The 57671-nt window shown below is 64.7% G+C and carries 54 protein-coding genes, 2 tRNA genes and 1 riboswitch (1 of these 57 running past the window's edge); of the genes, 33 read left to right on the forward strand and 23 right to left on the reverse strand.

The genetic code is table 11. The features are described 5' to 3' along the window. From WA983_RS04100 to WA983_RS04155, 12 genes are all read right to left on the reverse strand, one after another. Positions 1-706: Hpt domain-containing protein (locus WA983_RS04100; protein WP_424311634.1), on the reverse strand; the 706-nt coding region annotated here is incomplete at its 3' end. Between the two features lie 9 nt (positions 707-715). After that, positions 716-1828 (reverse strand): flagellar motor protein MotB, encoded by a 1113-nt coding sequence (motB, locus tag WA983_RS04105; RefSeq protein WP_424311635.1) that lies wholly within the window; start codon positions 1826-1828, stop codon positions 716-718. A 17-nt stretch (positions 1829-1845) separates the two neighbouring features. After that, positions 1846-2718, reverse strand: coding sequence for a flagellar motor stator protein MotA (gene motA / locus WA983_RS04110; protein WP_424249609.1), 873 nt, complete (start codon positions 2716-2718; stop codon positions 1846-1848). 107 nt (positions 2719-2825) lie between these two features. After that, complete coding sequence (flhC, locus tag WA983_RS04115; RefSeq protein ID WP_424249607.1) at positions 2826-3389, reverse strand: flagellar transcriptional regulator FlhC; 564 nt, start codon at positions 3387-3389, stop codon at positions 2826-2828. A 5-nt stretch (positions 3390-3394) separates the two neighbouring features. After that, positions 3395-3715 carry a flagellar transcriptional regulator FlhD gene (gene flhD / locus WA983_RS04120; protein WP_424249605.1) on the reverse strand — a complete coding sequence of 107 codons (321 nt, stop codon included), beginning with the start codon at positions 3713-3715 and terminating at the stop codon, positions 3395-3397. 408 nt (positions 3716-4123) lie between these two features. Continuing rightward, positions 4124-5731 (reverse strand): FAD-dependent oxidoreductase, encoded by a 1608-nt coding sequence (locus WA983_RS04125; protein WP_424249603.1) that lies wholly within the window; start codon positions 5729-5731, stop codon positions 4124-4126. Positions 5732-5745: 14 nt separating this feature from the next. Further along, positions 5746-7479, reverse strand: a complete 1734-nt coding sequence (locus WA983_RS04130) for an ABC transporter substrate-binding protein (protein WP_424249602.1) — start codon at positions 7477-7479, stop codon at positions 5746-5748. Positions 7480-7570: 91 nt separating this feature from the next. Continuing rightward, positions 7571-7879 (reverse strand): DUF2160 domain-containing protein, encoded by a 309-nt coding sequence (locus WA983_RS04135; protein ID WP_424249600.1) that lies wholly within the window; start codon positions 7877-7879, stop codon positions 7571-7573. Positions 7880-7917: 38 nt separating this feature from the next. Continuing rightward, the gene (locus WA983_RS04140) at positions 7918-8736 is read right to left on the reverse strand and encodes a carbohydrate ABC transporter permease (protein ID WP_424249598.1); all 819 of its coding nucleotides are present in this window, start codon (positions 8734-8736) and stop codon (positions 7918-7920) included. Further along, a complete protein-coding gene (locus WA983_RS04145) occupies positions 8729-9622 on the reverse strand; it encodes a carbohydrate ABC transporter permease (protein WP_424249596.1) in 894 nt (297 codons plus the stop codon). Before WA983_RS04145 ends, WA983_RS04140 begins: the two co-directional genes overlap by 8 nt. Further along, positions 9619-10698, reverse strand: coding sequence for an ABC transporter ATP-binding protein (locus WA983_RS04150; RefSeq protein WP_424249594.1), 1080 nt, complete (start codon positions 10696-10698; stop codon positions 9619-9621). The genes WA983_RS04145 and WA983_RS04150 overlap by 4 nt, the downstream gene beginning before the upstream one ends. A gap of 1 nt (position 10699) precedes the next feature. Continuing rightward, complete coding sequence (locus WA983_RS04155) at positions 10700-11773, reverse strand: ABC transporter ATP-binding protein (protein WP_424311636.1); 1074 nt, start codon at positions 11771-11773, stop codon at positions 10700-10702. A 132-nt stretch (positions 11774-11905) separates the two neighbouring features. On the opposite strand from WA983_RS04155, the gene WA983_RS04160 reads away from it, so the two are divergent. The 5 genes from WA983_RS04160 (at position 11906) to WA983_RS04180 (ending at position 15774) form a co-directional block, all read left to right on the forward strand. After that, complete coding sequence (locus WA983_RS04160) at positions 11906-12670, forward strand: DeoR/GlpR family DNA-binding transcription regulator (RefSeq protein ID WP_424251984.1); 765 nt, start codon at positions 11906-11908, stop codon at positions 12668-12670. Positions 12671-12691: 21 nt separating this feature from the next. After that, positions 12692-14185: a glycerol kinase GlpK gene (glpK, locus tag WA983_RS04165; RefSeq protein ID WP_424251986.1), complete on the forward strand. Its 1494-nt coding sequence runs from the start codon at positions 12692-12694 to the stop codon at positions 14183-14185. A 155-nt stretch (positions 14186-14340) separates the two neighbouring features. Then, the gene (locus WA983_RS04170) at positions 14341-14811 is read left to right on the forward strand and encodes a TM2 domain-containing protein (RefSeq protein ID WP_424251988.1); all 471 of its coding nucleotides are present in this window, start codon (positions 14341-14343) and stop codon (positions 14809-14811) included. 10 nt (positions 14812-14821) lie between these two features. Continuing rightward, on the forward strand, positions 14822-15583 hold the full coding sequence (locus WA983_RS04175; RefSeq protein WP_424251990.1) for a lipoyl protein ligase domain-containing protein: 762 nt from the start codon (positions 14822-14824) through the stop codon (positions 15581-15583). Positions 15584-15594: 11 nt separating this feature from the next. Next, the gene (locus WA983_RS04180; RefSeq protein ID WP_424251994.1) at positions 15595-15774 is read left to right on the forward strand and encodes a ribbon-helix-helix protein, CopG family; all 180 of its coding nucleotides are present in this window, start codon (positions 15595-15597) and stop codon (positions 15772-15774) included. A gap of 80 nt (positions 15775-15854) precedes the next feature. Here the strand turns inward: WA983_RS04180 and WA983_RS04185 are convergent, their stop codons facing one another. After that, positions 15855-17474 carry a SulP family inorganic anion transporter gene (locus tag WA983_RS04185; RefSeq protein ID WP_424311637.1) on the reverse strand — a complete coding sequence of 540 codons (1620 nt, stop codon included), beginning with the start codon at positions 17472-17474 and terminating at the stop codon, positions 15855-15857. Between the two features lie 195 nt (positions 17475-17669). Between WA983_RS04185 and panD the strand changes: the two genes are divergently transcribed. Then, a complete protein-coding gene (gene panD, locus WA983_RS04190) occupies positions 17670-18083 on the forward strand; it encodes an aspartate 1-decarboxylase (RefSeq protein ID WP_424249012.1) in 414 nt (137 codons plus the stop codon). A gap of 106 nt (positions 18084-18189) precedes the next feature. Beyond that, positions 18190-18282: riboswitch (TPP riboswitch) on the forward strand. Between the two features lie 53 nt (positions 18283-18335). Then, a complete protein-coding gene (locus WA983_RS04195; protein WP_424311638.1) occupies positions 18336-19601 on the forward strand; it encodes a purine-cytosine permease family protein in 1266 nt (421 codons plus the stop codon). Positions 19602-19716: 115 nt separating this feature from the next. Here the strand turns inward: WA983_RS04195 and WA983_RS04200 are convergent, their stop codons facing one another. Beyond that, a complete protein-coding gene (locus WA983_RS04200) occupies positions 19717-21993 on the reverse strand; it encodes a nitric-oxide reductase large subunit (protein WP_424311639.1) in 2277 nt (758 codons plus the stop codon). A gap of 195 nt (positions 21994-22188) precedes the next feature. Here WA983_RS04200 and norR point away from each other — a divergent pair, with 195 nt between their 5' ends. The 6 genes from norR to WA983_RS04230 all read left to right on the forward strand — a co-directional run bounded on the left by norR (position 22189) and on the right by WA983_RS04230 (position 28568). Then, complete coding sequence (gene norR / locus WA983_RS04205) at positions 22189-23802, forward strand: nitric oxide reductase transcriptional regulator NorR (RefSeq protein WP_424250945.1); 1614 nt, start codon at positions 22189-22191, stop codon at positions 23800-23802. Positions 23803-23908: 106 nt separating this feature from the next. Beyond that, a complete protein-coding gene (locus WA983_RS04210) occupies positions 23909-25699 on the forward strand; it encodes an ABC transporter ATP-binding protein/permease (RefSeq protein WP_424250947.1) in 1791 nt (596 codons plus the stop codon). A gap of 7 nt (positions 25700-25706) precedes the next feature. Continuing rightward, on the forward strand, positions 25707-26084 hold the full coding sequence (locus WA983_RS04215; RefSeq protein WP_424250949.1) for a SirB2 family protein: 378 nt from the start codon (positions 25707-25709) through the stop codon (positions 26082-26084). Positions 26085-26138: 54 nt separating this feature from the next. Beyond that, positions 26139-27038 carry a LysR substrate-binding domain-containing protein gene (locus tag WA983_RS04220; protein ID WP_424250951.1) on the forward strand — a complete coding sequence of 300 codons (900 nt, stop codon included), beginning with the start codon at positions 26139-26141 and terminating at the stop codon, positions 27036-27038. Beyond that, complete coding sequence (locus WA983_RS04225; RefSeq protein WP_424250953.1) at positions 27025-28209, forward strand: patatin-like phospholipase family protein; 1185 nt, start codon at positions 27025-27027, stop codon at positions 28207-28209. The genes WA983_RS04220 and WA983_RS04225 overlap by 14 nt, the downstream gene beginning before the upstream one ends. Further along, positions 28206-28568, forward strand: coding sequence for an ArsC family reductase (locus WA983_RS04230; RefSeq protein WP_424250955.1), 363 nt, complete (start codon positions 28206-28208; stop codon positions 28566-28568). Before WA983_RS04225 ends, WA983_RS04230 begins: the two co-directional genes overlap by 4 nt. Here WA983_RS04230 and WA983_RS04235 read toward each other — a convergent pair. Next, positions 28525-29490: a DMT family transporter gene (locus tag WA983_RS04235; protein WP_424250959.1), complete on the reverse strand. Its 966-nt coding sequence runs from the start codon at positions 29488-29490 to the stop codon at positions 28525-28527. The two genes, WA983_RS04230 and WA983_RS04235, sit on opposite strands and share 44 nt — an antisense overlap. A 24-nt stretch (positions 29491-29514) precedes the next feature. Between WA983_RS04235 and WA983_RS04240 the strand changes: the two genes are divergently transcribed. The 7 genes from WA983_RS04240 (at position 29515) to WA983_RS04270 (ending at position 35905) form a co-directional block, all read left to right on the forward strand. Further along, positions 29515-30078, forward strand: coding sequence for a MarR family winged helix-turn-helix transcriptional regulator (locus tag WA983_RS04240; RefSeq protein WP_424250957.1), 564 nt, complete (start codon positions 29515-29517; stop codon positions 30076-30078). 104 nt (positions 30079-30182) lie between these two features. Continuing rightward, positions 30183-31616, forward strand: a complete 1434-nt coding sequence (locus WA983_RS04245; protein WP_424311640.1) for an efflux transporter outer membrane subunit — start codon at positions 30183-30185, stop codon at positions 31614-31616. Between the two features lie 19 nt (positions 31617-31635). Then, entirely contained in the window at positions 31636-32838 is a 1203-nt protein-coding gene (locus tag WA983_RS04250; RefSeq protein WP_424311641.1) for an HlyD family efflux transporter periplasmic adaptor subunit, read from the forward strand. Between the two features lie 5 nt (positions 32839-32843). Further along, the gene (locus tag WA983_RS04255) at positions 32844-34466 is read left to right on the forward strand and encodes a DHA2 family efflux MFS transporter permease subunit (RefSeq protein ID WP_424247168.1); all 1623 of its coding nucleotides are present in this window, start codon (positions 32844-32846) and stop codon (positions 34464-34466) included. A gap of 81 nt (positions 34467-34547) precedes the next feature. Continuing rightward, positions 34548-34623 (forward strand) — tRNA-Asn (locus WA983_RS04260). A 345-nt stretch (positions 34624-34968) separates the two neighbouring features. Further along, positions 34969-35409 carry a hypothetical protein gene (locus WA983_RS04265; RefSeq protein WP_424247170.1) on the forward strand — a complete coding sequence of 147 codons (441 nt, stop codon included), beginning with the start codon at positions 34969-34971 and terminating at the stop codon, positions 35407-35409. After that, on the forward strand, positions 35387-35905 hold the full coding sequence (locus WA983_RS04270; protein WP_424247172.1) for a hypothetical protein: 519 nt from the start codon (positions 35387-35389) through the stop codon (positions 35903-35905). The genes WA983_RS04265 and WA983_RS04270 overlap by 23 nt, the downstream gene beginning before the upstream one ends. A gap of 79 nt (positions 35906-35984) precedes the next feature. On the opposite strand, the gene WA983_RS04275 is transcribed toward WA983_RS04270, so the two are convergent. Both WA983_RS04275 and hpaA read right to left on the reverse strand, forming a co-directional pair. After that, on the reverse strand, positions 35985-37913 hold the full coding sequence (locus WA983_RS04275) for an FAD-dependent monooxygenase (RefSeq protein WP_424247174.1): 1929 nt from the start codon (positions 37911-37913) through the stop codon (positions 35985-35987). An 80-nt stretch (positions 37914-37993) separates the two neighbouring features. Further along, a complete protein-coding gene (hpaA, locus tag WA983_RS04280) occupies positions 37994-38956 on the reverse strand; it encodes a 4-hydroxyphenylacetate catabolism regulatory protein HpaA (protein WP_424247176.1) in 963 nt (320 codons plus the stop codon). A 248-nt stretch (positions 38957-39204) separates the two neighbouring features. On the opposite strand from hpaA, the gene WA983_RS04285 reads away from it, so the two are divergent. Then, positions 39205-39540, forward strand: a complete 336-nt coding sequence (locus tag WA983_RS04285) for a hypothetical protein (protein ID WP_424247178.1) — start codon at positions 39205-39207, stop codon at positions 39538-39540. Positions 39541-39553: 13 nt separating this feature from the next. Here the strand turns inward: WA983_RS04285 and WA983_RS04290 are convergent, their stop codons facing one another. Further along, positions 39554-39937, reverse strand: coding sequence for an RNA-binding S4 domain-containing protein (locus tag WA983_RS04290; RefSeq protein WP_424247180.1), 384 nt, complete (start codon positions 39935-39937; stop codon positions 39554-39556). A gap of 477 nt (positions 39938-40414) precedes the next feature. Here WA983_RS04290 and WA983_RS04295 point away from each other — a divergent pair, with 477 nt between their 5' ends. The 3 genes from WA983_RS04295 to WA983_RS04305 all read left to right on the forward strand — a co-directional run bounded on the left by WA983_RS04295 (position 40415) and on the right by WA983_RS04305 (position 43244). Continuing rightward, positions 40415-40660 carry a hypothetical protein gene (locus tag WA983_RS04295; protein ID WP_424247182.1) on the forward strand — a complete coding sequence of 82 codons (246 nt, stop codon included), beginning with the start codon at positions 40415-40417 and terminating at the stop codon, positions 40658-40660. Positions 40661-40895: 235 nt separating this feature from the next. Beyond that, entirely contained in the window at positions 40896-42125 is a 1230-nt protein-coding gene (locus WA983_RS04300) for a DUF3422 domain-containing protein (protein WP_424247183.1), read from the forward strand. 24 nt (positions 42126-42149) lie between these two features. Continuing rightward, on the forward strand, positions 42150-43244 hold the full coding sequence (locus WA983_RS04305; protein ID WP_424247185.1) for an AI-2E family transporter: 1095 nt from the start codon (positions 42150-42152) through the stop codon (positions 43242-43244). Here the strand turns inward: WA983_RS04305 and WA983_RS04310 are convergent. After that, positions 43219-43587, reverse strand: a complete 369-nt coding sequence (locus WA983_RS04310; RefSeq protein ID WP_424247187.1) for an MAPEG family protein — start codon at positions 43585-43587, stop codon at positions 43219-43221. The genes WA983_RS04305 and WA983_RS04310 overlap by 26 nt on opposite strands. A gap of 175 nt (positions 43588-43762) precedes the next feature. Here WA983_RS04310 and WA983_RS04315 point away from each other — a divergent pair. After that, a tRNA-Thr gene (locus WA983_RS04315) sits at positions 43763-43838 on the forward strand. Positions 43839-43976: 138 nt separating this feature from the next. Then, positions 43977-45182: a nicotinate phosphoribosyltransferase gene (gene pncB / locus WA983_RS04320; RefSeq protein ID WP_424247188.1), complete on the forward strand. Its 1206-nt coding sequence runs from the start codon at positions 43977-43979 to the stop codon at positions 45180-45182. A 2-nt stretch (positions 45183-45184) separates the two neighbouring features. On the opposite strand, the gene tldD is transcribed toward pncB, so the two are convergent. Continuing rightward, a complete protein-coding gene (tldD, locus tag WA983_RS04325) occupies positions 45185-46639 on the reverse strand; it encodes a metalloprotease TldD (RefSeq protein WP_424247190.1) in 1455 nt (484 codons plus the stop codon). 62 nt (positions 46640-46701) lie between these two features. Beyond that, positions 46702-47499, reverse strand: coding sequence for a carbon-nitrogen hydrolase family protein (locus WA983_RS04330; protein WP_424247192.1), 798 nt, complete (start codon positions 47497-47499; stop codon positions 46702-46704). A 182-nt stretch (positions 47500-47681) separates the two neighbouring features. Between WA983_RS04330 and WA983_RS04335 the strand changes: the two genes are divergently transcribed. Next, positions 47682-48056 (forward strand): H-NS family nucleoid-associated regulatory protein, encoded by a 375-nt coding sequence (locus WA983_RS04335; protein ID WP_424247198.1) that lies wholly within the window; start codon positions 47682-47684, stop codon positions 48054-48056. A 6-nt stretch (positions 48057-48062) separates the two neighbouring features. Here the strand turns inward: WA983_RS04335 and WA983_RS04340 are convergent, their stop codons facing one another. Continuing rightward, positions 48063-48626 (reverse strand): DUF4136 domain-containing protein, encoded by a 564-nt coding sequence (locus WA983_RS04340; RefSeq protein ID WP_424247194.1) that lies wholly within the window; start codon positions 48624-48626, stop codon positions 48063-48065. Between the two features lie 297 nt (positions 48627-48923). Between WA983_RS04340 and pepN the strand changes: the two genes are divergently transcribed. Both pepN and WA983_RS04350 read left to right on the forward strand, forming a co-directional pair. After that, positions 48924-51623 carry an aminopeptidase N gene (pepN, locus tag WA983_RS04345; protein WP_424247196.1) on the forward strand — a complete coding sequence of 900 codons (2700 nt, stop codon included), beginning with the start codon at positions 48924-48926 and terminating at the stop codon, positions 51621-51623. Positions 51624-51752: 129 nt separating this feature from the next. Then, positions 51753-52763, forward strand: a complete 1011-nt coding sequence (locus WA983_RS04350) for a class 1 fructose-bisphosphatase (protein WP_424252192.1) — start codon at positions 51753-51755, stop codon at positions 52761-52763. Here the strand turns inward: WA983_RS04350 and WA983_RS04355 are convergent, their stop codons facing one another. Continuing rightward, complete coding sequence (locus WA983_RS04355; protein WP_424252202.1) at positions 52764-53759, reverse strand: quinone oxidoreductase family protein; 996 nt, start codon at positions 53757-53759, stop codon at positions 52764-52766. Positions 53760-53812: 53 nt separating this feature from the next. Between WA983_RS04355 and WA983_RS04360 the strand changes: the two genes are divergently transcribed. The 4 genes from WA983_RS04360 to hemF form a co-directional block, all read left to right on the forward strand. Further along, complete coding sequence (locus WA983_RS04360; RefSeq protein WP_424252194.1) at positions 53813-54667, forward strand: DMT family transporter; 855 nt, start codon at positions 53813-53815, stop codon at positions 54665-54667. Positions 54668-54729: 62 nt separating this feature from the next. Continuing rightward, a complete protein-coding gene (locus WA983_RS04365; protein WP_424252196.1) occupies positions 54730-55461 on the forward strand; it encodes a YebC/PmpR family DNA-binding transcriptional regulator in 732 nt (243 codons plus the stop codon). Next, the gene (gene purD, locus WA983_RS04370; protein WP_424252198.1) at positions 55458-56756 is read left to right on the forward strand and encodes a phosphoribosylamine--glycine ligase; all 1299 of its coding nucleotides are present in this window, start codon (positions 55458-55460) and stop codon (positions 56754-56756) included. The genes WA983_RS04365 and purD overlap by 4 nt, the downstream gene beginning before the upstream one ends. Positions 56757-56780: 24 nt before the next feature. Next, a protein-coding gene (hemF, locus tag WA983_RS04375; RefSeq protein ID WP_424252199.1) for an oxygen-dependent coproporphyrinogen oxidase crosses the window boundary here: on the forward strand, positions 56781-57671 show its 5' portion. 12 nt of this gene lie beyond the right edge of the window; only the first 891 of its 903 coding nucleotides appear in the window; its start codon is at positions 56781-56783; its stop codon lies off the right edge, out of view.

The raw sequence follows: 57671 nt of genomic DNA on the forward strand, positions 1-57671 counted from the left end.
GCACGGCCTCGCGGGCGACGGACACCTGATCGGCGTTGACGATGAAACAGCAGACGGCCTCGAGGTCGTCTGCTGACGTGGTGGTCTGCAGCCACAGCGTCAGGTCGCCGCCACTCTGGTCACGGTGCAGTATCTGGCCCATGAGAGCCATTTCATTGGCCAGGGCTTCGACGTCCTTGTCCTGGATGCGGCTGATCCGGACACGGACCGGCAGATCGCCCGAAGGGGCGGCAACCTGCGGGGCCGGCGCAGGCGCTGCCGGAGCGGGCGCCGGGGCGGCGGCGGCCGCTGCCGCCCCACCCTGCTGCTGCTCCAGGGCCAACTGACGCAACTGGGCGCAGATACGCTCGTAGACCTGTTGATCGGGCTTTCCCGAGCTACGGTAGGCGGCGACTTGATCGGTCAACACGTCCTTGGTCTCCAGAAAGAGGTCGATCATATCCTGACGCAGGGGCATTTCCCCGTGACGGATCAGGTCCAGAAGGTTTTCCAGCAAGTGGGTGGTCTTGGCCAGTTCTTCGAAACAGCCGAAGGTACCCGCCCCGCCCTTGATGGAGTGCGCAGCCCGGAAGATGCCGTTGAGCACGTCCGGGTCCGGCTGTTCCAGATCGAGGTTCAGCAACTGCTGTTCCATATTGGTCAGCAGTTCGTCGGCCTCGTCGAAGAACGTGTCGAAAAACTCACTCAGGTCCACGCCTGCACTCATGATCCATCCTCACCCTTGATTGCTGGATACGCCGGACGGGGAAATCCCCGGCGTGCCTGTGGATTGCCCCGCTGGGGGGGATACGGTCGCGGCACCCGGCCCGGAAGCCGCCGGCGCAACGGCCGGTGCGACAACGGGACCTGCGCCAGGGGGCGGTACGGCGCCATCTGCAGGCGCAGGGCCGACCCCGGGGGTCTTTTCAGGGACGGGATGCCGCAATAGTTCCAGACGTTCGCGCAGCTCGACACTATCCCGGCCCGAGGCGCTCTGTTCGTCGATGCGCCTTTCTGCACGCCGATTGAGCATCAGGATACTGATTCGGCGATTGACGGCCGCCAAAGGATCGTCCTTGACCAGATCGACGGTATTGCCCAACCCCAGAATGCGTTTGACCTTGTTTTCAACCAGACCGCCCGCGACCAGCTCGCGGCGTGCGGCGTTGGCACGATCCGCCGACAATTCCCAGTTGCTGTAATTGCGGTCCCCCGAGGCGTAGCGCAAGGCATCGGTGTGGCCGGAGATCGTGATCGAATTCGGCAACTGGCTGATCAGCGGGGCAAGTTCCCGCAGGATGTCGCGCATATAAGTCTGCACCACCGCGCTGCCCGTCGTGAACATCGGCCGATTCTGCTGGTCCAGGATCTGGATCCGCAAGCCGTCGGGCGTCATGTCCAGCAGCAACTGAGGCCTGAACTGCATCAGCATCGGGTTGTGCTCGATCAGGTTGTCGAGCTTCTGTTTCAGGTTTTCCAGGCTTTCCTGGTCGGCCTGGTCCTCCATCCGCTCCGAATCGCTTTCACCGTCGCTGTCGAACTGGGGCTTGGCCTGAGGCAAAGGATTCGGATTGGGAATCACACTGGGATCACCGCCGGGAATCTTGGACTTGCTGTTGTCCATTTTCTCGCCACCCGTGATCGCCGTCATCAGCGGCATGCGGAAGTATTCGGCGATGGACTGGAGATCCTTCTTGGGCACCAGCAGCAGCAACCACATCACCAGGAAGAACGCCATCATCGCGGTCATGAAGTCCGCGTAGGCGATCTTCCAGCTGCCCCCGTGATGGGATTCGCCGTAGGCCCGCTTGCGGCGGACGACGACGCGGCCGGTATTGTTCTTGGCCATGCCCCTTGCCCCTACGATCAGCGGCCCGCCGTCTGGTTCTTCGTCTGTCGCACGTGGGCTTCGAGTTCGGAGAACGAGGGACGGACGGACGAGAACAGGACTTTACGGCCGAACTCGACGGCCAGAGGCGGTGGGTAACCGTTCATGCTGGCCAGCAGGGTGACCTTGATGCATTCGAGCACTTTGATCGAAGCCACCGACTGGCGCTCGACCGCCGAGGCGAACGGTGTGCAGAAGCCGTAGGACAGCAGGATGCCCAGGAAGGTGCCCACCATGGCCTTGGAAATCAGGTCGGCCAGGACGGCCGGCGGCTGATCGACGGCCGCCAGCGCCTTGACCACCCCCAGCACGGCGGCCACGATACCGAAGGCGGGCAGGCCGTCGGCCACGGCGCGCACGGCGTTGACCGGGGTGTGGTGTTCGTTGTGCAGGGCCTCGATTTCCTGGTCCATCAGCGTTTCGATCTCGAAGGAGTTCATGTTGCCGCTGATCATGATGCGCAGGTAGTCCGTCAGGAACTCCATCAGTTTGGCGTCTCTCTGGACCTGAGGATACTGGGCGAAGATGGCGCTGGCCTTGGGATCCTCGATGTCGGATTCGATGGACATCAGCCCGTCGCGCCGCGCCTTGTTCAACAGGGTGTACAGCAGCGCCAGCAGCTCCATATAGAGCGGCTTGCCGTAGGGGCTGCGCTTGAGGGCCTTGGGAATGGCTTCGAGCAGCAGCTTGATCGAGGCCCCGTTGCTGGAGGCGATGTACGCGCCCAGCGCCGCGCCACCGATGAGTGTGAATTCGAAGGGCTGATACAGGGCGCCCATGTGGCCGCCCATGGCGATATAACTGACGAAGACCCCCGCCCCGACGATCAGGTATCCCAGGATGATAAACACGTGCGCACGCCTCGAGAGTCAGAATACCGCCATCATCGCCTGTTTTCCTGCGTTCAAAAGCATGGTTAAACAGGTCTTTTTGTCCACAAATCCCCGGGTCTGCCCGATCAGGCCGGCATTCGCGCCACCGACCGGCGGCGCGCGCGGGTCTTGCCCGCCCGGGGCGGTGGCTTGCAGATGGCACAGACGAACCCCGATTCGGGGTCGTGTGCATGGGCAACGAACAGGCCCCGGCATTGCTGACAACCGGACAGTTGCACCAGCCCGCTTTCGAAGAAACGCACCAGCATCCAGGCACGTGTGAAGCTGAGGACCGGCTCGCCGGGACTCTCGCCGGGCTGCAGGCCTACCGAGGACTGTTCCAGGTACAGACGATAGGCCTCCACCAACGCCTGCGATTTCTTCGCCGGAGTGAAGGCATCCATGTAGCGGTAGATGTTGTAGAACAGGCTGGAATGAATATTCGGCAGCCAGGTCATGAACCAGTCCACCGAAAACGGCAGCATGCCCTTGGGAGGCGAAGCGCCCTTGACCTCACGGTACAGGCGCGCCAGCCGGTCGTAGCTGAGGGACGTCTCGGCCTGCAGCACCTGCAGGCGGGCGCCCAGACGGATCATGTCCGTCGCGAGCAGGATGTCGTCGGCTTCCCCGGAAACACTCTTGATGGACATGGTGCTCAGGCTGAAACGGCTTCCTGACGGGCCATCAGAATGGTGGAGTGCGCTTGCTGCAGCACGCCGCCCAGGACCTCGTGCGTCAGGGAATTGAGCAACTGGGCATCGTTCAGCCGGAAGGCACACAGCACGGAATTGGAGCCGGCCAACCGGACGATCTGGGCCGGTGACAGGTTAAGAATGATTTCCGCGACGTCGGCGTCAAAACCCAGTCGAAACATGCCGGCGGCGAGATTTTCACGCAGCAGGCGCTGGGCCAACATCAGATAGGACAGATTGACCTCGCGGATGTCATTCAACAACGTGGAGTCGAGAGTGGACATGGGATACCTTTTTTGGCTAATGCCGGGTTACGCGAATGGAGGCAGACTTCGTCACTTCAGGCCGATGGCAATACCCGCACCTGAATCAATTGTCACAAAATTGACAGTCACATTAATTAAATCCAGACATCAAAAATACATTTTTATGCAGATTTGACATGAACGGTAGGAGTATAGCCGTAACTGTCGCTAGATTTGACGTCACTTTACATTTAACAAAAGTAAATATTGATAGCAAATGAAAAATTACCTGGAAAAACCCAAGGATGAGTAGTGGCTTACCCTGATAAGTGTTGTCGAAACACGACACCGTGTAACGGCACATGCAGATGTCAGTGTGACAAAAAGAGACGCCCTGATTGAGCCGACCCCGCAGAGATCCGGCGCGGCATGCGCGCCGGACAGGGATCAGGCTGGGACGTGGCGGTACTGTCCGGCCAGCGCCAGAAAGGCCTCCGGGTCGCCATCGGACCCGATTTCCTCAGCCAGAATGCGGGCCACGGCGGGCGCCGCCTGAATGGCCCGGTCCGCATGCAAAAACAACATCCGGTGGCGTCGAGCCAATACGTCTTCGACGGTACGGGCGTATTCGCGGCGGGCCGCGTGGCGGACCATGGCCTCGGTCAGGCCCAGGCCCAGTTCCCGGTCAGCCCCTGGCAGCGCCTGGACGTCGGCGGCCTCGGTGCCATAGACGTGCAAGCCCGACGGGTCCGTCAGACGGGTGGCGGGCGCACCAGGCGGCGGTGCCCCCAACAGCGGAAAGCGGGCCGTGCGGCACGGTGCCAGGTCAGGCACCAGCCCTGCATCCCGGCAATGACGCAGCACGTCTTCGGCCATGGAGCGGTAGGTGGTCCACTTGCCTCCTGTCACAGTGATCAGCCCGGATGGACTGACCCGGACAGTGTGTTCGCGGCTGATGGCCTTGGTCTCTCCTTCGTCCTCGTGCACGGGCCGCACCAGAGGGCGCAGTCCGACCCAGACGCTGAGCACATCCTCGGCCCGGGGCGCGCGCGCCAGCACGTGGGCGGATTCATTCAGGATGAAGGCGATTTCCTCGGGCAGCGCCTGTGGTTCACGCACGACGGCATCGCGTGGCGTGTCGGTGGTCCCCAGGATCAGGTGCCCCAGCCAGGGCACGGCGAACAGGACACGGCCGTCGCGAGTGCGCGGAACCAGCAGAGCCTCGGACGACGGCATGAAGGATCGGTCAACCACCAGGTGGACCCCTTGGCTGGGTGCCACCATGGGGATGGTGTCCTGCCCCCGGGCCGCGTCGTCCAGGCGGCGCAGGTCATCGACCCAGACACCGGTGGCGTTGATGACGCAGCGGGCGCGGACCGTGCCCTCGCGCCCGGCAGCGCCCAGGGCATCGCGCCAGCGCACGCCACTGACGCGGCCGTTGTCGTGCAGCACATTGATGACGGGGCAGTAATTCAGCAACAGCGCGCCCTGGGCGGCCGCCGTGCGGGCCAGCGTCAGGGCCAGCCGGGCATCGTCGAACTGACCATCCCAATATTTGACGCCGCCGAACAGGCCGGTCGTCCTGAGGCCCGGCAATTGGTCCGCCGTACGGGCACGGCTCAGCCATTCGGTACGGCCCAGGCTGGCGGAGCCGGCCAGGGCGTCGTAGATCTTCAGGCCGGTACCGTAGAACGGCACCTCCCAGGGCCGGTAGGCGGGCATGACGAAGGCCAGGGGCTGGGCCAGGTGCGGCGCGTTGTTCAGCAGCGCCCGACGTTCGTGCAGGGCCTCACGCACCAGACCGATGTTGCCCTGAGCCAGATAGCGGACCCCGCCGTGCACGAGCTTGGTCGCGCGCGAGGAGGTGCCGCCTGCAAAATCGTCGGATTCCAGCAACAGAACCGACAGGCCCCGCAGCCGGGCATCCAGGGCGACCCCCAGGCCGCTGGCACCACCGCCAATGACGATCAGATCGACCTCGGACAAAGCCTCGAGGTCATGCAGCAATCGATTCCGATCGGTTGTGACGGGCGGCAACACAGCGGTCTGGGACATCGTTCACACCCCCCTCAACGGACGCGGCCTTCTTTCCAGGCCTGCAGCAGAGAATCGTAGGACACGGTTTCCGGCTTCGGATTCTCGTTGGCCAGCTTCTTCCACGGGGCGTGCTCGTCGCTGAGCCACTTGGCCGGATCGCTCTTTTCATTGAGCTTGGGCGCGCAGCGCTTCATACCGGCGCGTTCCAGGCGAGCCATGACCTTGTCCATTTCACTGGCCAGATTGTCCATGGCCTGCTGCGGCGTTTTTTCCCCGGCGATCGCCTGGGACACACTGCGCCACCACAACTGCGCGAGCTTCGGATAATCCGGCACATTGGTGCCGGTCGGGGTCCAGGCCACGCGCGCCGGGCTGCGGTAGAACTCGATCAGGCCACCGTACTTATTGGCGTTCTTGGTGAAGTAGTCGCTGTGGATGTCGCTGTCGCGGATGAAGGTCAGGCCCTCGATGGATTTCTTCAGCGAGGTCGTCTTGGCAGTGACGAACTGGGCGTACAGCCAGGCGGCGGCAACCTTGTTCGCGTCATGGTTCTTGAAGAAAGTCCACGAACCCACGTCCTGGTAGCCGTTTTGCATGCCGTCCTTCCAGTAGGGACCGTGCGGCGCAGGCGCCATGCGCCACTTGGGCGTACCGTCCTCGTTGACCACCGGCAGGCCCTGTTTGGTCATATCCGCCGTAAAGGCGGTATACCAGAAGATCTGCTGGGCGATCTCGCCCTGGGCCGGCACGGGACCGGATTCGGAGAAGGTCATGCCCAACGCCGTCTTGGGCGCGTACTGCTTCATCCAGTCGATGTACTTGGTCAGTGCGTAGACGGCCGCCGGCGAGTTGGTCGCCCCCCCGCGCGACACGGACGCGCCCACCGGCGTGCACTTGTCGTCCGCCACCCGGATGCCCCATTCGTCCACCGGCATGCCATTGGGGGTGCCCTTGTCGGCCGAACCCGCCATCGACAGCCAGGCGTCGGTGAAGCGCCAGCCCAGGGACGGGTCCTTCTTGCCGTAATCCATGTGCCCGTAGATGGGCTTGCCGTCCAGGGTCTTGATGTCTTCGGAGAAGAACTTGGCGATGTCCTCGTAGGCGGTCCAGGTGACCGGCACGCCCAGCTCGTAGCCGTACTTGGCCTTGAATTTTTCCTTCAGGTCGGGCCGATTGAACAGGTCGTAGCGGAACCAGTACAGATTGGCGAACTGCTGGTCGGGCAGTTGATACATCTTGCCGTCCGGCGCCGTGGTGAAGGACGTGCCGATGAAGTCCTTCAGGTCCAGACCCGGATTGGTGTAGGCCTTGCCGTCGCCTGTCATGTAATCGGTGAGCGACAGGACTTCGCCGTAACGGTAGTGCATCCCGATCAGGTCGGAATCGGAGATCCAGCCGTCGTAAATGGACTTGCCCGAGAGCATGGAGGTCTGCAGCTTCTCGACCACGTCGCCTTCCTGGATCAGGTCGTGGGTGACCTTGATCCCGGTGATTTCCGTGAAGGCCTTGGCCAGGACCTTGGATTCGTATTCGTGGGTGGTGATGGTCTCGGAGACCACGCTGATTTCATTGACGCCCTGGGCCTTGAGCTTGGCGGCGGCATCGATGAACCACTGCATTTCAGCCATCTGCTGATCCTTGCTCAGCGTGGAGGGCTGGAATTCATTGTCGACCCACTTCTGGGCCTCGGCGGTGCCGGCCCAGGCGGCCTGGCTCCCCAGGGCGCAAGCGACGGCCAGCGCCAAGGCGGTATGGCGGAATTTCATCGTGTTCTCCTCTTGTGGACTCCCCTGCCCTGTCTGCCGGCGCTGCCCGGGGAAAGAGGCCGGTGCCGGAAATGCGCGAAGATCGGATGGGTCAGGCTTTGCGCATGATGAACGCCAGCACCCCCATGGACAGGACGAAGCTGATCCAGACCGAGGGTTCCTCGTCCAGAGAGAACCAGTCCATGAAGGTCTCGCCCAGCCCGAGAAAGGCCAGATTGAGGTAGGCAGCCACCAGCAGGCCGATGAACAAGCGGTCACCGCGCGTGGTCGCCATGGGCAGAAAGCCCTTGCGCAGCACGGTGGGCGAACGGATTTCCCAGACGGTCATGCACGCCAGCATCAGCACGATGCAGATGAAGAACACAGCGGTGGGAGTGGTCCAGACCATCCAGTTGAACATGACGTATTCCTGATATTCCTGAGATTCCTGCGGTCCGTTCAGACCCGCCCCATCGCAAAGCCCTTTGCGATGTAGTGGCGCACGAACCAGATGACGATGGCGCCCGGCACGATGGTGAGCGTGCCGGCGGCGGCCAGGGTGGCCCAGTCCATGCCCGAAGCCGAGACCGTCCGGGTCATGATGGCGACGATGGGTTTGGCGTTCACACTGGTCAGCGTGCGCGCCAGCAACAGTTCCACCCAACTGAACATGAAGCAGAAGAAGGCCGCCACCCCCACCCCCGACTTGATCAGCGGCAGGAAAATCGTCAGGAAGAAGCGCGGAAAGCTGTAGCCGTCGATATAGGCAGTCTCGTCGATCTCACGCGGGATGCCGCTCATGAAACCTTCCAGAATCCAGACCGCCAGCGGTACGTTGAACAGCAGGTGCGCCAGCGCCACGGCCCAGTGCGTGTCCATCAGCCCCAGCGTGGTGTAGAGCTGAAAGAATGGCAGCAGGAACACGGCGGGCGGCGTCATGCGGTTGGTCAGCAGCCAGAAGAACACGTGTTTGTCGCCCAGAAAGGAATAGCGCGAAAACGCATACGCCGCCGGCAGGGCGACGGCGATCGCCATGATCATGTTCAGGCAGACGTAGATCAGGCTGTTGACGTAGCCCATGTACCAGGACGGATCGGTCAGAATCAGGCGGTAGTTGTCCAGCGTGAATTCGCGGGGGAACAGGGAGAACTCGGCCAGGATGCCCTGATTGGTCTTGAAGCTCATGACCACCATCCAGTAGATGGGGAGCAAGGCAAACACCAGATACAGGATCAGAAAGACGGTGCGCTTGCGCGGCAGGAACGAACGGTCAGTCATGGGCGGCCTCCGCATCCCGGGTGCCGACGCGCAGCATCCAGTTGTACAGCACGAAACAGAACATCAGGATGATCAGGAAATAGATCAGGGAAAAAGCCGCTGCAGGCCCCATGTCGAACTGGCCGATGGCCTTCTGCGTCAGGTACTGGCTGAGAAAGGTCGTGGAATTGCCCGGCCCGCCGCCCGTGAGCACGAACGGTTCGGTGTAGATCATGAAGCTGTCCATGAAACGCAGCAGCACGGCAATCATCAGCACGCCGCGCATCTTGGGGAGCTGGATGTAGCGGAACACGGCCCATTTGCTGGCACCGTCGATGCTGGCGGCCTGGTAGTAGGCCTCGGGGATGGACTGCAGGCCGGCGTAGGCCAGCAGCGCCACCAGCGGCGTCCAGTGCCAGACATCCATCAGCAGCACGGTCAGCCAGGCGTGGACGGGGTTGCCGACGTAGCTGTAGTCCAGCCCCAGGCGGCTCAGCGTCCAGCCGAACAGGCCGATGTCGGTGCGGCCGAAGATCTGCCAGATGGTGCCCACCACGTTCCAGGGAATCAGCAGCGACAGGGACACGATCACCAGCACGGCCGAGGCCCGCCAGCTACGCGCCGGCATGGACAGGGCCAGCATCACGCCCAGGGGGATTTCAATGACCAGCACCGCGCCGGAGAACAGCAACTGCCGCCACAGCGCGGCATGCAGGTCTTCGTCGCGCATGATGGCCGTGAACCACTCGGTGCCGACGAACACCGCGTTGTCCGGCGAGATGATGTCCTGGACCGAGTAATTGACCACGGTCATCAGCGGGATGATGGCGGAAAACGCCACGCACAGGATCACCGGCAGGATCAGCCACCAGGCTTTCTGATTGACGGGCTTGATGGTGGCACTCATAGCACCAGTTCCTCGTTGCGGTAATAGCAGGTGTGGAGGCCGACCAGGGCCAGATGCACGACCGCGCCGACGGCGGGCGGCGTGGCCTCGGCCGGCAGATGGAGTTTGACCTCCTGGTCGCCGATCCGGGCGCCGAGCAACTGGCTGGTGCCCACATGGCGCACCTGGGTCACTGTGGCCGGCACGGCGTCCGCGTCATTGCCGGACACCAGACGCAGATATTCGGGCCGGATGCCCAGGGTCAGCGGTCCGGCCTGCAACGCCACCGCTTCCGGGCGACCGAGGCACTGCTCACCCAGCCAGAGCGCACCGTCCGCACGCGCCTCGACCGACAGCAGATTCATGCCGGGCGAACCGATGAAGTGCCCGACGAAGGTGTGGCGCGGGCGCTCGAACAAGTCGGCCGGGGTGCCTTGCTGCACCACACGACCGCGCGCCATCACCAGGACCTGATCGGCAAAGGTCATGGCCTCGACCTGATCATGGGTCACGTAGATCAGCGTCAGGCCCAGTTCGTGGTGGATCTGCTTGAGCTTGCGGCGCAGTTCCCATTTCAGGTGGGGATCGATCACCGTCAGCGGTTCGTCGAACAGCACCGCCGACACGTCCGGACGCACCAGTCCGCGTCCCAGGGAAATTTTTTGCTTGGCGTCGGCCGCCAGATTGGCCGCGCGCTGATCGAGCTGGGAAGACAGGTCGAGCATTTCAGCGATCCGCCCAACGCGTTCGCGGATCTGGTCGGCCGGCACTTTGCGGTTGCGCAGGGGAAACGCCAGGTTTTCGCCCACCGTCATGGTGTCGTAAATAACGGGAAACTGGAACACCTGAGCGATGTTGCGTTCCTGGGGCGTCGCGCGGGTGCAGTCCACACCGTCGAAACGGATGGTGCCATGCGAAGGCGCGACCAGGCCCGAGATGATGTTGAGCATGGTGGTCTTGCCGCAGCCTGAGGGCCCCAGCAAGGCGTAAGCCCCGCCGTCCTCGAAGGTGATGTCCAGCGGCAGCAGCGCGTAGTCCGCGTCGGAATGGACGGTGCGCGCGTAGCTGTGCGCCAGTTGCAGTTCGATGCGCGCCATCTCAGGCCTCCTGCGCCTGAGGCGCCCGCAGCAGAGATTCGTCCGGCCCGAACACATAGACCCGGCGACTGGAGAAATGCAGGGTGACGGCGTCGCCCAGACCATGGTGCTGGACGCCCGGTACCTGAGCCACCAGATTGCCGACGGGCGTGTCGGCGTGAACGTAGGTGGCGGAGCCGGAAATTTCGGCCAACTGGACCCGCCCTGGAATCCGGCAGTCGCCGCCCTGGTCGGTCAGCGACAGGTCGGCCGCGCGCAGGCCCACGGTCACGTCGCCATCGGGCACGTCCCGGCCGGCCGGCAGGTTCACGTCGGTCAATGCACGCAGGCTGACCGCCGCGCGGTCGGCGCGCGCCGCCAGGAAATTCATGGGGGGATCGCTGAAGGCGCGCGCCACCCGGATCGACGCGGGCCGCCGGAACACGTCCAGGGTGGGACCGTATTGCAGCAGTTCACCCTGATCCAGCACAGCCGTATAGCCCCCGAGCAGCAGCGCCTCGCCCGGTTCGGTGGTGGCGTAGATGACGGTGGAGCGGCCCTGCTCGAACAGGGCGCCCAGTTCCTCGCGCAGTTCCTCGCGCAGCTTGTAGTCCAGATTGACGAGGGGTTCGTCCAGCAGCATCAGGGGGGCGTCCTTGGCCAGGGCGCGCGCCAGGGCGACGCGCTGTTGCTGGCCGCCGGACAATTCGGCCGGCAGGCGATCCAGGAATTCGTCGATGTGCAGGGCACGCGCAATTTCGCGCACCCGGGGCATGCAATCGGTCTGGCCGCGCAGCCGCAACGGCGAGGCGATATTGGCGGCGACCGTCATGGAGGGGTAATTGATGAACTGCTGATACACCATGGCGACGTTGCGATGGCGCACCGGCAGGCCGGTGACGTCGGTGTCGTCGACCAGGATACGGCCCGTGGTGGGCGCATCCAGACCGGCCATCAAACGCATCAGACTGGTCTTGCCCGCGCGGGTCACCCCCAGCAGGACCGTGACCGCGGATTCGCGCGGCGCCAGATCCAGGGGGTGCAGCCAAGTTTCGGCGCCGACTTTCTTGCCGACGCGTGCCAGCTTGAGTTGCATGGACCTAGACTCCATAAGTTCCTTTCTGTGAATTATTGTTCGTTTTTACTCTTTTTTCTGTTCATATAAACCCTAGGATTTTTTCTTTTCCTTTCGCTGTACAGTGTGCCGGTCATGATGAAAACTGCTTCCATGCATCCCAATCCCCGTCAGATCAAGCTGCTCAACCGCCTGCAGGGTTCGGGTTCCTGCAGCCTGGAAACCCTGGCCGGCGATCTGGACGTCACGGTCCAGACGGTCCGCCGCGACGTCCAGCGCCTGGCCGAGGCGAACCTGCTGGTCCGCTTTCACGGCGGGGTCCGGCTGCCCAATTCGACCATCGAGAACATTGCCTACCGCCAGCGCGCCCAGTTGCATGCCAGCGAAAAGGAACGCATCGCCCAGGCCATCGCCCGCGAAATCCCCAACGACTGTTCGCTGCTGATCAATATCGGCACCACCACGGAAGCCATCGCACGCGCCCTGTCCAACCATACGGGATTGCGCATCATCACCAACAACGTCAACGTGGCCTATACCCTGGGCCGGCAGCCTGGTTGCGAAGTCATTCTGGCCGGCGGCAGCGTGCGCCCCCGCGATCTGGGTATCGTCGGAGAAGCCACGGTGGAATTCATCCGCCAGTTTCGTGCCGACATCGCCCTGATGGGCATTTCCGGCATCGAGGCCGATGGCACGCTGCGCGACTACGACTTCCGCGAGGTCAAGGTGTCCCAGGCCATCATGCAGTCCGCCCGGGAGGTCTGGATGGCCGCCGACATCAGCAAGTTCCACCGGCCGGCCATGGTCCGGCTGGGGGAACTGTCCCAGATTGACCGCCTGTTCACCAACGCCCACCCCCCGGAGCCCTTCCCCGACCTGCTCAAGGCCGCCGGCGTGGACTGCGTCATCGCTCCTTGACAGGCCTTAGGATCACCTGCCATGACTTACCTGCTCGCCCTGGACCAGGGCACCTCCAGCACCCGCAGCATCGTCTTTGACCGTCAGGGCCGCATCGTGGGCCTGGCGCAACGAGAATTCAGCCAGCACTATCCCCAGCCCGGCTGGGTCGAACACGATCCGCTGGAAATCTGGCAGACGCAGCGCGACACGATCGGTGAGGCCCTGCACCGGGCGGGCATCGCCGCGCGCGACATCCGCGCCATCGGCATCACCAACCAGCGCGAGACCACCGTGGTCTGGGATCGCCACACGGGGGAACCCATCCACCACGCCATCGTCTGGCAGGACCGCCGGGCCGAACCGACCTGCGCCGAATTGCGCGCACAGGGCCTGGAACCCGAGATCCTGCAACGCACCGGATTGCGGATCGACGCCTATTTTTCCGCCACCAAACTGAAGTGGATCCTGGATCACGTGCCCGGTGCACGCGCCCGCGCACAGGCGGGCGAACTGCTGTTCGGCACCATCGACAGCTGGCTGATCTGGAAACTGACCGGCGGCCGGCATCACCTGACCGACGTCAGCAACGCGGCACGCACCATGTTGATGGACGTGCACACCAACACCTGGGCCCCGGAACTGCTGGACCGACTGGACGTGCCGGCGCGCATGATGCCGGACATCCTGCCCTCCTCGGCCGATTTCGGCGTCACCGCCCCGGACATCCTGGGCTGCGCCGTGCCGATCTGCGGCGTGGCCGGCGACCAGCAGAGCGCCCTGTTCGGCCAGGCGTGCTTCCGTCCCGGCATGGCCAAAAACACGTACGGCACGGGCTGCTTCATGCTGATGCACACGGGCGAGCGTTTCCAGATGTCCGGTAACGGCCTGGTGACGACCAGCGCGGCACAGCCCGATACCCGGCCCGCCTACGCCCTGGAAGGCAGTGTGTTCGTAGGCGGCGCCGTGGTCCAGTGGCTGCGCGACGGCCTGCGCGCCTTCGTGCGCAGCGGCGACATCGAAGAGCTGGCCCGCAGCGTGCCGGACTCGGGCGGGGTGATGTTCGTCCCCGCCTTTACCGGCCTGGGTGCGCCCTGGTGGGACCCCGAAGCACGCGGCACCATCACCGGTCTGACGCGCGGCACCACCATGGCCCACATCGCCCGGGCCGCCCTGGAGAGCATCGCCTACCAGAGCGCCGCCCTGCTGCACGCCATGAGCCGCGATGCCCAGGCAGCCGGCGCGGCGCCGCTGCACGAACTGCGCGTGGACGGCGGCGCCTGCGTCAACGACCTGCTGATGCAGTTCCAGGCGGATCTGCTGGGCATCCCCGTGCTGCGCCCCACCATGGTGGAAACCACGGCGCTGGGAGCGGCCTTTCTGGCCGGCCTGCACGCGGGCGTCTACGCCGATCTGCAGGAATTGGAATCCCTGTGGCGCGTCGAACGGCGCTTCGAGCCGGCCATGCCGCGCGACGAAGCAGCCGGGCGCCTGGCCGAATGGGACCATGCGATCCGCCAGGCCTGTGCGCGCTGATCGACTGCAGACCGGCCGTGGGCCGATCATGGCGCCGCTGTGATCCGCCGCCTAGCGCCCGCGACCTTGTCCATCCCGGATAGAATAAGACTGGCCGGCCGCCCCGCCGGGCCGACACCTGGCATCTGCGCGAGTCTCACAAACACAGGACATCCATGCTGAAGAAACTGATCCTGATCGTGGCGATCTTCCTCGTCATCCTGCTCGCCCTGAGCTTCGGGGAAACCGTCTTCGGCGAAGTCTTTGCCTGGATTTCGTCCCTGACGGGCGTGCTGATCCGCAATTTCGGCGACTTGTACTACGCCGCGGCGGACTACCTGCGCGCTCACACCGGCAAAGTCCTGCTGGCCCTGGCCCTGACCGTCCCTGCCAGCCTGTGGATTCTGCGTTCGCGCGGCGAGACTCTGGGCCGCCCGGCCAGCCAGCGCAAGATCGCCATCGTGCTGGCCCTGTTTCTGGGCTGGCTGGGCGCGCACCGTTTCTATCTGGGCCAGGTCGGCTGGGGCCTGGGCCTGCTGATCCTCTGCTGGATCTTCATGCCTCTGGCCGTCGTGCTGGGTCTGATCGACGCGATCCGCTATCTGTTCATGGACGAGGACACCTTCGCGGCGACCCAGCTTTCTTAGGCCCCAGGCCATGCCGGACCCGTTTTCCGCCGTCTACCGCCTGCTGGACGTCGCCCCCGCAGCCGGGCCGCTGGCCGACGAGATCCTGCTGTCCCCGGCCGTTCGGGAGCCGGTTGCCTGCCTGTGGACCACGTCCTTCGGGCTGGTGGTGCCACGCACCTACGCGGCCCGTCCGGGATTCGCGGCGGCCCAGGCCGACTTCGCCGCCCGGGGCTGTCCCATCCACGTGCGCCAATCGGGAGGCGGCGTGGTGCCTCAGGGGCCCGGCATCCTGAACCTGAGCCTGGCGCAGGCCTTCGCTGGCCGCCCCCTGGATCACTCCGAGGCCCTCTACCAACACCTGTGCACATTGATCAGCGACACGCTGACCACCTTCGGCATCGAAACCCGGGCGCAGGCGGTCGAAGGTTCGTTCTGTGATGGCAGGTACAATCTGGCCGTCCCGTCCCCGACGCGCAAAATCGCCGGCACGGCACAGCTCTGGCGGCGTATTCCCGGTCACGCACCCGACCGTCACGTGGGGCTCGTCCACGCCCTGATCCTGGTGCAAGGCGACCCTGTGGAACTGACAGCGCGCGCCAATGCGCTGGAAGCCGCGTTAGGTTCGGCCCGCCGCTACGACGCTGACCGGACCGAGACGCTGGACCGCCTGCTGCCGCCAGCCAGACGCCCGGGTTTTCCGGTCGCCCTGGAAGCCCGATTGCACGAAACCCTGCGGACCCGACCGCCGCTGCCGGCCACGACGCCGGCCCGACCGAGACCCGAACCATGAGCCCGCCCCCGCTGGAAAACAAGACCGCCCGCCTGACGGTGCTGATCGACCCGAACAAGAAAAAAGCCTTCGAACAGCTCTGCGCCACCCAGGACCTGACGCCATCACAAGTGGTGCGGCAACTGATCCGGGAATACCTGGCTCGGCACGACGTCGCCTGGACGCCCAGCAAGCCGCGCACCCGGTCCTGAACCCTCGCTCGAACACGGACTCAAGCACCGCCCGTCCTGGCGGACCGACGTCGCGCCCTGATTGACGGCCCGGCTGGCGCTCAGGCGGGCGTCCTTCCCGCCGCACCCAACGCCGCCGCCAAGTCGGGCTGGAAATCCCCCCCGCCCAGGCGGGACAAGGTCCCCATGCGGTTCAGCTTGGCGCGAATCCGGGCATCGGCGCCGCACAGGATCACGCGCACTCCGCGTGCCTGCGCGGCTGAGATCTCATCATCCAGCACCTGCAGCGACGTGGCATCGGCAAACGGCGACTGATCCAGACACAGAATCAACACGTCCACGGGTTCGTCCCGGAACGCGGCCCGCAAAGACTCGACCGCCGCAAAGAACAACGGCCCCCGGACCCGCAGCGCGCGCACACGTGACGTGTCCCCGCCGGGTACCGCGTCCGGGATCGCCACCGGCACCACGTCGACACTGGCGGCCATGCGGCGCAGAAAATGCAGGACCGACAGCACGATGCCGATGTTGACCGCCACGACCAGATCGGCGAAGACCGTCAGCAGCAGGGTCAGACCCAAAATGACGGCGTCAGCGCGCGGCGCGTGCCGGATCAGGCGCAGCACCCGATGCGCCTCACTCATGTTCCAGGCGACGACGAACAGGATTGCGGCCAGAGTGGCCAGGGGGATATTGCGTGCCAGGGGCGCAAACACCAGCAGCACCAGGACCAGCACCAGGGCATGCACCACGCCGGCCAGCGGCGCAGTGCCGCCGCTGCGGATGCTGGTGGCGGTCCGGGCGATGGCGCCCGTGGCCGCGATCCCGCCAAACAGAGGACTGATCACATTGGCCAGGCCCTGGCCGAACAGTTCGGCGTTCGAGTCGTGCCGCGTCCCGGCCATATTGTCGGCGACCACGGCCGACAACAGGGATTCGATGGCACCCAGCAAGGCAATGGTGAACGCCGGACCGATCAGCGGCACGATCCGATCCAGCCCGCTGTCGGGCCAATGCGGCATCGGCAAGCCACGCGGCAATTCACCGAAGGTGCTGCCGATGGTGGCCAGTTGCGGGAACTGGCACAGCCCCTGCAGCATCGTCGCCGCGACCAGAGCCAGCAGCGGGCCGGGGATCCGCCGCAAGGCGGGCACCCGCCGAGGCAGCAGCACCAGCGCCAGCGACCCGAAGCCGAACGCGGTCGTCACCCAATCCAGCTTCGGCAGATTGCGCAGCAGGAACCAGAGTTTTTCATGGAAGAACTGCCCTGGCACCGCCGGCAGGCCGAAAAAAGCCTGCCACTGCCCGACCCAGATGATGATGCCGATACCGGCCGTAAAACCCAGTATCACCGGCAAGGGGATGTAGCGGATCACGCCGCCCAGGCGGGCCAGACCGAAGGCACACAGCATCAGGCCCGCCATCAAGGTGGCCAACTGCAGGCCCGCGACCCCGTGTTCGGCGACGATGCCCGACAAGATGACGATGAAGGCGCCCGTGGGGCCGGCGATCTGCGTCCGGCTGCCGCCGAACAGGGACACCACGACTCCCGCGACGATGGCGGTGTACAGGCCCTGCTCCGGTTTGACCCCGGAGGCGATCGCGAAGGCCATGGCCAGCGGCAAGGCGACCACCCCGACGATCACTCCGGCGACGATATTGCCCGCCCAATGCCGGGGGGCCCACAGCCCCGCTTTCCAGGCTTCCCGTGCAGCAAACATACGCGTGTCCGATGGTCCTCGTGCTCGAATGCGGCACGCGAACCGCCCTTGCGGAGCACGCCCTCATCCGGTAAATCAATGATCATCTCATTATAATGAGACACACATATCCGGGGGAGACTTCGGAAATCGGACTGATGCTGCAGTGCAACGCGCTAAAATGCCGGCTGCTCAATTTTCCTTTCCGGATTTCAAGTGAGAAAAATCGTCCGCGCCAAACTGCATGGCATCCGCGTCACCGGAGCCGACCTGGACTACCACGGCTCCATCACCCTGGACCCCGACCACTGCGAAGCCGCCGGCATCCTGCCCATGGAATTCGTGGACATCTGGAACAAGAATTCCGGTGCCCGCATCAGCACCTATGTGATCTACGGCGAACGCGGCTCGCGCTGCTGCATCCTGAACGGCGCCGCAGCGCGCACCTGCCAGCGTGGTGACGAAGTCATCATCGCCAACTCAGAATACATCCAGGAATCCGAACTGGAACACATCAAGCCGGTGGTACTGACCTTTCACCCCGACAACAGCGTGCACGAACACCTGGGCTATTCCGTCGGTCGCGACGCGCAGGGCCGGCTGAGCTTCGAGATCGTGCACTTCGACTGATCCGTACCCCGTTCGGCCGGATCACGTCGTTGGTCCGCCTCGCCGTTATTGCAACTTGCTCCCCGGCCGGGCCGATCCTACAATCGGACCCGATACACCATTGACCGAGCTTCGCTAGGGGTGCCGCCACAGCGGCTGAGACAGTCCCTTCGAACCTGATTGAGATCATCCTCGCGCAGGAAAGCAGCTCGCAACGGCGGCTGCTCGTCCGCCGTCCGCGTCTGCCTCCTGCCTCTCTCCGACCGGCACGCCATGCAGACACCCACCTCCCCCGCCTCCTCCGCCCCCGAACGCGTGTTCGGCTGGCACGATCATGCCGCCCTGTGGTTCAGCCTGGGCGTGGGCCTGCTGGTGATGCAGGTCGGCGCCTACCTGGTCCCAGCGCTGGGCACGCGCGACGCCCTGATTGCCGTGGTTGCGGGCTCGATCCTGGGGGCCGGCCTGCTGGCCTGGGTGGCCCGCCTGGGCTGCGACAGCGGCCTGTCCAGCGCCGGTCTGATCCACGCCGTCTACGGCCAACGCTTCGCCCGGCTGCCCGTGCTGCTGAACATCGTGCAATTGCTGGGCTGGGCGACCTTCGAACTGGTCGTGATGCGCGACGGCACGGTCGCCATCGCCCGCCAGGCTCTGGGTCTGGACATCGGCCTGGTGTTGCCTACCCTGTTCTGGGGGCTGGTCGTTCTGGCGCTGCTGCGCGGCTCCATGATCACCCTGGTGCGGCGCATCGTCAGCCGCATCGGCCTGCCCCTGGTGATCCTGTCGCTGATCTGGCTGACGGTCCAGTTCGCCCTCAAGCTGGACGCCGACGGGCTGCAGACCCTGTGGCAGCGGGCCGGCGACGGCAGCATGAACGCCTTTCAGGCGCTGGACCTGGTGATCGCCATGCCGGTGTCCTGGCTGCCGCTGGTCGCGGACTACGCCCGGCATGGCCGCAGCGGTCGGGGCGCGCTGGGCGGCACCTGGCTGGGCTATGCGATCGCCAACATCTGGTGCTACGCGCTGGGCGTGCTGGTGATCACCGTCACCGGCCCGGAACTCGACATGGTGGCCGCCCTGCTGCTGGCGCAAGGCGGTCTGGTGGCCCTGGGTCTGATCCTGATCGACGAACTGGACAACACCTACGGCGACCTGTATTCAGGTTCCGTGTCCGCCCACAGCCTGTGGCAGGGCGCAAACCTGAAGACCTGGGGCACGATTCTGGCCGCAGTCTCGATCGGCCTGGCGATGGTGCTGCCCATGCATACGCTGGAGCCCTTCCTGCTGACGCTCAGTTCGGTCTTCGTGCCGCTGTTCGGCACCATCCTGGGACGCCTGGGGATGCAGCCTGCCCGTCTGAGCGAAGCGCCACGCGCGCTGCACGCCGCCCCGGCGCTGATCTGGGTGCTGGGCATCGCGGTCTACCACGCCCTGGCGCATTGGGCGCCGCAATACGGCAGCGCCCTGCCGACCCTGTTGCTGACCTGCGCGCTGGGCGCGCTCAGTGCGCGGGCCGGCACGCGGGCCGCGCAAGCGGTCTGAGCCTCCCGGGCGGCCGGGAGCGGCTTTCGAGCCGCCTCGGCAGGCTGAGCGTATCGCCTGAAATCGAAAAGGCCCACCTCTTTCGAGGCGGGCCTCCTTTGCAAGATGAAACGGTTTAGGTGCGCTGCGCGGCCAGGCCGACATCGATGGCGGGCGCAGCCTTGCGATCCAGCAGCGCGGTCACGACCTGCCACATCACGCCCAGACCGCCGACGATGAACACCACGTCGCCGAAGGTACGCGTCCAGCGCAGGGTCTGCAGGATTTCCTGCTGCATGAAGGTCTCGCCGCGAGCCCACCAGGTGCCCACGCTGTAGCTGGCGTGGAACTGCATCAGGCCGATCGGCAGCAGGCTCAGGGCGATCATCATCACCAGGCCCAGGTTCATGCCCCAGAACGCCGTCTTCATCAGACTTTCATTGAACTGCATATTGGGACGCAGGTAACGCAGCACGAACAGGGTGAAGCCCAGGGCCAGGAAGCCGTACACACCGAACAGGGCCGCGTGCGCGTGTACCGCCGTGGTGTTCTGGCCCTGGATGTAGTAGAGCGCGATCGGCGGGTTGACCATGAAGCCGAACACCCCGGCGCCCATCATGTTCCAGAAGGCCACGGCAACGAAGAACATCAGCGGCCAGCGCAGGCTTTCCATCCACGGGGCGCGTGCCTTCAGGCGCCAGTTCTCCCAGGCTTCATAGCCCAGCACGACCAGCGGCACGACTTCCAGGGCGCTGAACGAGGCGGCGATGGCCATGATCGGCGTGGTGGTGCCCGAGAAGTACAGGTGGTGCAGCGTGCCCGGCGTACCGCCCAGCATGAACAGGATGGCCGCGGCCAGGCTGGCGGTCGTGGCGCCGCGCTTGGACACCAGACCCATGGTCGAGAAGATGAAAGCCAGGGCCGTGGTGGCGAACACTTCGAAGAAGCCTTCGACCCACAGGTGGACCACCCACCAGCGCCAGTATTCCATGACGGAGAGGTGGGTCTTTTCACCGTAGGCCAGACCGGCGCCGTAGAACAGGCCGATGCAGATCACCGAGGCGCTGAACAAGGCCAGCAGGTTCTTGTCGCCCTTTTGCTTGAGCGCCGGCACGATACCGCGCAGCATCAGGAACAGCCAGAACACGATGCCCAGGAACTTGCCGATCTGCCACAGGCGGCCGAGTTCGACGTACTCATAGCCCTGGTGGCCGAGCCAGAAGCTCCATTCGGCCGGGATCAGGTGAGCGAGGGCGGCGAAGTTTCCGGTGAACGAACCCACGACTACCAGGACCAGCGCCCAGAACAGGATGTCCACGCCGAGCTTCTGGAACTTGGGATCCTTGCCGCCGTTGAGGATCGGCACCAGGAACAGGCCGGCGGCCAGGAAGCCGGTGGCGATCCAGAACAGGGCCGCCTGGATGTGCCAGGTGCGCACCAGGGAATACGGCAGCCATTCGGACACGTTGATGCCATAGAAGGTCTGGCCTTCGACGGTGTAGTGTGCGGTGAAGCCGCCGATGAAGATCTGCGCCACGAACAAGGCCACGACCAGGAACAGATACTTGCCCAGACCGCGCTGCGAGGCAGTCAGCGGGATCTGCAGCAGCGGATCGCGCGCCGGCGCGGGGCCGTCGTCGTGTTCCTTGCGCATGAAGGCCCAGGCCCAGACCAGCAGGCCCACGCCCGCGACCAGGATGATCACGCTCATGATTGACCAGATGATGTTTTCCGCCGTCGGCACGTTGTCGATCAGCGGCTCATGCGGCCAGTTGTTGGTGTAGCTGGACTCCATGTCCGGTCGGTTGGTCGAGGCGGACCAGGCTGTCCAGAAGAAGAAGTTCGCCAGGCGGGCACGGGCTTCCGGCGAAGGCAGCGTACCTTCCTTCATGGCGAAGCTCTTGCGCGAACCGCGCAGGGCGGGATCGTCGCCGAACAGCTTGTCGTAATAGGTCGCCGTCTCCGCGATGGCCCGGGCGCGCCGGTCGGACACCGTGACGGCACCCGTGGCGGCGTCATAGGTGTTCTTGCGGTATTCTTCCTTGAGACGACGCTGCAGCGCGGCCTGAGTATCGCCATCCAACTGGGCGAAGTTCACCCCGGACTTTTCCTGCGCGGCCAGATCCAGCCAGGCGGACAGTTCACGGTGCAGCCAGTCGGCGGTCCAGTCCGGCGCCTGATAGGCGCCGTGCCCCCAGATCGAGCCGACCGTCATCCCGCCGGCCGTCTGCCAGGCACTCTGACCGTCCAGAATCTGAGTTTCGGTCATCACGACCTTGCCGTCGGCCGTCACCACCTGAGCCGGGATGGGGGGCGCCTGCTTGTAGACCTCTTTGCCCATCCATCCCAGGATGCCGAATGCCACTATCAGAACGCCGATCAGCGTCCACCATAACTTCTTGTACTCACCCATTCTGCGCTCCTTCTGCAGCCGCGAGATGTTCTGGATACGGCGCCGGATGACGCCACGTGTTTTGCTTCACTTTCTTATGTAGCAATAAGCATGCCAACTCCATCACCTAGGGAAACTACTGATGCAGATCAAAAGCGGTATTTTTTACCCTTATTAACAGGGTAAAAAATACCTTTGAATGGTATAAATAACCCTATGGAAACGACGCTACTCGACGATCTGGCCGCCGACCTGCCTGACGGGGTGCGCCTGCAGCGCGCCACCACGACCATCCGTCAGGCCTTTGACTGCGACGCGGTCGGGCTGCTGGTACTGGACGCCGCCGACACACTGCACCTGGTCGCCGCCTCCGGCCTGGCTCACGAAGCCCTGGGGCGACGCTTCATCGTCGCCCAGCATCCGCGCTTCGCCACCATCCTGGCGCGCCGGGAGCCGACCTGGTTCGACCCCCAGAGCGTGCTGCCCGATCCCTACGACGGCCTGCTGGACGATCGCAAGGGCTCGCCGCTGCCGGTGCACGATTGCATGGGCCTGGCGCTGTACCGGCAGGACCACCCCTGGGGCATCATCACGCTGGACGCGCTGGCGACCGGCACCTTCGACAAGGCGGCGAAAGAGCAGTTGCAGCGGCTCGGCCTGATTCTGCAGGCCGCCATACGGGTCACCGATCTGGAGCGGGAAAACCGCCAGTTGCGCCAGTTGGGCAGCACCCAGCAAGGGCTGGAACGCATCGGCGAAGCCACCGAGATTCTGGGGCGCAGCGAGGCCATCCAGTCGCTGCTGCACGAACTGGATCTGGTGGCCGATTCCGACCTGCCGATCCTGCTGCTGGGCGAGACGGGTGTGGGCAAGGATCTGTTCGCCCGGCGCCTGCACCGCCATTCGCGCCGCAGCCAGCACGCCATGATCCAGGTGAACTGCGCGGCATTGCCCGAATCCCTGGCCGAAAGCGAACTGTTCGGCCACGTGAAGGGCGCCTTCTCGGGGGCAACGTCCGACCGCCCCGGACGCTTCGAGGCCGCCCAGGGCGGTACCCTGTTCCTGGACGAGGTCGGCGAACTGCCGCTCAGCCTGCAGGCCAAGCTGCTGCGCGTGCTTCAGAACGGCGAAATCCAGCGGCTGGGTACGGACCAGGTCATCAAGACCGACGTGCGCATCATTGCCGCCACCAACCGCGACCTGAAGGCCAACACCCAGGCGGGGCTGTTTCGTACCGACCTGTACCACCGCCTTTCGGTCTACCCCATCCCGATCCCGCCGCTGCGCGAGCGCGACCGCGACGTCCTGATCCTGGCCGGCCATTTCCTGGAATTCAGCCGCGCACGCCTCGGGCTGCGCGGCGTGCGTCTGTCCTACGAGGCTGAACGCGCGCTGCGCCAGTATCCCTGGCCCGGCAACGTGCGCGAACTGGAACACGTGATCAGCCGGGCCGCGCTGAAGATGCTCAGCCGCGGCGCCTCGCGCGACCAGGTGCTGACCATTGGCCCGGAACTGCTGGATCTGGACATCGGCCAACCTGAAACCCCGGCAGAGGCCCCCACCGCCGCCCACGCATCGACCGCCTCTCGCGCAAGCACGGCAACAGCGGGAAGCGAGCCGGATCCACCCGCCGAATCCCGGCCTGCCGACGAAATCCCGCCGTTGCGCGACAGTGTCGATGCCTGTCAGCGACAGGCCATCGGCGAGGCTCTGGCCGCCCATCACGGCAACTGGGCCCAGGCCGCACGCACGTTGGGGCTGGACCCCAGCAACCTGCACAAGCTCGCCCGCCGCCTGGGGATGAAGCACGAATCCGGCACCCTGTCCTGAGCAGGTCTGCCGGAACTATTCCACAGCCCTCCGCCTCCAACTACAATCCTTTCGCTCGCCCCATCTCGGCGGGCGCCTCCGATCGTCCCTCAAGGAACCGCACCCCATGCAATGGCAAGACGTTCTGCTCGAAAGCGGCCTGTGGCTGGCCAAGGCTTATGCACTCACCCTGCTGGTAGGCATCGCCACGGTCTGGGGCCTGATGCGCTTCACGCGCTGGGGGCGTCAGTTCCGGCGCCTGAGCGCCGGTTATTTCTCTCTGCGACGGAGCTGGAAGCCCCTGGCCGGCGTCTCTCTGATTCTGCTGCTGACGCTCGCCGCCGTGCGCCTGGATGTGCTGTTTTCCAATTGGTACAACACCATGTACAGCGCACTGCAGAAGCTGGACGAGCCCGGTTTCTGGGCGGCCATGCTGCTGTTTGCGCTCCTGGCGGCCGTGCACGTGGTCCGCTCGCTGTTCGATTTCTACGTGCAGCAGGCCTTTGTCGTGCATTGGCGTGAATGGCTCAATGAACAGTTGCTGAGCCGCTGGATGCAGGGGCAGGCCTACTACCGCTCACAGTCGCTCAGCCACCTGGCGGACAACCCGGACCAGCGGATTCAGCAGGACATCACCAATTTTGCCCAAACCTCCATGACGCTGGCCGTGGGGCTGATCAACGCGCTCGTCTCCACCATCGCCTTCACTGCGATCCTGTGGAATCTGTCCGGCCCCATGACCGTGCTGGGCTACGAGATCCCCCGGGCCATGGTGTTCCTGGTCTTCATCTACGTGTTCCTGGCCACGCTGCTGGCCATCTGGATCGGCAAACCGCTCATCCGGCTGAACTTCCTGAACGAAAAGCTGAACGCCAACTACCGCTACGCCCTGGTCCGCGTGCGCGAATACGCCGAAAGCATCGCCTTCTACCGGGGCGAGCGCGTCGAGGGCCAGACGCTGCGGCACGGCTTCGCCCAGGTGATCGGCAATGCCTGGGACATCATCCACCGGTCCCTGAAGTTCCTGGGCTTCAATTTCGTCGTGACCCAGACCGCCGTGGTCTTCCCCTTCATCCTGCAGGCGGCGCGCTTCTTTTCCAAACAGATCAGCCTGGGCGATCTGATCCAGACCGCCCAGGCCTTCGGCCGGCTGCAGGACAATCTGTCCTTCTTCCGCAACATTTACGACAGCTTCGCCACCTATCGCGCAACGTTGGAGCGTCTGGCCGGATTCGACGACACCATCGACGCGGCCCGGGCCATGGAACTGCCGCACACCCATCAGGACGGCAGCCGGCTGGCGCTGCTGGGCGTGACCGTGAACCGCCCCGACGGCCATGCGCTGATCCGGGACCTGAGCCTGGAAGTCGCTCCCGGCCAGCCGCTGCTGGTGCGGGGCCCGTCGGGCGCGGGCAAGACCACGCTGCTGCGCATGATCGCCGGCATCTGGCCGCACGGCTCGGGCGAGATCATCCGCCCGGACACGTCCGCCCTGTTCCTGGCCCAGAAACCCTACCTGCCCCTGGGCACTCTGCGCCAGGCACTACACTATCCCCAGCCTGCCGACGCGGTCCCGCCCGGTCAGGACGAAGCCATCCTGGATCGCATCCAACTGAGCCATCTGCACGATCGGCTCGACGTCGAGGATGACTGGAGCCGCATCCTGTCCCTGGGTGAGCAACAGCGCCTGGCCTTCGGCCGCCTGCTGATCGCCCGGCCGCAGGCTGCCTTCCTGGATGAAGCCACCTCCGCCATGGACGAGGGCCTGGAAGACGCCATGTATCGTCTGCTGCGCGAGCAGTTGCCGGACGCCCGGATCATCAGCGTGGGACACCGCAGCACGCTGCGCCGGCACCACGGCGTCGAACTCTCGCTGCAAGGCGAAAGCGGCGGCTGGACCTTGAACCCGATCGAGTAAGGACATCATGAACTACTACTTCCCCATCAAGCACCTGCACGTGACGGCCGTCGGCCTGAGCATCATCCTGTTCGTCATCCGGGCCTACTGGTCCGTGACCGGCTCGGCCCTGCTGCAGCGCCGCATCGTGCGCATCCTGCCGCACGTGGTCGATACCGTGCTGCTGACCTGCGGGGTGATCCTGGCGGCCATGATCGGCCCCGAACAACCCTGGATTCTGACCAAGATCGTGCTGCTGATCGCCTACATCGGTGTGGGCACGTACGCCATCAAACGTGGCCGCACACCCCGGGCGCGGCTGATCGCCGCCGTCTGCGCCGTGGCGATCTTCGCCTACATCGTGGGTGTGGCGCTGAGCAAAAGCCCGGCGTCCTGGTTCGCCTGATCCAGATTCGCCATGATATAAATAAAATTTATATCATCCGAGGGCCTGCCTTCCATGCTCGGCCTCAGCATCCGCCAGCTCGAAGTCTTCGTCGCGGTCGCCACGACCGGGGGCGTACGCCAGGCCGCCGACCAACTCCACCTGACCCAGCCCGCCATCAGCATGGCACTGGGCGAACTGGAGCGCCAACTGGGCGCCGCCCTGTTCGACCGCGAACGGGGCCGCCTGCGCCTGAATGCCCAGGGGGCGGAACAACTGCCCCTGGCCCGCGAAATCCTGGAACGCCTGGGCGACATGCAGCGCCGCCATCGCGACGCCCACGGCGCCCTGGAAGGCGAACTGCGCATCGGCGCCAGCAACACGGTCGGCAACTATCTGGTGGGAGAGCTTCTGGGCCCCATCACGGCCCAACACCCCATGGTGGCCTTGCATCTGACCGTGGACAATACCCGCGACATCACGCGCATGCTGCTCGACCACACCGTCGACATCGCCTGCGTCGAAGGCCCCGTGCATCATGCCCAACTGGAAACCCTGCCCTGGCGCAACGACGCGTTGGTCGTTTGCGCAGCGCCGGCGCACCCACTGGCGCAACGCGCGCGGCTGCAGGCCCGGGATTTCGCGGACGCCCGCTGGATCCTGCGTGAACGCGGCTCGGCCACCCGCAGCCTGACGGAACAGGCCATGACCGCACTGCCCCCGGGCCGCATCCTGCTGGAACTGGGCCAGATCGAAGCCATCAAGCAGGCCGTGATCGCCGGCCTGGGCATCGCCTGCCTGCCCTACGCCGCCACCCTGGACGCCGTGGCCACGGGCCGCTTGCGCGTGCTGCGCACGCCCTTTCTGCAACTGGACCGGCGCCTGTCCATCGTGCTGCACCGCAGCCGCTATCGCGGTACCCTGATTGAAGCCTTTCTGCATTCCCTGGAGATCGGAACCCATGCCCAAGACTGAATCCCACCCGGCGACCGCCGCCCAGGCCTACGAAACCCGCGCCCTGGTGCTGCAAGGCGGCGGCGCGCTGGGCGCCTACCAGGCAGGCGTCTACGAGGGCCTGAACGAGGCCGGCATCGAACTGACCGACCTGGCCGGCATTTCCATCGGCGCGCTGAACGCCGCCATCATCGCCGGCAACCCGGCCGAGCTACGCGTCGAACGGCTGCATGCGTTCTGGAACACCATCTGCCAGCCTTATGTCGGTCCGGCGGCCAATCCCCTGCTGGAACAAAGCCTGTTCCAGATCAACGACCTGGCGCGCCAGTTCCTGGGGGCCATGCATGCCGGCAGCGCCCTGATGGTCGGCCAGAAAGGTTTTTTCCATCCGCGATTCCCGCCTGCAGCCCTGGCCGCCGCGCTGGACCCGGCCTGCGTCGGCCACTACGACACCCGCCCCCTGAAGGACACGCTGGAATCCCTGTGCGATTTCGACCGCATCAACGATGGCGGGCTGCACGTATCGATCGGCGCAGTCAATGTACGCACCGGTAATTTCACCTACTTCGACAACCGCCGCACCCGCCTGGAGCCGGAACACTTCATGGCTTCGGGCGCCCTGCCCCCGGCCTTCCCGGCCATCGAGATCGACGGCGAGTACTATTGGGACGGCGGCCTGGTGTCCAACACCCCGCTGTCCCGAATCCTGGAACAGAACCTGGCCCGCGACACCCTGGTGTTCCAGGTGGATCTCTGGTCGGCGCGCGGCCCGGTGCCACGCAGCCTGAGCGAGGTCGGCGACCGCGTTCAGGACATCCGCTATTCCAGCCGCACCCGGCTGGTCACCGACCAGATGCGTGCCCACCGCAAGATGCAGCGCCTGCTGCGCGAGGTCCTGGATCAGGTGCCGGCCAAACAGCGCAACAGCGACCCTGCCTGTCAGCACGCCGCCGAGCTGGCCAGCGACAAGCGCAGCAACATCATCCACCTGATCTATCGCGACAAGCCCTACGAACAGCATTTCCGCGACTTCCAGTTCGGTCTGGCGACGATGCGAGAACACTGGGCCACGGGCCTGCAGGACATCCGCAACACGCTGGCCCATCCCCGCTATCTGTCCATGCCCGACAACGAAGCCGGCTTCGTCACCCACGACGTACACCGCGACGAAATCGAAGAGAGCATGAAATGAACCTGACCGTCTACGGCATCCCCAACTGCGACACCGTCAAAAAGGCCCGCGCCTGGCTGGACGCACGACAGCGGCCCTATCAGTTCCACGACTTCAAGAAAGCCGGCGTACCCGAGGCACGATTGCCGCAGTGGATCGCCCGGACGGGCTGGGAAAAACTCGTCAACCGCCAGGGCACGACCTGGCGCAAACTGCCGCCTGAATTGCAGGCGCAGATTCAGGATGCGGCCAGCGCCACCCAACTGATGCTGGATCAGGCCAGCATCATCAAGCGTCCGGTGGTGGAATGGCCCGACGGCAGCGTGACCGTGGGTTTCAATGAGACGGCCTGGACAGAGAAGCTTGCGGCCGGGGTTTAGGCCGGTGCCCCAGCACCAGGGCTGAAATCGCCACCAGAGCCGTGCCCGCCACCTGCAGCGTCGTGATCGGCTCGCCCAGGAACAGCCAGGCCAGGAACAGGATCGACACCGGCCCCAGCAGGCCCAACTGAGCCGTCAGCGGCGCGCCGATGCGCGCCACCGACCACATGATCATGAACGTCGGCAGCACCGTGTTGAGCGTCGCGTGGATGAGCGACAGGCCATAGACCGGTGCGCCCTGGTCCAGGCCCGTCAGCCCTTTGGCCACGAAAAAGTGCACCATCGTCACCCCGGCCGAGACCGTCATCGCGTAGGCCGTCAACCGGGTGGCCGTGACCCGCTCGACCAGTTCGCCCGAACCGATCAGGTACATGGCATAGGAAAACGCCGAACCCAGCACGCAGGCCGAACCCAGCACGACATCCTCGCCCGTGATCGACAGGTCGGCCCAGAACACCAGGGCGACCCCGCCATAGGCCAGGGCCATGGCCAGCCACTGGCGCGCGGCGATGGGCTTGCGCAGAAACCAGGCGGAAAACAGCAGCACGAAGGTCGGCGCCAGGAACAGGATCAAGCGCTCCAGGCCGGCGGAAATATATTGCAGGCCCAGAAAATCCAGGAAACTGGACAGGTAATAACCGATGAAGCCCAATACCGCGATGCGCAAGCTGTCGCGCCGACTCAGCGGCGTCAACAGGCCTCGACGCACACGCCTCATCTGGACCAGGGCGATGGCGGCGAAAAACGGCAGCGCCAGCAGCATGCGAAACCCGATCACGTCCAGTGCGTCCACCCCGTGCAGGTACAGCAGCTTGGCGACGATCGCCTTGGCCGAAAACAGCACGGCCCCCAGACCCGCCAGCACAAAACCGGTCCAGAACATGCTGCGGGAGGGGACACCCATTTTTACTTGTCTAGTCAGATATTGATACTGTAGAATTTTAACATGCAAGACACCGGGCCCAATGGCCACCCACCTCTGTCGCAGGACACCAGCCCCTGTCAGTATTACGGCGGCACTTCCAGCGACCTCAGCCTCGAGCGCAACATCGGCCTGCTCGTCAAGCAGGTGCATACGCTGATGCACCGGGTCATCGACCTGTGCACCTACCCGATGGGGCTGACGGCCAATCAATGGCGCCCCCTGCTGCTCATCCTGGTCCGGGGTATCGACACCCCGGCCGAACTGGCGCGCGCACTGGACGTGGACACAGGCGCCACCACACGCATGCTGGACCGATTGGAGTCCAAGGGTTTCGTGCGGCGCGAACGCGTGCCCGAAGACCGGCGCGTGGTCAAGATCGTGCCGACGGACGAAGGCCGCGCGGTGGCCGACCAGATTCTGCCTGCCATCTCCCAAGCATTGAACGTCCACCTGAACGGCTTCTCCGAAGACGAAATCCACATACTGATCGCGTTGCTCAAGCGCATGATCGTCAATGGCGAACACCATCTGCTGCAAGCGGCAAACTCCCCGGCCGACACTCCGGCCCCCACCGATACGCCCTGACACCCCCTGACACGCCACACTGTCTCGCAAAAGTGCATACTGCCCCCCCGATCACTGACTAGTCAGATACAGACCCTATCAATAACATTCAGCTTTCTGTCAGCATGAAACCCCTCATCCCCCTGCTGCTCGCCCTCTCGCTTTCCGCCTGCGCCCCCATGGACCCGGGCACCCCGGCCACCCGGGCACTCGACGCCCAGACTCTGGGGCTGACCGACGCGGCCATCGCCTGGCCAGGCGACCACTGGTGGACGCGCTACCAGGACGCCCAACTGGACGGTCTGATCGATCGGGCCCTGCAATCGAACCCGTCTCTGGATGCCGCCGCCGCCCGCGTGCGCGTCGCCCGCTCGGCGGCGCATGGCGCACGCGCCGTGCAATGGCCGCAGGTCAACGCCAACTACCATCTGACGCGACAGCGCTACAGCGAAAACTACATCTATCCGCCCCCCCTGGGCGGTTCATACCAGACCGACACCGGCCTGGGACTGCAACTGGACTTCAACCTGGACCTGTGGGGCCGCCAGCGCGCGCTGACGGGCGCTGCCGCCCAGCGTGCCGCCGCCGCCGAAGCCAGCCGCCAGCAGGCCCGCGTGCTGCTGATCTCGGCGGTCTCCCAGGCGTATTTCCAGTCGCAGAATGCCCAGGCTCAGGCCGACGCCATTGGCTCCATCGCCAGCAAGCTGCAAGAGGCCCTGGACATCACCCGTGACCGCTACAAGAACGGCCTGGGCACCCAGGTGGACGTCGACCAGGCCGACTCGGCGGTCTCATCCGCCCGGGTCCAGCTCAGCCAGGCGAACAACAACGTCCAGTTGCTGCATCACCAGCTCGCCGCCTTGCTGGGCCAGTCGCCCGAACAACTGCCGGCGCTGGCCGCGCGCCCGGGCGCCGCATTGCCGCCCGATATCCCGGGCCGCCTGCCCATGGCCCTGCTGGGCCGCCGCGCCGACATCACCGCCGCCCGTCTGCAGGCCGAAGCAGCCGGGGCCGAGGTCTCCGCCACCAAGGCCGACTTCCTGCCCAACATCGACCTGTCGGCCAGCTTCGGCTACCTGTCGCTGGGCCTGGACAAACTGGTGCGCGGCAGCAGTGAAAACTACGGGGCCGGCCCGGTCATCACACTGCCGATCTTCAACGCCGGCGCCCTGAACGCCCGGCTGGAGGGTCGCCGCGCCGAGCGCGACGAGGCCATCGCCCGCTACAACGAAACCGTCCTGGGCGCCCTGCGCGAAGTGGCCGACGCCCGCGACTCGATCCAGTCGCTGCACGAACAGATCCGCCACCAGGAAGCCAGCATGAAGGCCATCACATCGGCCTACGACGTGGCCCTGAGCCGCTACAAGGCCGGCCTGGGCGACTTCGTGCAAGTGCTGCTGGCGCAAAGCGAAGCCCTGAAGCAGACCGTGCAGACCACCGATCTGCACGCCCGCGCCTATCTCCTGGACGTGCAACTGGCGACTGCCCTGGGCGGCGGTTATGTCCAGGACGATGCCACGCCGCCCGCCGCCGCGACCCCGACCCCGACCCAACAATAAACTTTTCTTCGACCGCATCATGACCGCATCCAGCCCCAGCACCTCCCCCGCCCGCACCCGCCTGATGCTCTGGGCCACCGGCATTTTCGTCCTGGCCGGCCTGCTCTATGGCGGATGGTGGCTGATCTTCGCCTCCCATTATGAATCCACGGACGACGCCTACGTCCACGGCAATCTGGTGCAGGTCAGCGCCCAGATTCCCGGCACGGTGATCGCCATCGGCGCCGAAGAAACCCAGACCATTGCCCAGGGCACCCGCCTGGTGGCTCTGGACGGCAGCGACACGGACATCGCCCTGGCGCAGACGGAAGCCGCCCTGGCCCAGACCGTGCGCCGCACCCAGACACTGTTCGTACAAAACGACGCCCTGGCCGCCGACGTCGCCGTGGGCGAGGCCAATGTCGAGCAGGCGGACGCCCAGCTCAGCAAGGCGCGCAACGACCTGCAGCGGCGCAATGCGCTGCGCGGCACCGGCGGTGTCAGCGGCGAAGAACTGCTGCACGCCCGGGTCGCCGTGAAATCCGCCGAAGCCGGCCTGGCCCAGACGCGCGCCAGCCTGGCCGCCGCACATGCCAAACTGGCCACCAATCAGGCCCTGACCCGGGGCAGCACCGTGGCCACCCATCCCGACGTGCTGCAAGCCGCCGATCAGGTGCGCCAGGCCTGGCTGGCCAGTGTCCGCACCCACGTCCTGGCCCCGGTGGCCGGCATGGTCGCCCAGCGCTCCGTCCAACTGGGGCAGCGCATCCAGCCGGGCACGTCGCTGATGACGATCGTGCCGCTGGACAGCCTGTGGGTGGAAGCCAACTTCAAGGAAAACCAGCTCGACGCCATGCGGCCCGGCCAGAAAGTCAATCTGGTCTCCGACCTGTACGGCAGCAAGATCGCCTACCACGGCACGGTCGCCGGCATCGCCGCCGGCAGCGGCAGCGCCTTTGCCCTGCTGCCGGCGCAAAACGCCAGCGGCAACTGGATCAAAGTCATCCAGCGGGTGCCCGTGCGCATCCGCCTGGACCCGAAAGAACTTCAGGAACACCCCCTGCGCGTAGGCCTGTCCATGACGGCCGAAGTCGACCTGTCCTCCACCCCGGAACAGGCGGACGCGGACAAGCAAGGCGGCCCGACGGCCGAACCGGCCCTGAGCACCCCGGTCTACGATCATGACCCGGCCGAGGTCGACGCCCGCATCCAGCAGATCATCCAGGACAACATCGGTTCTTGAGCATCATGAGCACCACGACCGCCTCCCCGGAAGACACGGCCGACCAGGCACCCGCCCAGCCCGCCGCTCCCCCCCAGCCACCCGCCGGGGGCTATCCGCCCCTGGAGGGCAGCGCCCGCACCTTCGGCACCATCGCCCTGTCGGCGGCGGTGTTCATGAACGTGCTGGACTCGTCCATCGCCAACGTCTCCATCCCCACGATCGCCGGCGACCTGGGGGTCAGCGCCACCCAGGGCACCTGGGTCATCACCTCGTTCGCCGTCGCCAACGCCATCACCGTGCCGCTGACCGGCTGGCTGACGCAACGCTTCGGCCAGGTGCGCCTGTTCGTGCTGTCCGTGATGCTGTTCGTCATCAGCTCCTGGCTGTGCGGCTTTGCCTGGTCGCTGGAATCGCTGGTGTTCTTCCGCGTATTGCAGGGCGCCGTGGCAGGGCCGATGATCCCGTTGTCGCAGTCCCTGATGCTCGCCAGCTACCCCAGGGCCAAGGCCGGCATGGCCCTGGCGCTCTGGTCCATGACCATTCTGGTCGGCCCAATCGCCGGGCCGCTGCTGGGCGGCTGGATCTCGGACAACTACGCCTGGTCCTGGATCTTCTACATCAACGTCCCGGTCGGCCTGATCGCCGGCTGGGCCTCGTGGCAGGTCTACAAGGAGCGGGACACGCGCCGCATCCATCTGCCCATCGACCGCATGGGCCTGATCCTGCTGGTCGTCTGGGTCGGCGCCCTGCAACTGCTGCTGGACAAAGGCAAAGAACTGGAATGGTTCGCCAGCCCGCTGATCTGCGTGCTGGCCGTGGTCTCGGTCGTGGCCTTCGTCTATTTCGTGATCTGGGAACTGACCGCCGCCCATCCGGTGGTGGACCTGACCCTGTTCGCGCAGCGCAACTTCACTTCCGGCACCATCGCCCTGTCGGTCGCCTACGGCGTGTTCTTCGGCACCGTCGTGCTGCTGCCCCTGTGGCTGCAGAACACCATGGGCTACACAGCCACCTGGGCGGGCATCGCCTCGGCCCCGGTAGGCATCCTGGCCATCATCCTGTCGCCGGTGGTGGGCAAACTGCTGGCCCGCTACGACCCGCGCCCGATCGCCACCATCGCCTTCCTGATCTTCGCCTTGATCAGCTATATGCGCGCCCAGTTCAACACCAGCGTGGACCTGTACACGGTGATGCTGCCCACCTTCATCCAGGGGGCGGCCATGGCGACCTTCTTCATCCCGCTGACGACGATCTCCCTGTCGGGCCTGAGCCCCGACCGGATTCCCGCCGCCGCCGGCCTGTCGAACTTCTTCCGCCTGGTCTGCGGCGCCTTCGGAACCTCGATCACCACCACAATCTGGGACAATCGCGCCTCGCTGCACCACAGCCGCCTGACCGAAGTCGCCCGCCCCGGCGAGCCGGCTTTCGACCACATCATGGGCGGCCTGCAGAACCTGGGGGTGAGCCCGCAGCGCGGCGCAGGCATGCTGGACGGCGTCATCAACCAGCAGGCCTACACCATGTCGGCCACCGACATCTTCTATGCCTCGGCGCTGATCTTCCTGGTCCTCATCGGCCTGATCTGGCTGGCCCGGCCGAAGTCGGCGGCGCACGGTGGATCGGCGGCGGGCGGCGGCGCACATTGATTCCGCATCGAGCAGCATGCATGACGCAACGCGCTTTGCATACGCACAAAAATTTATGCTATAGTTTCGCTTCTTCGCAGTTCCCCGATAGCTCAGTCGGTAGAGCGACGGACTGTTAATCCGCAGGTCCCAGGTTCGAGCCCTGGTCGGGGAGCCAAGAAATTCAAGCACTTACGCCAATTCTTCGGAATTGGCGTTTTGCTTTTCCGTTTTTGCGTACCCCCTGTGTACCCATCGGGCTGCAACCACCCACTGCTCGCCATCGAAACGCGGCCGCCCCTTTTGGGCCGCCTGCATTTAACATCGCCAGCAGTTGCGCCGCCGCCAACCAGGCCGCCACCGCGCCACCCAAGCTCAGCACCGAGTCGGGCTCTTCCATTATCTCCCAGGTGTTCTCGGCAATAGAAAACCGCCTTTGCACCAGCCTCCCCTCTGACATACGCCACCACTATTTGTAATAATGGGCGGCACCATGCCGAGAAAAAATAACTAAAGGGAAGCAATGAATACACGGACTCTTGCATTGGTCGGACTGCTCAGCCTTGGCATTCAAGCCTGCAATATTGCGCAGGCGCAATACACACTCTCCAAGGAAGACGTCAAGAGTCTACGCGCCACCAATGGCGATTCCTCGCCCAACGGCGCCGCACGAGGTGCTCTGCAAGCACCTCAGGACAGGTCCGCACGAGATTCCGAATTCAGCGAAAAATTCAATAAAGCCCTATCGGACGCAAAGCGCAAAGAGCAAGAAGCACAGGCACAGTCGCTGCGCACTCAAATGCAAAATCAGGATATGCTCAACGGCAATGCACGCTCGCCACACCACAGCGATACTAGCGCGTCGAAAGGCCGTACCGAGATTCAGTTTGACAAAAGAGGCACTACCGCCTGCCACAAGACAGAGTCCGGGCAGACACGGTGTGAAACTCAAAACCGGTGGTAAAAAGGGCGGCGCCAAAAAGTCGCCCGCGAATCTCCCGACTCAGCGGGGCGCGAAAAGCAGCGATGGCTGCTGGGGGAGACAACTGGTTGCAGGGAAGGTACAAATACTTGTACCGCCGGCGCCTATCGCGGAAGATACAGAATCCTGCTTGATGGCAAACCCTGAAAACTGTATAAAAACACAGTTATCTACAGGAGCCATCGTCATGTACACCATCACCCTTCAAGACGCCCCTGCCGACCTGCCCGACCGCGTTCGGCAAGAAGCTGAACAGCGTTTCCGTCGGACGCTGGAACGCACCCTCGGCGGGCCGGAGCACACGCTGGCTGCCTATCGGGCCTGGACAGCGGCCGAGGATGCGGCGGAAAACGAAATGGCATCCGAAGACATGGCGCTGGCCAAACACTGGATCGCCGCGGCCGGCCGTGCCCGAAACGATGCATTCCAGAGCCTGGGCGAAACGGACGCCTGGTTCGAAATGCGGCTGGAGAAATGACCTCTGATCCATCCGAAACGGTGGGGCAGGCCCTGGACGCTCGCCCCGCCCCCACGCCGCGCCGATCAGAGGAACCGGTTTATTTCAGCATGAACCCATCAAAGAACCGGCTCAGTTCAGCATGGGCATCCAGCGGCAGGATAGTGGCGATGTGCTGGTCCGGGCGGACGACCACGATACAGCCATGCAGGCGGTCGATGCCTCGCTGTTCAAAGATGTCATGCGCCCCGTTCGTCTGGAAGACTTTTTCGTAATCGCGCAGGCCGTATTTTCCCTTTGCAGGCCAGAGAAAATCCGGCATGGCTTCAATCGCCAGATCCTGTTGCTGGAACACGGCAAAGACCTCGATCACCGCATCGACATCCGCCCCTGTCGGCGTGTATTTTTTCACCGGCGAGGTATCCGCACCCGCCAGGAACCCGACCAGCCTGGCCGATCCGGAACCCGCGTCCAGCGGGCTTTTCGCATCGCCGAAGATGAAAATACGCCAACGGCCATCCGCCTTGTTCAGGTGTCCCAGGTGCACCGGCCGGCCGTCCGCCACGCGCACGGCCTGGGCGGAATGAAAGCGCTGCCCGATCGGGAACCCGCTTGCCAGCGCCTGATTCTCATGTCCTGTACAGAGCCAGGACGCATCATAGCCAATCGAGGTACCGGCGATGAACCCATTCTGGCGGGCGATGAAATGTTCGATGTCGGCGGTGCCGGTTTTCACCGATGATGCATCTTTTTCAGCCTTTGGGCGCGTGGCGACCAGCGCCGACATTTCGCGGTCGGCGTTGATCAGCATGAAGGCCACTTTACGGCGTTCGGCCTCATAAGTCTGCAGCAGTTTCGGCTGCGATTTGCCCTGCAGCACCGCCGCCAGCTTCCAGCCCAGATTAAAGGTATCCGGCAGCGAAGTATTCAGGCCCCAGCCCCCTTTGGGGCTATGGGTATGGCAGGCATCACCGGCGACAAAGGCGCGCGGGATCAGGCTATCGGGACTGCCCGCCGGGGTGTCATCAAAACGTTCTGCAACGCGCTGCCCGACTTCATAGATCGACCACCAGGCGACCTCCTTGACCTCGAACTGATACGGACTCATGATCCGCCTGGCCCTGGCAATGAGGTCATCGACACTCAGATTCAACTGTGAAGCGCGCTGATCCTTGCCCAGCAGATCGAGTTCGACATACAGGCGCACCAGATAGCCGCCCTCACGCGGGACCAGCATCACCGCACCGTTGTCCTTCGACTGGATGAAGCTCTTGACCCGGATATCCGGGAAATTCGTCACCGGCAGCACATCCATCACGCCCCAGGCCTTGTTGGCCGAGTCGCCTTGCAACTCGATACCCAGGCTCTTGCGCACCGCACTGCGGGCGCCATCACATCCCACCACATAGCGGGCCCTGACAGTTTCGACCTGATTCGACTGACGGGCATCGTTACGCTCGAAGGTCGCCGTGATCGGATGCGCGCGCAGATCCTGAGTCAGATTCCGGTCGACCCCCAGCTCCAGCAAGCGGCGGTTGTAATGCGGGACCAGATGCGTGATGGAATGCGCCATGCCGTCGAGCAGAATATCGTGCAAGCGCGCCTGATTCACCACCCCGTGGATAAACTCGGACAGCCCCAGCCGCGCATCCGCCACCTTGTGCGCGCGCGTGATCTGCTGCGGATTCTGCACATCCGGCTCCCAGAAGGCATTCTGGTGCAGTTGATAGGCCTCCTTCACCACCAGTTCGCTGCTGTTGAAGGCCTCCATGATTTCCATGGTGCGGCACGAAATACCATCCGCCTGACCAAACAGCATCGGCCCGGACTTCTGCTCGACGATGCAGGTCCTGATATCGGCAAAACCTGCCAACTGCCTCGCCAACGCCAGGCCCGCCGGGCCACAGCCGACGATCAGGACATCGACCTCTTTGGGCAGATCGACCATCGGCGGCGGCGGAGCAGGCTCACGCGCCTCGTCGGGAACCTGGTAATTACCGGCCTTGAAACCGTTCAGGTGATACTGCATGAGCAAGTCCCTTCCATCTTAGTATATTGGTGGCACCATGATAGGAGCCCGGAGGGGGTCGTTGAATGCAGCTTTCGCCGTTAAGCTTGGACTTTTCGCAAGGCTTCCGGGGCAATCCCCCGTCTTGAAGAATAGTCACTCGGCGGCATGCCGACGTGGCGACGGAAAAAGCGCGAAAAATAAGCCGGGTCGCGAAAACCCAGTGTGAAGCATATCTGGTTGACTGACTGACCGCTGTGCAACAGCAGGCGCTTGGCCTCCTGCAACTGGCGCTCGAAGATCAGCTGCTTGGATGACATCCCCGCCAGGCGTCGACAGATCAGGTTGAGCCGCGCGGTGGTCAGGCCCAACTCGCCAGCATAGCGTTGCAATGGCCAGTGTTCGGTGTAGCGGGCCTCCACCAACTGATTGAAACGGTGAAACTGCAGCAGGTCATGGGCCGGCACGGGGCTGTCATGCTCAGCCCGGGCCACCAGGTGCAGCAGCTTGGCCAGGATCAGTCGCAACAGGGCCAGCAGATTGGCCTCGCGGCCATCGCGTTGACAGGCAAATTCGTCGGCCACTTGATCGAACAGCGGGCCCAGGTGCGCGGCAATGCGGGCAGCCTCGTCCTGCTGCTTGTCCAGACTGACGCACAGTGGCTGGTTCAGCCGGAGCGACAGGGCGACTTCGCTCTCGAACAGCTTCCATACCAATTGCTGCCGCACGGTGATGACCTGGCCTTCGCAGGCTGCATCAGTGACGAAGGCATGGGGAACGCCCGGCGGGGTAAAAAAACATAGCGGACCTTCCAGATGGTACTGAAGATCATCCAGATAGAGGTGGACATGGCCGTTGTGTATGTAATGAATCTGGAAAAAACGGTCATGGCGATGCACCGCGACGCTGCGACCGAAAAATTCGGAGAGGCGGTCATGCCCATCGTAGTGAAAGTCGGCGTCGGCATAGCGCTGATCGTAGACCTGACCAAGATCGAGGATCGGGATGCTGGCGAGGACCCGCCCGGGCGTGTCATATTTTTTGTAAACGGGACGGTTTGACATCGTTCAACCCCGGGCCTCAGTGAACCGTTTCATGTGCTTGGTCATCCCCGTCATGTCTCATTCCATGCTCCGCCCCACAGCGTACCGGAACATGTCCATCCCCGAACTCAGGCATCTTTTAACGCCTCAAAATACCCAATTTCAGTGATACCAAATGAGGCAATCGGACCGCTAAAATGCCTCTCCACTGGAATCCTCCAGTACCTCATCTTGCATTTTCATCCAGTCCACTTTCGAGAAAAAACCTCATGACCATGCTCCGCCTCGCACTCGCATCCGCCTTGCTTGCCAGCACCGCCTTCGCATCCGGCACCGCATCCGCCGCTGATCGCAAAGTCACGGTCATCAATAAAACCAAGACCGTGATGACAGAGTTTCATGCCTCCCGAGCGTCCACCAGCGATTGGGAAGAAGACATCCTGGGCTCCGACATGCTCAAGCCCGGTCAGTCCATCACGATCAATATCGACGATGGCACTGGCGCCTGCGTATATGACTTCAAGGGCACCTTCGACGACGGCGAAGAACTCGTGCAGAACAATGTCAACGTTTGCAAGGTCGGCGAGTTCTCGTTCACGGAATAACCCCCCGAAGTGCTCAACGTCCCCGCCAACGGTCCATCTGCCGCCGATCGCGCTTGGTGGGACGGCCTTCATCGAAATCCCGTGCAGGCTCAGGCGCCAGACGGCGCATTTCGGCCGCGTGCTCCCGCGCCGCCACGCTGTCGGGGGTTTCCTCGTACAGCCGCGCGGCCTGGGGCGCCGGTCCGCGCACCAGGCTGAGCGCGCGCACCCGGACCTGCAGCGGTGGCTGCCCCGTCCGGCGCACTTCAATCAAGTCTTCTACGCCGATCTCGCGGGCGGGCTTGGCAGTCTGGCCACCGACCAGCACCCGCCCAGCATCGATCTCGTGCGTCGCCAGGCTGCGGGTCTTGTAGAAACGGGCTGCCCACAGCCATTTGTCGAGTCGCATCCTGTCCATCACCTCTCCATCCCGCCTGTTCGCGGCGCGCCAATGGGACTATCGTGTCCAGAAAAGCGTACGGAACCCGCGCCCGCATCCGCTTGCAAGCATACTGGGAATTCCGAAGTCAGGAATGCCCCCCTCTACACCATCGGCCACTCAAACCGCGGCCTGGACGACTTCATCGCCCTGCTGACACAGGCCGGCATCCAGTGCCTGGCTGACATCCGCACCGCCCCGCGCGCCCAACCGGATCGCCGTTCAACCGGCCGTCAGCCTCGTAATCATCTGCATCCGGGCCGCCCGGGGCTCTCCGGACGGAGAACCGCGCCACGTCTTGCTCCACGCCTCACGTGCCCACGCGCCCGATGCAATGGAACATTACAAACGACGGAAACCCGGGAAGAACTTCCACTGCACCCGGCGTTCTGAGCATCAGGTGGTCCGCCACCGCCCAGACACAAGGGTGTCGGGGCATTCACTGGAGTTGATGTCATGACGACCCGTTCCCGCTTTGCCTTCCTGGTTGCCTGCTCGGCCGCCGTCCTCGGTCTCACCACGGCGTCCGCCTTCGCCGCAGATGCGCCCGCCGGACAACCCGCCGCGCAATCGAGCACGCAGGCCGCCCCGCACCATGCCAACAAGAAAATGTCCGCTCATCACGCCAAGGCGAAAAAGAGCCACGCCCCCATGAAGGACATGAAGGCTCAACACGCCAAGGCGCCGAAAACCCCTGCCTGACCAGCGCACGATCGGGATGAGCCGGGGCACGGGATAGTCCCTGCGGACTATTCCGTGCCTGACGAACCCGAGCAGCCTGCAGGCTGCGAGGTGGGCACAAATCGACGCCCCCAAAAGTCATCAGACGCCGCAGACGATACCTGCGGCGTTTTTTGTTTTTCATTCATCATTCATACTTCCGTACGGGGACTTCCGATACACTGGGTTCCTTTTCAGCTTCCTACCCGCTCACTGCATGCACCCGCACCGCCACGCCCTGCACAACGAGCTGCACGCCCGCCCCTCGATGTATTTCGACGCGCCGGCCCAGGTCTTTCACCTGGCGTTCCTCGACGAGCACGAAGCGGCGGAAACCATCGTTCGCTCGCTATGCGACCGACACGTCGCGCTGGCCGATCCCGCCCTGCCCCAGGGCGAATTCCCGGTGGGCGACGCGCGGCTGAAATGGGAGCGCCACACCGAATTCCTGACCCTGACTCTGGTGATGCCCGGCGCCCAGCCCACATCCTGGGCCGCCCTGCCGCCCGTGCTGGCCGCGGTCGCCGAGACCCACAGCGCCCTGCTGATCAACGCCGCCCAGGTCTGCGTGGAATCCGAGGCCACCTGGCGTGAATCAATCGACGACTACGGCTTCAAGGACCCCGTCGGCTCCAATCTGGACGACGGCAAGGCCACCGTCTGGAGCGATCTGCGTCTGAACGGCAACGGGCTGAATCGCATGCTGGTGCTCAACCGGCAGTTCGACAGCCGGCGCCTGGGCCGCATGGTGCGCCGCCTGCTCGAGGTCGAAACCTACCGCTTGATGGCATCCCTGACCCTGCCTGTCGCCCGCGATCTGGGTAGCGAGCTGCGCCAGTACGAACAGGAACTGGCCACCTTGTCCGACGCCAACGCCCGCGCCGAGCCCCAGGACATCAAGGCGCTGCTGAAGCGCATCACCCGCCTGTCGGCCCGGATCACCCAGACCAGCGCGCGCACGCGGCTGCGCTTCAGCGCCACCGAGGCCTATGCCGAACTGGTGTTCGAACGCATCGCGGAACTGCACGAAAGCCGTACCGGCGACTGCCAGCAACTGGGCACCTTCATCGCCCAGCGCTTCCGCCCCACGGTGCGCTACTGTGCCTCCACCGACCAGCGCCTGAGCCGCATCGGCAGTGCCGTATCTCACCTGAGCAATCTGTTGCAGGCCCGCGTCCAGGTCGAAATGGAGGAACAGAACAGCCAGATCCTGCAAAGCCTCAGCACCCGGGCCGACACCCAGATCAAGATCCAGAAAGCGGTGGAAGGCCTGTCCATCATCGCCATCAGTTATTATCTGTTCAGCCTGTTCAAACTGCTGTATCAGGGCGTCCTCACGCTGGGATTCGAGCTGCCGCCCCGCGCGGCCCTGCTGGCCGGCACACCGCTGGCAGCGCTGATCATCGGCATCATCGCCTACCGCATCCACAACGCCCGGCGCCACTGACGCCCTCCGACACACGGCCCAACCATGCCCACCCTGCACTTTCGCAGTTTCCTGCTGCTGCTGACCGCCGTCTCGATCGCCTTCATCAGCATCCTGCTGCCCTTTTACGCGGCGATTTTCTGGGGCGGCGTGCTGGCGGTGATCTTCAGCCCCCTGTACCGGCGCCTGCTGCGCCTCCTGGGCGGGCGCAGCCCCAGCCTGGCTGCCTTTCTGACGCTGCTGTGCATCACCCTGATCGTGATTCTGCCGATGCTGTTCATCACCGCCTCGCTGGCCAACGAGGTCGCGGGGCTGTACACCCGCATCAATTCCGGCCAGTTGAATCTGGGCGGCTATTACGAGCAGATCGTCGGCGCCCTGCCGCCCTCCGTGCATAGCTGGCTGGATTCCTTCGGCCTGGGCGACCTGCTCAGCATCCGGGAAAAACTCTCCGACGGCGCCCTGCAGGCCAGCCAGTTCCTGGCCAAACAGGCCGTCAACGTCGGCCAGAACACCTTCCAGTTCGTGGTCGGCCTGGGCATCATGCTGTACCTGCTGTTCTTCCTGCTGCGCGACGGAGCCGACATGGTGCCTAAACTCAAGCGCCTGATTCCGCTGGAGGATTCGCACCGCCAAGGGCTGTTCCAGAAGTTTGCCACCGTGGTGCGCGCCACCGTCAAGGGCAACATCGTCATCGCCGCCACCCAAGGCCTGCTGGGCGGCCTGATGTTCGCCTTCCTGGGCATTCAAGGCTCCCTGTTCTGGGGGGTGATGATGGCTTTCCTGTCCCTGCTCCCGGCCGTGGGCGCCTCGTTGATCTGGGTGCCGGTCGCCATCTACTTCCTGGTCACCGGGGCTATGTGGCAGGGCATCGTCCTGATCCTGTTCGGCGTGCTGGTCATCGGCCTGCTGGACAATCTGCTGCGCCCCATCCTGGTCGGCAAGGACACCAAGCTGCCCGACTACGTGGTGCTGATCTCCACCCTGGGGGGCCTGTCGGTGTTCGGCCTGAACGGCTTTGTCATCGGCCCGCTGTTCGCCGCCCTGTGCATGGCCTGCTGGGATCTGTTCCCCGACGCGGTCGCCCAGCACCAGCAGGGGCTGCAGCGCGAGATCAAGTCCACAGAATCATCAGATTGACCACCAGCGCCGCCCCCCAGATGACCGAGCGCACGGTCCCGCGCCCCAGGACGTAGGCCAGGACGAACAGCACCCGCAGGGCCACCCAGGTCCCCATCAATCCGGCCAGCCGCTCCGGCTGCGCACCGGCATGCAGGGCATAGAGCACGGCCGCATAGAAAAACGGCAGGCCCTCGAACAGATTGGCCTGCGCCGCGTTGGCGCGCGCCCGCCAGCCCTGCTGGGCGGCCAGCCAGGGGCGCGGATCATCATTGTCGAACCGCCGCCCTCCAGCCTTGGCCGCCAGCGCGGCCCCATACGGCAGCACGGCAGCCGCCACCATCAATCCCTGAACCCAGCTCATTGCGACCTCGTCTGCTGAACACTCGATGTGCGTATTATGACGGCGTCCGGCGCCGGCATGGCACGGCTGCGGCGCACTCCAAATCCGAAAAAATTCATGTACAATGGCTGGCTTTGGTGATGGGCATGAATGTGCTTCATCGCCAGATCGGCAGGATGTTTTCACATTCGCCGTCGCCGGTGTAGCTCAGTTGGTAGAGCAGCGCATTCGTAATGCGAAGGTCGAGGGTTCGACTCCTTTCACCGGCACCACTGCATTCAAACAAAAACGCCAGCCCTTGCGGTTGGCGTTTTTGTTTTTGTGATGACCGCAAGCGATCTGCCCCCTATAGCCCGGCCCCCACCCTCGAATCCGGTAACATGGACCGCATTGTCCACCCCGGGTCAGGCATGCCGACTGAATCTTTCGTTCCCGTGATCGAATCCTTGCTGGATACCGATCTATATAAATTCACGATGTGGCAGGCCATGCTGCACCGGCATCCGGCCGCGCAGGCCGAATACCGCTTCATCTGCCGCGAACGCCCCCTGCATCCCCTGGCGGAACTGGCCCCGGAAATCGAGCGACAGCTCGACCACCTGTGCACTCTGCGCTTCCGGCCGGAAGAACTGAGCTACCTGCGCGGACTGCGCTACATCAAGTCCGATTTCGTCGACTTCCTGTCGCTGTTCCACTTCCAGCGCCATTTCATCCAGGTCTCGACCCAAGGTGACGCGCTGGAGATCGTGGCACGCGGCCCGCAAGTCCACGTCATGGCCTTCGAGGTCTTCGTCCTGGCCATCGTCAACGAACTGTATTTCCGTCGCTACCAGACCCCGGACGTGCTGGCGGAGGGTCGCCGCCGGTTGCAGGACAAGATCGCCCTGCTGCGGGACTTCAGCCGCGAACCCGCGCGGCGCTTTCCCCTGCAGATCTCGGATTTCGGCCTGCGTCGGCGGTTTTCCCGCGCCTGGCAGGAAGAAGTCCTGCGCGGGCTGCGCCAGGACGTACCGCAGTACGTGACCGGAACCTCGAACGTGCATCTGGCCCGTACCCATGATGTGACGCCGGTGGGCACCATGGCGCACGAATACCTGCAGTCTTATCAGGCTTTCGGCAAGGTCCGGCTGCGCGACTTCCAGCGCGCGGCGCTGGAAGACTGGGTGCAGGAATACCGGGGAGACCTGGGGATCGCCCTGACCGATGTGGTGGGCATGGACGCCTTTCTGGCGGATTTCGATCTGTATTTTGCCAAGCTGTTCGACGGGCTGCGCCACGATTCGGGCGATCCTGTCGCCTGGGGCGAACAGGCGATCGACCATTACCGGTCGCTGCGCGTCGATCCGGCCAGCAAGCGTTTCGTGTTTTCGGACGGGCTGGACCTGCCGCGCGCGCTGGGCCTGTACCGCCACTTCGCCGATCGTGTGCAGCCCGCCTTCGGCATCGGCACCAATCTGACCAACGATCTGGGCCCCCGGCCGCTGAACATCGTCATGAAGCTGTTCGAATGCAACGGCATGCCGACTGCCAAACTGCCCGACAGCCCCGGCAAGGTCCATTGCACCGACGAGACCTTTCTGGCCTATCTGCGCCAGGTGTTCGGCCGGTCTGTCTGAAATCAGGCCGTCCCGCCCACCGTCAGTCCATCGATGCGCAGGGTCGGCATGCCGACCCCGACGGGCACGCTCTGGCCCTCTTTGCCGCAGGTGCCTACCCCGGAATCCAGGGCCAGATCGTCGCCGATCATGGCGATGCGGCCCATGGCCTCGGGGCCGCTGCCGATCAGCGTGGCCCCCTTGACGGGATGGGTGACGCGGCCGTTCTCGATCAGGTAGGCCTCGGACGCCGAGAACACGAACTTGCCGCTGGTGATGTCCACCTGGCCGCCGCCAAAATTGACGGCATACAGACCACGGTCCACCGAGGCAATGATGTCCTTGGGATTGTCTTTGCCGGCCAGCATGTAGGTGTTGGTCATGCGCGGCATGGGCAGGTGCGCGTAGGATTCGCGCCGCCCGTTGCCGGTGGGGGCTTGCTTCATCAGGCGGGCGTTCATGGAATCCTGCATGTAGCCGCGCAGGATGCCGTCCTCGATCAGGACGTTGCGCTGGGTGGGATGGCCCTCGTCGTCCACGTTCAGGGAACCGCGCCGATCCGCCAGCGTGCCGTCGTCCACTACTGTGACACCGCGTGAAGCGACACGTTCACCGATCCGGCCGGAAAACACGCTGGAACCCTTGCGGTTGAAGTCGCCTTCCAGACCGTGGCCGACCGCCTCGTGCAGCAGGATGCCGGGCCAGCCGGAACCCAGCACCACCGTCATCTGGCCCGCCGGTGCCGGCCGGGCTTCGAGATTGACGCGGGCTTCGTGCACAGCGCGCTCGACGTAGCCGCGCAGGACCTCGTCGGTGAAATAGGCCAGTCCGGTGCGCCCGCCCCCGCCGCCGTGGCCCATTTCCCGCCGTCCTTTGCGTTCGGCAATGACCGTCAAGGACAGGCGTACCAGAGGGCGCACGTCGGCCACCAGCCGGCCGTCGCTGCCGGCCACCATGATCACGTCATATTCGGCCGCCAGGCCGGCCATGACCTGGATGATTTCCGGATCGGCGGCGCGCGCCATGCGTTCGACCCGCTCCAGCAGAGCCACCTTGTCCGGGGCGGACAGCGAATCCACGGGATTGACGGCCGGATACAGATGATGGGGTGTCTCCAGGCCCCCATCGACGCGCGTCCGGCCCGCGCCCTGACGCGCGATGGTGCGCACTGCCCGTGCCGAGGACATCAGGGCATCCGGCGACAGGCTGTCTGAATAGGCAAAAGCGGTTTTCTCGCCGCTGACGGCACGCACGCCCACACCCTGGTCGATGGAAAAACTGCCAGTCTTGACGATGCCTTCTTCCAGGCTCCAGCCTTCGGAGCAGCTATATTGAAAATACAGGTCGGCATAATCGACCCGATGGCTGTGAATATCCGACAGCGCGCGCGCCAGATGGGATTCGTCCAGCCCCCAGGGTTCCAGCAGCAGCGTCCGGGCGGTATTCAGGGCATCCAGGCCCGGTTCAACTAGTTTCATCTGACACCATTCATCATCAATCATCAGGACGCGCCCATGCGCGGCCTTTGCTTTATTTCTTTTCAAAGCACCCGATGGCGCAGCGCCGGCAGGGACTCCCGTACCGCCGCCAATCGGTCAGCCTCCAGCACGCCGGCAGCCACGCCAGGGCCTTCGGGCAGACAATCCAGGATTTCACCCCAGGGATCGATCAGCATCGAATGCCCCCAGGTACGCCGGCCATTGGCATGTGTGCCGCCCTGGGCGCTGGCCAGCACATAACACTGGTTTTCGATGGCCCGCGCGCGCAGCAGGACTTCCCAGTGTACCGAACCCGTGGTCCAGGTAAAAGCGGCCGGCAGCACCATCAGTCGCACGTCCCCCTGTGCCCGAAAAAATTCGGGAAAGCGCAGGTCATAGCAAATCCCCAATGCCGTGCGCCCAAACGGCGTATCGAATACCTGAGGTGATTCATCTCCGGGACGAATGGCCCGTGATTCGTCATAGGATTCCTGTCCGCGCTGAAAACTGAATAGATGGATCTTGTCATACCGGGCGCAGACCTGGCCTTGCGGGTCATAAACCAGGCAGGTGTTATACACCCGGCCCTCATCCGGACTGTGCATGGGCAGCGTGCCCCCCACCAGCCAGATACCGTGGCGCCGCGCCTGATCCGCAAGAAACGCCTGAATCGGCCCATCACCCGGTGTTTCAGCCAGCGGCAGTTTATCCGTGTCGTGCCGCCCCATGAAACAAAAGTATTCAGGCAGCGCCACCAGCGTCGCGCCACCGGAAACCGCGTGTCCGATTCCCCTGGCCGCCTGCTCCAGATTATCTTCGACCTCCATTCCCGATACCATCTGCACCGCTGCGACTCGCATTGAATGGTCCTGCCCGTTCATGAATACTCCCGATTATCGAATGAATTTCGCGACCCGGTCACAGTTCGAAATGACGGATATTGCGCACAGCCCATGAAATACGTTTAAAATCACTCGCTGGCATTCGAGTACAAACCATTTTTAATCCAGCCACCATATCGATTCTCTCAAATGGAGCCATGATGACCCGTACCAGCTATAACACTGAAAAATCCCGTCTCGAAAAAGAAATGGCCAAGCTCCAGAAAAAGATCCAGACGCTGCACGCCAAACAGCGCAAGCCCAAGATCACCGAGATCGTGCGCGCCATGCGCCAATATGACATCACCCCCGAAGAAATCGCCGCTGCCTTCGGCCGCAAGCCGGCTGGACGTGCTCCCGGCGCAGCCCCGCGCAAGGCCAGCACGGCGGCCAAACGCGTGATCGCCCCGAAATACCGCCATCCCGAAACCCAGGCCACCTGGACGGGCCGCGGCAAGGCCCCGCGCTGGATTACCGACGCAGAAGCCGCCGGCACCCCGCGCGATTCCTTCCTGATCGCTGCCGAATCCGCCTGAGCGGTTTCACTCGACAGGATAACGCACCTCGACCACCTGGCCATTGCGGCCAGGGAAACGGTCGAACAGGGCGCGCGCCAGATACGGCATGGCCGCGCCCAATTGATCCTGCCGGCTGGACGCCACCGCCGTGGCGCGATAGACCTCGCGCCCCTGCTGCGTCCGGTCGTCGATCCGCACGGATAAGGTCAGGCGATATACGTCCACCGCGACGGTTTGAATCGCCGGCCCCATCCCCCAGCCCCAGCGGGGATGATGAAAACCGGCATACGGTCCGTAAAATCCGGGATACATATACGGATCGACGAATTCCTGGCGCCATTCACGCTCAAGCGGACTGTCGTATTCCATATGCACCGTGAAACGGGCCGCACCTGCCGATTGGGCTTCTACCAGTCCCGTCGGCCCCAGCGCGGCGCGCACCGTATCGGCATACGTCTGAAACTGCAGATTATTGCGCTGCTGTTCGCCGGGCTCGATCCAATAGGTCGCTCCCTGGGTATTTTCCGGCCATTGCTGATACCGCGTGACCTGCGCGGAAAACACCGACGCGCATCCCCCCAGCATCATTGCCAGGCATAATCCGGCAAACCACCGGCCCCACCCGCGTCTCATCGCTGCCGCATCCATTCCACTGCCCTTCATGTAGATCCCATCCTGATTCCAGAAGCCCGGGTCGGAGCATCATGATGCTTCAAGTCATGATGCGTCTTCGTCTTCCATTCACATTCTTCAATCATAGGCGCAGCCGCGCTGCGCGAACAGCCAGCCGTTGCACCCCGATACAGCCCCCACCGCGAACCGGCACAAGCGGCGGCGCCGACTACAATGGCGAGGACGCGAGAACCGCTTTTCGGATACAGACTCATGCGCACGGACACGGCCCCCACCATCTTTCGCCAGGATTACACCCCCTATCCCTACCGGCTGCCCCAGGTCCGGCTGGAATTCGACCTGGCGGCGAAATCCACCCGGGTGCGTTCCGAACTGCGCTTCGAGCCGGCGCCGGACACTGCGCCGGGCACTCCGCTGGTGCTGCATGGCGAAGACCTGGAACTGGTCGAAGTCCGCCTCGACGGCCGGCCGCTGGCCGCCGACGAATACCAGTTGACGGATGACACGCTCAGCCTGATCCCGCCGGGGCATGGCAAGCCCTTCACCATCGGCATCGTCAGCCTGTGCCGGCCGGCGGACAATACCAGCCTGATGGGTCTGTACGTCTCGGGCGACAATCTTTTCACTCAGTGCGAAGCCCAAGGGTTCCGCCGCATCACCTGGTTCCCGGACCGGCCTGACGTGATGGCGCGCTTCGAGGTGCTGCTGCGCGCCGATCCGGCAGCCTACCCGCTGCTGCTGTCCAACGGCAACCTGATCGAGCAGGCCGGCCTGCCGGACGGCCGCCATCAGGCCCTGTGGCGAGACCCTCATCCCAAGCCCAGTTATCTGTTCGCCCTGGTCGCCGGTGATTTCGATTGCATCGAACGCACCGTGACCACCCAAGGCGGCCGCGAAGCGCTGCTGCAAGTCTATAGCGACAAGGGCTGCCGGGAACAGACCCGCTGGGCGCTGGATTGCCTGGAAAACGCCCTGCGATGGGACGAGCGGCGCTTCGGTCTGGAACTGGATCTGGACCGCTTCATGGTCGTGGCAGCGCGCGACTTCAATATGGGCGCCATGGAAAACAAAGGCCTGAATGTCTTCAACGCCGCCTACGTCCTGGCCGATCCCGATACCGCCACGGACGCCGCCTATCGTGGCATCGAGGCCGTGATCGGCCATGAATACTTCCATAACTGGACCGGCAACCGCGTCACCTGCCGCGACTGGTTCCAGTTGTCCCTGAAAGAGGGCCTGACGGTCTTTCGCGACCAGGAGTTTTCCGCCGACATGCTGGCCAACGGCCTGCCGCCCGCCGAAGCCGCCAGCGCCCGGGCGGTCAAGCGCATCGACGACGTCCACACCCTGCGACTGGCCCAGTTCCCCGAGGACGCCGGCCCCATGGCCCACCCCATCCGGCCGGACAGCTACCAGGAAATCGGCAACTTCTACACCGCCACGGTCTATGAAAAAGGCGCGGAAGTCATCCGCATGCAGCACACCCTGCTGGGAGAAGCGGGATTCCGCGCCGGCATGGACGAATACTTCCGCCGCCACGACGGCCAGGCAGTGACCTGCGACGCCTTTGTCGATGCCATGGAATCCGTCTACACCCAACAGCATCCGGGCCAGGACTTTGCCGTCTTCAGGCGCTGGTATGCCCAGGCCGGCACCCCGCGCGTCCGGGTGCGCTCGGATTACGACGCCGCCGCCCGCACCTGCCGCATCACGCTGGAACAACACTGCGCGCCCGCAGGCCTGGAGACCCGGCAATCCTCTCCGATCGAAAAACCACCCCTGCACATCCCGGTGGCACTGGGCCTGATCGACGCGGACGGCCGGCCTATGCCTATTCAGTGGGAAGGCAAGCCTCGCGACACCATCCTCCTGGAACTGCGCGAAGCCCGCCAGACCTGGACCTTGAAGGACATTCCGCGCGCGCCCATCCTGTCGCTGCTGCGCGATTTCTCCGCGCCCGTCATCCTGGACACCGAGCGCACGACGAACGATCTGGCCCTGCTGGCACGCCACGACCCGGACCCGTTCGCCCGCTGGGACGCCGTCCAGGAAACCGCCCACCGCCACCTCCAGGCCTGCATGCGGGCCGATCGCGACGGCGGCGCGCAACCGGCACCGGACACGCTGCTGGACATCTGGCGCGCCGCACTCAATGACCAGGCCCTGTCACCCGCCTACCGGGCGCGGCTGCTGACCCTGCCTGCTGTGCGCGAGGTCATCGACCGCAGCGAACCCATGGACCCGCGCGCCGCCGTGGCGGCCTGGACCGGGACCCGGCAGGCGCTGGGCGCGCAACTCGCCGCAGCCTGGCGCACCACCTACGACACGCTGGCCGACGACGGCCGCCCCTATTCACCGGATCCGGTTTCGTCCGGGCGCCGCGCGCTGCGCAACCTGGCCCTGGACTATCTGCTGGCCGGACAGGTGACAGACGCCGTCACGCTGGCCCTGGCGCAATACGGCCAGGCCCGCAACATGACCGAAAGCCTGGGCGCGCTCAGCGCCTTGCTGCAACACGCCCCGCAGGCGGCCGCCGAGCCGCTGGCCGGCTTCCACGCCCGCTGGCGCGACGACCCTCTGGTGCTGGATCGCTGGTTCGGCGCCCAGGCCAGCGCGCCGGGTTGCACGGTGGCCGGTGTACGCGCCCTGATGGCCCTGCCGGACTTCTCGCTGCGCAATCCCAACCGCGCCCGCGCCGTCGTGTTCCGCTTCTGCCTGGACAACCCCGGCAATCTGCACACCCCCGAAGGCTACGACTTCTGGGCCGAACAGGTGCTGGCGCTCGACGCCCTGAACCCGGAAGTCGCCGCGCGCCTGTCACGCGCCTTCGACAACTGGGCGCGCCACGAGCCCGTCGCCCGCGCCGGCATGCAGGCCGCCTTGCAGCGCGTGCTGGATGCGCCCGACCTGTCGCGCAATGTCCGGGAGATCGTCTCCAAGGCGTTGGGATGAGGCGGGACATGGGACAGTCCACTGCGGACTGTCCCATGTCAGACGAATCGAAGCGGCCTGCAGGCCGCGACCTGGGCGCAGACGGCCCGACATCCATACCGTATTTACTTTTCTTTTCAGGGAACTCACGTGAAATACAAGACCTTGACTCAGTACCTGGTCGAACAGCAGCGCCAGCACAAGGCCGTTTCGGCCGAAGTCCGCCTGCTGATCGAAACCGTCTCGCGCGCCTGCAAGGCGATCAGCCACGCCGTCAGCAAGGGGGCGCTGGGCGGCGTGCTCGGCAGCCTGGGCACGGAAAATGTCCAGGGCGAGGTGCAGAAAAAGCTCGACGTACTGTCGAACGAAATCCTGCTGGAAGCCAATGAATGGGGCGGCAACCTGGCGGCCATGGCCTCCGAGGAAATGCAGACCATCCACCGCATCCCCAACCATTACCCCAAGGGCCAGAACCTGCTGCTGTTCGATCCCCTGGACGGTTCCTCGAACATCGACGTGAACGTGTCCATCGGCACGATATTTTCCGTGCTGCAGGCCCCCGCCGAGGCCGCCGGCCGCGAAATCGCCGAAGAAGACTTCCTGCAGCCCGGCACCCGCCAGGTCGCCGCCGGTTACGCCATCTACGGCCCGCAGACCATGCTGGTGCTGACCGTGGGCGCCGGCGTCATGGGCTTCACACTGGACCGCGAAATGGGGTCCTGGCTGCTGACGCACGAAAACATCCGCCTGCCCGAACAGACGGCGGAATTCGCCATCAACATGTCCAATATGCGGCACTGGGAAGCGCCCGTGCGCCGCTACATCGACGAGTGCCTGCAAGGCGAGACCGGCCCCCTGGGCAAGAACTACAACATGCGCTGGATCGCGTCCATGGTGGCCGACGTGCACCGCATCCTGACGCGCGGCGGGATCTTCATGTACCCGCGCGACGCCCGCGCTTCCGGGCGCAAGGGCAAGCTGCGCCTGATGTACGAAGCCAACCCCATGAGCTTCCTGGTCGAGCAGGCGGGCGGGTGCGCCATCGACGGCGCCGGCCGCATCCTGGACATCCAGCCCGACGCCCTGCACCAGCGCGTCGGCGTCATCCTGGGTTCACGCGAGGAAGTCGAACGCCTGCAGCGCTATCACCAGGAAGCCTGATCAGTCCAGGGTCAGCACCGTCGCGCCCGTCGTGCCGCGCGCATTCAGCGCCTCGTGCGCCCGCGCGGCGTCCGCCAGGGCGAAGCGCTGGCCGATGACGATATCCAGCTTGCCGGCCGTCACCAGTTCGAACAGTTCGTCGGCGGCGGCCTGCATGGCCTGGGCGGTGGGCACGTGGGTGGCGAGCGTCGGCCGGGTGACGTACAGCGAGCCCTTGGCCGCCAGCACGCCCAGGTTCACCCCCTCGACCGGCCCGGACGCGTTGCCGAAGCTGACCATCAGGCCGCGCGGCTGCAGACAGTCGAGCGAGATTTCCCACGTGCTCTTGCCCACGCCGTCATAGACCACCGGGACCTTGCGGCCCCCGGTCAGTTCCTTGACCCGCGCGACGATGTCCTCCCGGCTGGAGTCGATCACTTCCCAGGCGCCGTGGCGGCGCGCCAGCGCCGCCTTTTCCGGGGTGGAGGCGGTGCCGATCAGGCGCACACCCAGCGCCCTGGCCCACTGGCAGGCGATCAGCCCGACGCCGCCCGCGGCGGCATGGAACAGGATCGTCTCGTTGCCTTGCAGCCGATAGGTCTGGCGGAACAGATACTGCACCGTCAGGCCCTTGAGCATCAGCGCGGCGGCCTGCTCGAAACTGACGCCGTCGGGTATGCGCACGACCCGGTCGGCAGGTACGTTGCGCAGGTTCGCATAGGCGCCGATCGGGCTTTGCCCGTAGGCCACCCGGTCGCCCACGCGCAGGTGGCGCACCTCGGCCCCTGTCGACTCGACCACGCCGGCGGCCTCGAACCCCAGGCCGTGCGGCAGCGGGTTAGGATACAGCCCCGTGCGACAATAGATGTCGATGAAATTCAGGCCGATCGCCTTCTGGCGAATACGGACCTCGTGCGGCGCGGGCGGCGGGACGTCGATTTCTTCCAGCCGCATCAGTTCAGGCCCGCCATGCCCATGGATCCGGATGACCCGGGCTCTTTCCAGTTTTTCCACGATGGACTCCCATGGCCCTCGCCGGGCCTGACCGTTCGACACCGAATCAGACTAGCATGAATTCCCGCCAAGCCACGACGGCCATCCACCTCACCGCCGTCCTGTTCGGGCTGACCGGTATTTTCGGCGAACTGATCCAGGCCAGTGCCGTCCTGATCACGGCAGGCCGTGCCGCATTCGCCGCGGCGACCCTGCTGCTGTCCATGATCCGCGCCGGCCACCGGCCTGTGTGGCCCAACCGCCACGCCCTGCCTGTGCTGCTGGCTGCGGGCGTGCTGCTGGCAGTCCACTGGACGACCTTCTTCGTCGCCGTGAAAGTCGGCGGCATCGCCATCGCCACCCTGGGCTTTGCCAGCTTTCCCGCCTTCATCATCCTGCTCGAGGGTTTCCTGTTCAAGGAACGCACCCAGGCGTACGAATGGGTCGTGGTCGGGCTGGTCACCGCAGGCCTGGTGCTGGTCACACCATCCTTCGATTCCAGCGCGGCCACCGTCGGCCTGGGTTGGGCGTTGGCCTCGGGCCTGTCCTTCGCCCTGTTCACCCTGTCCAACCGCAAGGCCGTCGGCTTGTTGCCGGCCCGCGAACTGGCCTGCTGGGAAAACGGCATCGTCGCCCTGCTGACCCTGCCCTGGTGCCTGACGGAATTTGCGGGGCTGCGCCCCCTGGACTGGCTCTGGCTGTCCATCCTGGGCGTCTTTTGCACCGCCCTGGCCCACGCCTTGATGGTCACCAGTCTGACGCATCTGAAGGCGCGCACCGCCGGCATCGTGATCGCCCTGGAACCGGTCTACGCCATCCTGTTCGCGGCCCTCCTGTTCGCACAATATCCATCGGCGCGCGCACTGGCGGGCGGCGCCCTCATCATCGGGGCGATCGTCTGGGCAGGCCTGCAACGCAACACCGCAGACTGATTCGGCCCGAGAGGTTAAAATCGAAGGTTCTTTGAACGCATCCTCTTTGAACTCGAACCAACATGGCCGGACACAGCAAATGGGCAAACATCCAGCACCGCAAAGGGCGTCAGGACGCCAAGCGCGGCAAGCTCTGGACCAAGATCATCCGTGAAATCACCGTGGCCGCCCGTGCCGGCGGCCCCGATCCGGATGCCAACCCCGCCCTGCGCCTGGCCTGGGACAAGGCCATGGCCGCCAACATGCCCAAGGACAACGTCCTGCGCGCCATCCAGCGCGGGGCCGGCACCGACGACGGCGCCAACTACGAAGAAATCCGCTACGAAGGCTACGGCATCGGCGGTGCGGCCCTGATCATCGACTGCATGACCGACAATCGCCAGCGCACCGTGTCCGAAGTCCGCCACACGCTCGCCAAGCACGGCGGCAATCTGGGCCAGGACGGCAGCGTGGTCTTCATGTTCAAGCACTGCGGCCAGTTCATCTTCGCTCCGGGCACCTCCGAAGAACAGGTCATGGACCTGGCCCTGGACAATGGCGCCGACGACGTCCAGTCCGACGAAGAAGGCGTGATCGAAGTCACCTGCGAACCCGGCGACTACGCCGCCCTGAAACAGGCCTTCGACGCCGCGGGCCTGCAGGCCGAGATCCACGGCGTCGTCATGAAAGCCCTGTCCAAGGTCGAGCTGGCTGGCGAAGATGCCGAGCGGATGCAAAAGATCATCGATCTCCTGGAAGACCTGGACGACGTCCAGGAGGTCTACACCACCGCCATCCTGGACGAAGCCGAATGAAACTGCTCGTCATCGGCTCCGGCGGCCGCGAACATGCCCTGGCCTGGCGTTTGTCCCAGTCTCCCCGGGTGCACAAAGTCTACGTGGCGCCGGGCAACGGCGGCACCGACCGTGCGCCAACCCTTGAAAACCTGCCGCTGCAGGACATCGACGCCCTGATCGAGTTCGCCCGTCAGGAAAAGATCGCCTTCACTGTCGTCGGCCCCGAGGCACCGCTGGCCGCCGGCATCGTAGATGCCTTCCGCGCCGCCGGACTGCGCATCTTCGGCCCCACCCGGACCGCCGCGCAGCTCGAAAGCTCGAAGGACTACGCCAAGGCCTTCATGGTGCGCCACGCCATCCCCACCGCAGCCTACGGCACCTTCACCGACCCCGACGAGGCCCGCGCCTACATCCGCGCCCAGGGCGCGCCCATCGTCGTCAAGGCCGACGGTCTGGCCGCCGGCAAGGGCGTGGTCGTGGCCCTGGACCTGGACGAGGCCCTGGCCGCCGTCGACCACATGCTGGGCGAACACGGCGCCTTCGGCGCGGCCGGCGCCCGCGTGGTGATCGAAGAATTCCTCGACGGCGAAGAAGCCAGCTTCATCGTCATGTGCGACGGCCAGCACGTCCTGCCACTAGCCACCAGCCAGGACCACAAGCGCCTGCTCGACGGCGACGCGGGCCCCAACACCGGCGGCATGGGCGCCTACTCGCCCGCCCCCATCGTCACCCCCGCCCTGCACAACCGCATCATGCGCGAAATCATTCAGCCGACAATGCAGGGCATGGCGCACGACGGCATCCCCTACACCGGCTTTCTGTACGCCGGCCTGATGATCGGCCCGGGCCCCGACGCCAGCCGCAGCCTGAAGGTCCTGGAATTCAACTGTCGCCTGGGCGATCCGGAAACCCAGCCCATCATGCTGCGCGTGAAAAGTGATTTTTCCGAAACCCTGGAACACGCCCTGGACGGTACGCTGGACCAGGCCGAGATCGACTGGGACCGGCGCACCGCCGTGGGCGTGGTGCTTGCCGCAGCCGGCTACCCGGATGCCCCCCGCAAGGGCGACCCGATCACGTCACTGGCACCGGATACCGCCGATTGCATCACGTTTCACGCCGGCACCACGACCGATGGCGGTCCGCTGCGCACCAGCGGCGGACGGGTGCTGTGCGTCACCGCGCTGGCCGATTCCATCCGCCGCGCCCAGCAGACCGCCTACGACGCCGTCAACCAGACCCAATTCGAAGGCCGTCAGTTCCGCCGCGACATCGGCTGGCGTGCCCTGGCCGCCGGCAAGCGGCACGATTGATCATTGCCCCGCACAGATCCTGACATGCACGTCCCCGTCTCCCTGGTCCACGACACCTTTTCCGATCTCCAGGACCGCATCGTCCGGTCCCTGGAAGACCTCGAAGGCGCCGCCTTCGGCCGCGATCCCTGGGCGCGCCCCGAGGGTGGCGGCGGTCTGGCCCGGTATTGTGAAAACGGCGCGGTCTTCGAACGCGCCGGCGTGCTGTTCAGCCACGTGCGCGGCGACACCCTGCCCCCCTCGGCCAGCGCCCACCGGCCCGAACTGGCCGGGCGCGGCTGGGAAGCCATGGGCGTATCCATGGTGCTGCACCCGCGCAATCCCCACGTGCCGACCACACACATGAACGTGCGCCTGTTCGTCGCCCACGGCAAGGGCGGCGACACCGACGTCTTCTGGTTCGGCGGCGGCCTGGACCTGACCCCCTACTACCCGGTCGAATCTGACGCGCGCCATTTTCACCAGGTGTGCCACGATGCGGTCGCGCCCTTCGGCGACGACAAGTATCCCCGCTACAAGGCCTGGTGCGACGACTATTTCCTGCTGCGCCACAGGGGCGAAACCCGCGGCGTGGGCGGCCTGTTCTTCGACGACCTGAACACCCCGGACTTCGATACCTGCTTCGCCCTGACCCAGGCGGTGGGCAACTGCTTCATCCCGGCTTACGCACCCATCGTCCAGGCCCGGCGCGACACGCCCTATGGCGAACGCGAACGCGCCTTCCAGGCCTACCGGCGCGGGCGCTACGTCGAATTCAATCTGGTCTACGACCGGGGTACGCTGTTCGGCCTGCAATCGGGCGGGCGCACCGAATCCATTCTGCTGTCCATGCCGCCCGTTGCCCAATGGCGCTACGACTGGACACCCGAACCCGGGTCGCCGGAATCGGCCCTGGCCGACTATCTGCGGCCACGC

The sequence above is a fragment of the Castellaniella sp. genome (assembly GCF_049650445.1).
Classification (GTDB): domain Bacteria; phylum Pseudomonadota; class Gammaproteobacteria; order Burkholderiales; family Burkholderiaceae_B; genus Castellaniella.

Bases quoted from the DNA above. Each gene is read 5' to 3' on its own strand.
- WA983_RS04240 (WP_424250957.1), top strand. From the start codon at position 29,515: ATGCAAGACACCGGGCCCAATGGCCACCCACCTCTGTCGCAGGACACC.
- WA983_RS04245 (WP_424311640.1), top strand. From the start codon at position 30,183: ATGAAACCCCTCATCCCCCTGCTGCTCGCCCTCTCGCTTTCCGCCTGC.
- WA983_RS04145 (WP_424249596.1), bottom strand. From the start codon at position 9,622: ATGAGTGCCACCATCAAGCCCGTCAATCAGAAAGCCTGGTGGCTGATC.
- WA983_RS04160 (WP_424251984.1), top strand. From the start codon at position 11,906: ATGCATCCCAATCCCCGTCAGATCAAGCTGCTCAACCGCCTGCAGGGT.
- pepN (WP_424247196.1), top strand. From the start codon at position 48,924: ATGCGCACGGACACGGCCCCCACCATCTTTCGCCAGGATTACACCCCC.
- motB (WP_424311635.1), bottom strand. From the start codon at position 1,828: ATGGCCAAGAACAATACCGGCCGCGTCGTCGTCCGCCGCAAGCGGGCC.
- hpaA (WP_424247176.1), bottom strand. From the start codon at position 38,956: ATGTCAAACCGTCCCGTTTACAAAAAATATGACACGCCCGGGCGGGTC.
- WA983_RS04255 (WP_424247168.1), top strand. From the start codon at position 32,844: ATGAGCACCACGACCGCCTCCCCGGAAGACACGGCCGACCAGGCACCC.
- WA983_RS04290 (WP_424247180.1), bottom strand. From the start codon at position 39,937: ATGGACAGGATGCGACTCGACAAATGGCTGTGGGCAGCCCGTTTCTAC.
- purD (WP_424252198.1), top strand. From the start codon at position 55,458: ATGAAACTGCTCGTCATCGGCTCCGGCGGCCGCGAACATGCCCTGGCC.
- WA983_RS04250 (WP_424311641.1), top strand. From the start codon at position 31,636: ATGACCGCATCCAGCCCCAGCACCTCCCCCGCCCGCACCCGCCTGATG.
- WA983_RS04200 (WP_424311639.1), bottom strand. From the start codon at position 21,993: ATGGGTGAGTACAAGAAGTTATGGTGGACGCTGATCGGCGTTCTGATA.
- WA983_RS04185 (WP_424311637.1), bottom strand. From the start codon at position 17,474: ATGTTTGCTGCACGGGAAGCCTGGAAAGCGGGGCTGTGGGCCCCCCGG.
- WA983_RS04215 (WP_424250949.1), top strand. From the start codon at position 25,707: ATGAACTACTACTTCCCCATCAAGCACCTGCACGTGACGGCCGTCGGC.
- WA983_RS04135 (WP_424249600.1), bottom strand. From the start codon at position 7,879: ATGTTCAACTGGATGGTCTGGACCACTCCCACCGCTGTGTTCTTCATC.
- WA983_RS04230 (WP_424250955.1), top strand. From the start codon at position 28,206: ATGAACCTGACCGTCTACGGCATCCCCAACTGCGACACCGTCAAAAAG.
- WA983_RS04360 (WP_424252194.1), top strand. From the start codon at position 53,813: ATGAATTCCCGCCAAGCCACGACGGCCATCCACCTCACCGCCGTCCTG.
- WA983_RS04220 (WP_424250951.1), top strand. From the start codon at position 26,139: ATGCTCGGCCTCAGCATCCGCCAGCTCGAAGTCTTCGTCGCGGTCGCC.
- WA983_RS04130 (WP_424249602.1), bottom strand. From the start codon at position 7,479: ATGAAATTCCGCCATACCGCCTTGGCGCTGGCCGTCGCTTGCGCCCTG.
- WA983_RS04300 (WP_424247183.1), top strand. From the start codon at position 40,896: ATGCACCCGCACCGCCACGCCCTGCACAACGAGCTGCACGCCCGCCCC.
- norR (WP_424250945.1), top strand. From the start codon at position 22,189: ATGGAAACGACGCTACTCGACGATCTGGCCGCCGACCTGCCTGACGGG.
- WA983_RS04285 (WP_424247178.1), top strand. From the start codon at position 39,205: ATGACCATGCTCCGCCTCGCACTCGCATCCGCCTTGCTTGCCAGCACC.
- WA983_RS04150 (WP_424249594.1), bottom strand. From the start codon at position 10,698: ATGGCGCGCATCGAACTGCAACTGGCGCACAGCTACGCGCGCACCGTC.
- flhC (WP_424249607.1), bottom strand. From the start codon at position 3,389: ATGTCCATCAAGAGTGTTTCCGGGGAAGCCGACGACATCCTGCTCGCG.
- WA983_RS04330 (WP_424247192.1), bottom strand. From the start codon at position 47,499: ATGCGAGTCGCAGCGGTGCAGATGGTATCGGGAATGGAGGTCGAAGAT.
- WA983_RS04195 (WP_424311638.1), top strand. From the start codon at position 18,336: ATGCAGACACCCACCTCCCCCGCCTCCTCCGCCCCCGAACGCGTGTTC.
- WA983_RS04295 (WP_424247182.1), top strand. From the start codon at position 40,415: ATGACGACCCGTTCCCGCTTTGCCTTCCTGGTTGCCTGCTCGGCCGCC.
- WA983_RS04170 (WP_424251988.1), top strand. From the start codon at position 14,341: ATGCTGAAGAAACTGATCCTGATCGTGGCGATCTTCCTCGTCATCCTG.
- WA983_RS04125 (WP_424249603.1), bottom strand. From the start codon at position 5,731: ATGTCCCAGACCGCTGTGTTGCCGCCCGTCACAACCGATCGGAATCGA.
- WA983_RS04305 (WP_424247185.1), top strand. From the start codon at position 42,150: ATGCCCACCCTGCACTTTCGCAGTTTCCTGCTGCTGCTGACCGCCGTC.
- tldD (WP_424247190.1), bottom strand. From the start codon at position 46,639: ATGAAACTAGTTGAACCGGGCCTGGATGCCCTGAATACCGCCCGGACG.
- WA983_RS04365 (WP_424252196.1), top strand. From the start codon at position 54,730: ATGGCCGGACACAGCAAATGGGCAAACATCCAGCACCGCAAAGGGCGT.
- WA983_RS04140 (WP_424249598.1), bottom strand. From the start codon at position 8,736: ATGACTGACCGTTCGTTCCTGCCGCGCAAGCGCACCGTCTTTCTGATC.
- glpK (WP_424251986.1), top strand. From the start codon at position 12,692: ATGACTTACCTGCTCGCCCTGGACCAGGGCACCTCCAGCACCCGCAGC.
- WA983_RS04335 (WP_424247198.1), top strand. From the start codon at position 47,682: ATGACCCGTACCAGCTATAACACTGAAAAATCCCGTCTCGAAAAAGAA.
- WA983_RS04340 (WP_424247194.1), bottom strand. From the start codon at position 48,626: ATGATGCTGGGGGGATGCGCGTCGGTGTTTTCCGCGCAGGTCACGCGG.
- WA983_RS04275 (WP_424247174.1), bottom strand. From the start codon at position 37,913: ATGCAGTATCACCTGAACGGTTTCAAGGCCGGTAATTACCAGGTTCCC.
- WA983_RS04265 (WP_424247170.1), top strand. From the start codon at position 34,969: ATGAATACACGGACTCTTGCATTGGTCGGACTGCTCAGCCTTGGCATT.
- WA983_RS04225 (WP_424250953.1), top strand. From the start codon at position 27,025: ATGCCCAAGACTGAATCCCACCCGGCGACCGCCGCCCAGGCCTACGAA.
- pncB (WP_424247188.1), top strand. From the start codon at position 43,977: ATGCCGACTGAATCTTTCGTTCCCGTGATCGAATCCTTGCTGGATACC.
- flhD (WP_424249605.1), bottom strand. From the start codon at position 3,715: ATGTCCACTCTCGACTCCACGTTGTTGAATGACATCCGCGAGGTCAAT.
- WA983_RS04175 (WP_424251990.1), top strand. From the start codon at position 14,822: ATGCCGGACCCGTTTTCCGCCGTCTACCGCCTGCTGGACGTCGCCCCC.
- WA983_RS04310 (WP_424247187.1), bottom strand. From the start codon at position 43,587: ATGAGCTGGGTTCAGGGATTGATGGTGGCGGCTGCCGTGCTGCCGTAT.
- WA983_RS04155 (WP_424311636.1), bottom strand. From the start codon at position 11,773: ATGCAACTCAAGCTGGCACGCGTCGGCAAGAAAGTCGGCGCCGAAACT.
- WA983_RS04210 (WP_424250947.1), top strand. From the start codon at position 23,909: ATGCAATGGCAAGACGTTCTGCTCGAAAGCGGCCTGTGGCTGGCCAAG.